This window comes from Pseudomonas sp. Marseille-Q7302 (genome assembly GCF_965111925.1).
On the sequence record NZ_CBCOPK010000001.1, the window covers coordinates 3,709,971 to 3,766,480 of the forward strand.

The 56,510-nt window shown below is 66.8% G+C and carries 51 protein-coding genes (2 of these 51 cut by a window edge); 11 read left to right on the forward strand and 40 right to left on the reverse strand.

Annotated features, from left to right (window positions below):
* The 8 genes from ACWPW1_RS17310 to ACWPW1_RS17345 form a co-directional block, all read right to left on the reverse strand.
* Positions 1–914 carry the 5' portion of an SdiA-regulated domain-containing protein gene (locus ACWPW1_RS17310; protein WP_454253532.1) on the reverse strand. 10 nt of this gene lie to the left of the window's left edge, so 914 of the gene's 924 nt are visible here — the first part of the coding sequence; its start codon is at positions 912–914; its stop codon lies beyond the left edge, outside the window.
* A gap of 66 nt (positions 915–980) precedes the next feature.
* Complete coding sequence (locus tag ACWPW1_RS17315) at positions 981–4,976, reverse strand: Pls/PosA family non-ribosomal peptide synthetase (RefSeq protein WP_454253533.1); 3,996 nt, start codon at positions 4,974–4,976, stop codon at positions 981–983.
* Between the two features lie 229 nt (positions 4,977–5,205).
* A complete protein-coding gene (katG, locus tag ACWPW1_RS17320) occupies positions 5,206–7,467 on the reverse strand; it encodes a catalase/peroxidase HPI (RefSeq protein ID WP_454253534.1) in 2,262 nt (753 codons plus the stop codon).
* A gap of 481 nt (positions 7,468–7,948) precedes the next feature.
* Positions 7,949–8,866 (reverse strand): formate dehydrogenase accessory protein FdhE, encoded by a 918-nt coding sequence (gene fdhE / locus ACWPW1_RS17325; protein WP_059315877.1) that lies wholly within the window; start codon positions 8,864–8,866, stop codon positions 7,949–7,951.
* 188 nt (positions 8,867–9,054) lie between these two features.
* Entirely contained in the window at positions 9,055–9,678 is a 624-nt protein-coding gene (locus ACWPW1_RS17330) for a formate dehydrogenase subunit gamma (protein WP_059315878.1), read from the reverse strand.
* A 45-nt stretch (positions 9,679–9,723) separates the two neighbouring features.
* Positions 9,724–10,683 carry a formate dehydrogenase subunit beta gene (gene fdxH, locus ACWPW1_RS17335; RefSeq protein ID WP_160923247.1) on the reverse strand — a complete coding sequence of 320 codons (960 nt, stop codon included), beginning with the start codon at positions 10,681–10,683 and terminating at the stop codon, positions 9,724–9,726.
* Positions 10,683–13,763, reverse strand: a complete 3,081-nt coding sequence (gene fdnG, locus ACWPW1_RS17340; RefSeq protein WP_156428969.1) for a formate dehydrogenase-N subunit alpha — start codon at positions 13,761–13,763, stop codon at positions 10,683–10,685. The genes fdxH and fdnG overlap by 1 nt, the downstream gene beginning before the upstream one ends.
* Before the next feature lie 345 nt (positions 13,764–14,108).
* Positions 14,109–14,360, reverse strand: coding sequence for a hypothetical protein (locus ACWPW1_RS17345; protein WP_454253535.1), 252 nt, complete (start codon positions 14,358–14,360; stop codon positions 14,109–14,111).
* A gap of 359 nt (positions 14,361–14,719) precedes the next feature.
* On the opposite strand from ACWPW1_RS17345, the gene ACWPW1_RS17350 reads away from it, so the two are divergent.
* Entirely contained in the window at positions 14,720–16,180 is a 1,461-nt protein-coding gene (locus ACWPW1_RS17350) for a SulP family inorganic anion transporter (protein WP_434774844.1), read from the forward strand.
* Between the two features lie 60 nt (positions 16,181–16,240).
* Positions 16,241–17,089 carry a universal stress protein gene (locus tag ACWPW1_RS17355; protein ID WP_313649406.1) on the forward strand — a complete coding sequence of 283 codons (849 nt, stop codon included), beginning with the start codon at positions 16,241–16,243 and terminating at the stop codon, positions 17,087–17,089.
* A gap of 18 nt (positions 17,090–17,107) precedes the next feature.
* Here the strand turns inward: ACWPW1_RS17355 and arfB are convergent, their stop codons facing one another.
* The 5 genes from arfB to ACWPW1_RS17380 all read right to left on the reverse strand — a co-directional run bounded on the left by arfB (position 17,108) and on the right by ACWPW1_RS17380 (position 20,183).
* Positions 17,108–17,524, reverse strand: coding sequence for an alternative ribosome rescue aminoacyl-tRNA hydrolase ArfB (gene arfB, locus ACWPW1_RS17360; protein WP_323149527.1), 417 nt, complete (start codon positions 17,522–17,524; stop codon positions 17,108–17,110).
* Complete coding sequence (locus ACWPW1_RS17365; RefSeq protein ID WP_454253536.1) at positions 17,521–18,156, reverse strand: DsbA family protein; 636 nt, start codon at positions 18,154–18,156, stop codon at positions 17,521–17,523. Before ACWPW1_RS17365 ends, arfB begins: the two co-directional genes overlap by 4 nt.
* 1 nt (position 18,157) lies before the next feature.
* Positions 18,158–19,111, reverse strand: a complete 954-nt coding sequence (trhO, locus tag ACWPW1_RS17370; RefSeq protein ID WP_323149525.1) for an oxygen-dependent tRNA uridine(34) hydroxylase TrhO — start codon at positions 19,109–19,111, stop codon at positions 18,158–18,160.
* Positions 19,112–19,234: 123 nt separating this feature from the next.
* A complete protein-coding gene (locus ACWPW1_RS17375; protein ID WP_271655720.1) occupies positions 19,235–19,546 on the reverse strand; it encodes a BolA family protein in 312 nt (103 codons plus the stop codon).
* A gap of 100 nt (positions 19,547–19,646) precedes the next feature.
* Positions 19,647–20,183: a DUF2059 domain-containing protein gene (locus ACWPW1_RS17380; protein WP_059315889.1), complete on the reverse strand. Its 537-nt coding sequence runs from the start codon at positions 20,181–20,183 to the stop codon at positions 19,647–19,649.
* A gap of 173 nt (positions 20,184–20,356) precedes the next feature.
* Here ACWPW1_RS17380 and ACWPW1_RS17385 point away from each other — a divergent pair, with 173 nt between their 5' ends.
* From ACWPW1_RS17385 to ACWPW1_RS17395, 3 genes are all read left to right on the forward strand, one after another.
* The gene (locus ACWPW1_RS17385) at positions 20,357–21,751 is read left to right on the forward strand and encodes a class II fumarate hydratase (RefSeq protein WP_059315890.1); all 1,395 of its coding nucleotides are present in this window, start codon (positions 20,357–20,359) and stop codon (positions 21,749–21,751) included.
* Positions 21,738–22,358, forward strand: a complete 621-nt coding sequence (locus ACWPW1_RS17390; protein ID WP_059315891.1) for an NAD(P)H-dependent oxidoreductase — start codon at positions 21,738–21,740, stop codon at positions 22,356–22,358. The genes ACWPW1_RS17385 and ACWPW1_RS17390 overlap by 14 nt, the downstream gene beginning before the upstream one ends.
* A gap of 304 nt (positions 22,359–22,662) precedes the next feature.
* Positions 22,663–23,253, forward strand: coding sequence for an RBBP9/YdeN family alpha/beta hydrolase (locus tag ACWPW1_RS17395; RefSeq protein WP_454253537.1), 591 nt, complete (start codon positions 22,663–22,665; stop codon positions 23,251–23,253).
* On the opposite strand, the gene ACWPW1_RS17400 is transcribed toward ACWPW1_RS17395, so the two are convergent.
* Genes ACWPW1_RS17400 through ACWPW1_RS17455 form a run of 12 tightly spaced genes read right to left on the reverse strand, consistent with a single transcriptional unit; the run spans position 23,237 to position 34,503 of the window.
* Positions 23,237–23,929: a hypothetical protein gene (locus ACWPW1_RS17400; RefSeq protein WP_434774849.1), complete on the reverse strand. Its 693-nt coding sequence runs from the start codon at positions 23,927–23,929 to the stop codon at positions 23,237–23,239. The two genes, ACWPW1_RS17395 and ACWPW1_RS17400, sit on opposite strands and share 17 nt — an antisense overlap.
* Entirely contained in the window at positions 23,926–24,348 is a 423-nt protein-coding gene (locus ACWPW1_RS17405; protein WP_454253538.1) for a hypothetical protein, read from the reverse strand. Before ACWPW1_RS17405 ends, ACWPW1_RS17400 begins: the two co-directional genes overlap by 4 nt.
* Positions 24,345–25,511, reverse strand: coding sequence for a hypothetical protein (locus tag ACWPW1_RS17410; protein WP_454253539.1), 1,167 nt, complete (start codon positions 25,509–25,511; stop codon positions 24,345–24,347). The genes ACWPW1_RS17405 and ACWPW1_RS17410 overlap by 4 nt, the downstream gene beginning before the upstream one ends.
* Before the next feature lie 4 nt (positions 25,512–25,515).
* Positions 25,516–26,103, reverse strand: coding sequence for a prepilin-type N-terminal cleavage/methylation domain-containing protein (locus ACWPW1_RS17415; RefSeq protein ID WP_059315896.1), 588 nt, complete (start codon positions 26,101–26,103; stop codon positions 25,516–25,518).
* A complete protein-coding gene (locus ACWPW1_RS17420) occupies positions 26,100–26,444 on the reverse strand; it encodes a type II secretion system protein (protein ID WP_271655726.1) in 345 nt (114 codons plus the stop codon). Before ACWPW1_RS17420 ends, ACWPW1_RS17415 begins: the two co-directional genes overlap by 4 nt.
* Positions 26,441–26,899: a GspH/FimT family pseudopilin gene (locus tag ACWPW1_RS17425; RefSeq protein ID WP_454253540.1), complete on the reverse strand. Its 459-nt coding sequence runs from the start codon at positions 26,897–26,899 to the stop codon at positions 26,441–26,443. The genes ACWPW1_RS17420 and ACWPW1_RS17425 overlap by 4 nt, the downstream gene beginning before the upstream one ends.
* 6 nt (positions 26,900–26,905) lie before the next feature.
* Complete coding sequence (gene gspG / locus ACWPW1_RS17430; protein ID WP_454253541.1) at positions 26,906–27,346, reverse strand: type II secretion system major pseudopilin GspG; 441 nt, start codon at positions 27,344–27,346, stop codon at positions 26,906–26,908.
* Between the two features lie 23 nt (positions 27,347–27,369).
* Positions 27,370–28,575: a type II secretion system inner membrane protein GspF gene (gene gspF, locus ACWPW1_RS17435; protein ID WP_454253542.1), complete on the reverse strand. Its 1,206-nt coding sequence runs from the start codon at positions 28,573–28,575 to the stop codon at positions 27,370–27,372.
* Between the two features lie 24 nt (positions 28,576–28,599).
* Positions 28,600–30,057: a GspE/PulE family protein gene (locus tag ACWPW1_RS17440; protein ID WP_454253543.1), complete on the reverse strand. Its 1,458-nt coding sequence runs from the start codon at positions 30,055–30,057 to the stop codon at positions 28,600–28,602.
* Entirely contained in the window at positions 30,057–32,069 is a 2,013-nt protein-coding gene (gspD, locus tag ACWPW1_RS17445) for a type II secretion system secretin GspD (protein WP_454253544.1), read from the reverse strand. The genes ACWPW1_RS17440 and gspD overlap by 1 nt, the downstream gene beginning before the upstream one ends.
* Positions 32,066–32,833, reverse strand: coding sequence for a hypothetical protein (locus tag ACWPW1_RS17450; protein ID WP_454253545.1), 768 nt, complete (start codon positions 32,831–32,833; stop codon positions 32,066–32,068). The genes gspD and ACWPW1_RS17450 overlap by 4 nt, the downstream gene beginning before the upstream one ends.
* Positions 32,830–34,503: a lipoprotein UxpA gene (locus tag ACWPW1_RS17455; protein ID WP_454253546.1), complete on the reverse strand. Its 1,674-nt coding sequence runs from the start codon at positions 34,501–34,503 to the stop codon at positions 32,830–32,832. The genes ACWPW1_RS17450 and ACWPW1_RS17455 overlap by 4 nt, the downstream gene beginning before the upstream one ends.
* 197 nt (positions 34,504–34,700) lie before the next feature.
* On the opposite strand from ACWPW1_RS17455, the gene ACWPW1_RS17460 reads away from it, so the two are divergent.
* The gene (locus ACWPW1_RS17460; protein WP_454253547.1) at positions 34,701–36,737 is read left to right on the forward strand and encodes a PhoX family protein; all 2,037 of its coding nucleotides are present in this window, start codon (positions 34,701–34,703) and stop codon (positions 36,735–36,737) included.
* A gap of 796 nt (positions 36,738–37,533) precedes the next feature.
* Here the strand turns inward: ACWPW1_RS17460 and gspK are convergent.
* From gspK to ACWPW1_RS17500, 8 genes are all read right to left on the reverse strand, one after another.
* Complete coding sequence (gspK, locus tag ACWPW1_RS17465) at positions 37,534–38,553, reverse strand: type II secretion system minor pseudopilin GspK (protein WP_454253548.1); 1,020 nt, start codon at positions 38,551–38,553, stop codon at positions 37,534–37,536.
* A 490-nt stretch (positions 38,554–39,043) separates the two neighbouring features.
* The gene (locus tag ACWPW1_RS17470) at positions 39,044–39,259 is read right to left on the reverse strand and encodes a TOBE domain-containing protein (RefSeq protein WP_010795839.1); all 216 of its coding nucleotides are present in this window, start codon (positions 39,257–39,259) and stop codon (positions 39,044–39,046) included.
* 23 nt (positions 39,260–39,282) lie between these two features.
* Complete coding sequence (gene ssuB, locus ACWPW1_RS17475; RefSeq protein ID WP_454253549.1) at positions 39,283–40,092, reverse strand: aliphatic sulfonates ABC transporter ATP-binding protein; 810 nt, start codon at positions 40,090–40,092, stop codon at positions 39,283–39,285.
* The gene (ssuC, locus tag ACWPW1_RS17480) at positions 40,089–40,877 is read right to left on the reverse strand and encodes an aliphatic sulfonate ABC transporter permease SsuC (protein WP_059315908.1); all 789 of its coding nucleotides are present in this window, start codon (positions 40,875–40,877) and stop codon (positions 40,089–40,091) included. Before ssuC ends, ssuB begins: the two co-directional genes overlap by 4 nt.
* 11 nt (positions 40,878–40,888) lie before the next feature.
* On the reverse strand, positions 40,889–42,037 hold the full coding sequence (gene ssuD, locus ACWPW1_RS17485; RefSeq protein WP_454253550.1) for an FMNH2-dependent alkanesulfonate monooxygenase: 1,149 nt from the start codon (positions 42,035–42,037) through the stop codon (positions 40,889–40,891).
* 23 nt (positions 42,038–42,060) lie between these two features.
* Positions 42,061–43,026, reverse strand: a complete 966-nt coding sequence (locus ACWPW1_RS17490) for a sulfonate ABC transporter substrate-binding protein (protein WP_454253551.1) — start codon at positions 43,024–43,026, stop codon at positions 42,061–42,063.
* 15 nt (positions 43,027–43,041) lie between these two features.
* Positions 43,042–43,629 carry an NADPH-dependent FMN reductase gene (gene ssuE / locus ACWPW1_RS17495; RefSeq protein WP_059315911.1) on the reverse strand — a complete coding sequence of 196 codons (588 nt, stop codon included), beginning with the start codon at positions 43,627–43,629 and terminating at the stop codon, positions 43,042–43,044.
* Positions 43,630–43,792: 163 nt separating this feature from the next.
* Positions 43,793–44,431, reverse strand: coding sequence for a peroxiredoxin (locus ACWPW1_RS17500; protein WP_059315912.1), 639 nt, complete (start codon positions 44,429–44,431; stop codon positions 43,793–43,795).
* A 297-nt stretch (positions 44,432–44,728) separates the two neighbouring features.
* Here ACWPW1_RS17500 and ACWPW1_RS17505 point away from each other — a divergent pair, with 297 nt between their 5' ends.
* Both ACWPW1_RS17505 and mnmC read left to right on the forward strand, forming a co-directional pair.
* A complete protein-coding gene (locus tag ACWPW1_RS17505; RefSeq protein ID WP_059315913.1) occupies positions 44,729–44,944 on the forward strand; it encodes a DUF6316 family protein in 216 nt (71 codons plus the stop codon).
* Between the two features lie 55 nt (positions 44,945–44,999).
* Positions 45,000–46,937 carry a bifunctional tRNA (5-methylaminomethyl-2-thiouridine)(34)-methyltransferase MnmD/FAD-dependent 5-carboxymethylaminomethyl-2-thiouridine(34) oxidoreductase MnmC gene (mnmC, locus tag ACWPW1_RS17510; RefSeq protein ID WP_454253552.1) on the forward strand — a complete coding sequence of 646 codons (1,938 nt, stop codon included), beginning with the start codon at positions 45,000–45,002 and terminating at the stop codon, positions 46,935–46,937.
* On the opposite strand, the gene ACWPW1_RS17515 is transcribed toward mnmC, so the two are convergent.
* Positions 46,934–47,767 (reverse strand): aldo/keto reductase, encoded by an 834-nt coding sequence (locus ACWPW1_RS17515; protein ID WP_059315914.1) that lies wholly within the window; start codon positions 47,765–47,767, stop codon positions 46,934–46,936. The two genes, mnmC and ACWPW1_RS17515, sit on opposite strands and share 4 nt — an antisense overlap.
* 168 nt (positions 47,768–47,935) lie before the next feature.
* Here ACWPW1_RS17515 and ACWPW1_RS17520 point away from each other — a divergent pair, with 168 nt between their 5' ends.
* Entirely contained in the window at positions 47,936–48,919 is a 984-nt protein-coding gene (locus tag ACWPW1_RS17520) for a DctP family TRAP transporter solute-binding subunit (protein WP_454253553.1), read from the forward strand.
* Here ACWPW1_RS17520 and ACWPW1_RS17525 read toward each other — a convergent pair.
* The gene (locus ACWPW1_RS17525) at positions 48,916–49,227 is read right to left on the reverse strand and encodes a hypothetical protein (protein ID WP_454253554.1); all 312 of its coding nucleotides are present in this window, start codon (positions 49,225–49,227) and stop codon (positions 48,916–48,918) included. The genes ACWPW1_RS17520 and ACWPW1_RS17525 overlap by 4 nt on opposite strands.
* On the opposite strand from ACWPW1_RS17525, the gene ACWPW1_RS17530 reads away from it, so the two are divergent.
* A complete protein-coding gene (locus ACWPW1_RS17530) occupies positions 49,226–50,335 on the forward strand; it encodes an alpha/beta hydrolase (RefSeq protein ID WP_454253555.1) in 1,110 nt (369 codons plus the stop codon). The genes ACWPW1_RS17525 and ACWPW1_RS17530 overlap by 2 nt on opposite strands.
* A gap of 52 nt (positions 50,336–50,387) precedes the next feature.
* Here ACWPW1_RS17530 and ACWPW1_RS17535 read toward each other — a convergent pair whose 3' ends face one another.
* From ACWPW1_RS17535 to ACWPW1_RS17555, 5 genes are all read right to left on the reverse strand, one after another.
* Positions 50,388–50,825 carry an HhH-GDP family DNA glycosylase gene (locus ACWPW1_RS17535; protein ID WP_059315916.1) on the reverse strand — a complete coding sequence of 146 codons (438 nt, stop codon included), beginning with the start codon at positions 50,823–50,825 and terminating at the stop codon, positions 50,388–50,390.
* A gap of 78 nt (positions 50,826–50,903) precedes the next feature.
* Complete coding sequence (locus tag ACWPW1_RS17540) at positions 50,904–51,332, reverse strand: globin domain-containing protein (protein ID WP_434774866.1); 429 nt, start codon at positions 51,330–51,332, stop codon at positions 50,904–50,906.
* Entirely contained in the window at positions 51,332–52,183 is an 852-nt protein-coding gene (locus tag ACWPW1_RS17545) for a DUF3034 family protein (protein WP_454253556.1), read from the reverse strand. The genes ACWPW1_RS17540 and ACWPW1_RS17545 overlap by 1 nt, the downstream gene beginning before the upstream one ends.
* A complete protein-coding gene (locus ACWPW1_RS17550; RefSeq protein ID WP_454253557.1) occupies positions 52,180–54,498 on the reverse strand; it encodes a putative bifunctional diguanylate cyclase/phosphodiesterase in 2,319 nt (772 codons plus the stop codon). The genes ACWPW1_RS17545 and ACWPW1_RS17550 overlap by 4 nt, the downstream gene beginning before the upstream one ends.
* Positions 54,482–55,147 carry a methylamine utilization protein gene (locus tag ACWPW1_RS17555; protein WP_454253558.1) on the reverse strand — a complete coding sequence of 222 codons (666 nt, stop codon included), beginning with the start codon at positions 55,145–55,147 and terminating at the stop codon, positions 54,482–54,484. Before ACWPW1_RS17555 ends, ACWPW1_RS17550 begins: the two co-directional genes overlap by 17 nt.
* A 228-nt stretch (positions 55,148–55,375) precedes the next feature.
* On the opposite strand from ACWPW1_RS17555, the gene lon reads away from it, so the two are divergent.
* A protein-coding gene (gene lon, locus ACWPW1_RS17560; protein ID WP_434774869.1) for an endopeptidase La crosses the window boundary here: on the forward strand, positions 55,376–56,510 show its 5' end (the start). 1,256 nt of this gene lie beyond the right edge of the window; 1,135 of the gene's 2,391 nt are visible here — the first part of the coding sequence; the start codon lies at positions 55,376–55,378; its stop codon lies beyond the right edge, outside the window.

Below are 56,510 nucleotides of genomic sequence, written 5' to 3' on the forward strand. Positions count from 1 at the left end.
TGGTAGCGATAGAACAGGTTAGGCTCGCTGACCACATAGAGGTTGCCGGCCCCATCCAGGGTGACCCCTTCCGGCTGGCGGATACGCCGTAACAGGCCGCCGAAGGGAGCCACCAAGGAGCGGGTGTCCAGGGTGCGCCCCTGGTCGTCGAGTTCGATCAGCATCCGCGATTCGTCGCTGAGCAACAGCAGGTGACCGGTACGGCGATCGACATGGACCGCGGACAGATCGCCGGTGCTCGGCGCCTGGTCCAGCCAGGCCTGGCGGTCGATGATGCGTAGGGCGAAGTCGCCGTCGAAGCTCTTGAGCAGGCCGCGGATTTCATAGAGCTTGCGCGGTGAGTGCTCCTTGACCACGAACAACCGATCGCGGGCGGCGTCGTAGTCCAGTCCTTCGAAACCCTGGTTGGCGCGGGGGAAGAGATCCAGGGTCAGACTGCGGTAGTCGCTACGGCGCAGGACGTCATCTCCCTCGGGAATATCTACCAGGGTCAGGGCATTGGCGCCCTCTTCCGCCAGCAGCAGGCGATCGTTGCCCAGATAGGTCACGCCCTCTACATCGTCGAAGCCTTCCAGGCGATGCCGCTGCAGCAGGTCGCCGTCGCGACTCAGGGCCAGGAGCTCCGGCGGATTGTTGACCACAGCCCAGAGTCGATCGCGCACCGGGTCGTAGCTGAGATCGGAGAGATTCTCGGTGACGCCGGCCACCGGCTTGGCTTCCACCGCGACGCGATAACGCCCCAGCTCCAGGGAAGTCCGGGGTTCGCTCTGCCACTGCTGGCCGAGCCAGAACAGCAGCTGGCTGTCCAGGTGGCTGCTGCGCAGGCCCTGGGTGAGCCCCAGCGCCAGCAGCAGGGCCAGGCCCAGCCGCCAACCGTTCCGCCCAACCCTGATCCGTCGTACCCACGCCGTCATCGCCTTGCCCCGTCATCGTTGTACGGGCGGAGTATCCAGGGCTGTCTTTATGGTTGTATGACAGTCCTAACGACGGGGCTGAACGGGGTTACCTTCCCAACGCGAGTGATCTGGCAGGGTTTCGCCCTTCATCACCAGCGACAGGGGCCCCAGTTCCACGTTGTCGCCGACCCGGGCGCCATAGAGCACCACGCTGCGCGGCCCCAGGTTGATGCCGGCACCCAGCTCCACCTCGCCGACCTTCATCACCCGGTCTTCGAACAGGTGGGTCTGGGGACCGGCCAGGGCGTTGAGTTCGCCGTGATCGCCCAGCCGCACGCAGTCGAACTCGGTGAGGTCGGTGGTATCCAGGTAGGTGCCCCGGCCCAGTCGGGCGCCGAGCAGGCGCAGTGCCAGGGGCAGCCAGGGCGTACCGCGCAGGGTGCCGAGCAGATTGGGCACGGCCAGGGTCTCGTAGAGGCTGGTGATAGCTTCGCTGCGCCAGACGAAAAAGGTCCACATGGGCGCCGAGCGCGGGCGATAACGACCGACCACCAGCCACTTGAGGCCCAGCACCACCAGGAAACTGGCCAGGGCGAAAGCGCTGCCGGCCAGCAGGGTCTCGCCAAGCAGTTGCAGCCAGGTTCCGGCCTGCCACAGCGGTACCAGGGCTTCGGCGATGGCGCAGCCGGCGGCGACGGTGAAGCCGGTAGGCAGCACGATGCGCAGGGCCTCGATCAGACCACGCGCCACCCGGCGCCAGGGTGCCGGGCGGAACGTCAGGCTTTCCGGGTAGCCGGTGAGGGTTTCCCGCGCCGGCAACCGCACCGCCGGCGAGCCTAGCCAGGTTTCGCCCTGGCGCAGGGGTACGCCTTCGTCGAGCCGACCAAGGACACCGATCAGGACGTCCTCGGGGATATGGCAGCCGTCGGCGACATAGGCGCCGTTGCCGACGAAACTGCGGCGGGCGATGGAGGTGCGCCTGAGGGTCATCCAGCCCTGGGCTACCTGTTCGTCGCCTAGCATCACGGCATCGGCGATAAAGGTCTCGGCGCCCAGTTCCAGCAACGAGGACACCGGGCCCTGGGCGGTGGATATCTCCGCATCACGGCCGACCCGGGCACCCAGCAGGCGATACCAGAGGGCCGAGTACACGGTGGCATAGAGGCCCTGCAGGCTTTGCAGCGCCGACTCCTGGATCAGGTTGGCCAGCCACTTGCGCCAGTAGAAGAGGCTGTCGACCGACCACTGGCCTTCGTCCAGGCGCGGCAGGATCAGCCGGCGCGCCAGGGCGCAGCCGAGCAGGGTCAGGGCGACGCTGACCACGCCCAGTGGCAGCGCCAGCACCCCATACTGCAGGGCGTCGAGCAGCAGCGAAGAGGTGTGCCACCAGGGCAACCCGCCCAGGTTTTCCAGCTCGTCGATCAGCAACGCCAGGGGAAACAGCGGCATGAAGAACAGCACCGAGACCACCAGGCCGCTGAGGGCATAGAGCCCTTTGAGCAAGGTACGTTGGGCGCGGGACACCGGGGTTGGCGGCAGGACGCGGGCACCGGCGGCACCCTGGTCGTGGGCCGGCGCGCCGCCCCAGTTGCGTCCGGCCGGGACGCGCTGACCGCTGCGCAGGGCGGACTGGGCCTGCAGGCGAGCGCCGTCACCAAGGGCGGTATCGCCTTCGAGGATGGCATAGGAGCCGACCTGCGCCTCCTGGCCGAGGGTCACGGGGCCAAGCAGCAACTCGCCGCGCAGCACCCGGGCGTTCTCGAAGTTGACGCCATTGCCCAGGCTGGCGCCCTGCCCCAGGGTCAGCAGCTCGGGGACGCGCAAGGTCAGGGTGCCGACGAAGGCCTCGGCACCGACCTGGGCGCCCAGCAGCCGGAGCCAGCCACGAGCCAATGGCGAGCCGCTGAGCAGGTAGGCCGGCGCCAGGGCGAGAAAGCGCTCGCCCAGCCACCAGCGGTAGTAGGTCAGGCCCCACAGCGGATAACGACCGGGCTGCAGGCGCCCGGTCAGGCGCTTGCCTACCAGGGCCACGGCGAATTCCAGGCCGATGGCCAGAACGAACAGACTCAGGGCGGTCAGCATGGCCAGGGGCAGCGTGGTGCCGGAATGGATCAGCAGCGGGAAGGCCAGGAAAGGTGCCAACCAGCGTCCCAGGCGCAGGGTCAGGAGTGGCGGCAGAGCCGCCGCCTGGGCCAGGCCGCAACGCCAGCGGCGCCAGCGGCTGGGTGGGGCCCAGGCCTCGGTGGCGGTGGCCTGGCCGGCCTCGGCGGCATCCGCCTCCAGGGCGTCGGCAATGGCGCCCAGGGTGCGACCGGAATAGACCGCCTTGACCGTGGCGCTGGCATAGCGCGAGTCCTGACGCAGGCGCGAAACCAGGCGGGCGGCGAACAGCGAGTGACCGCCCAGGTCATCGAAGAAATCCATCTCGGCGTGCAGCGCCTGGCCGGGAAACAGTTCGGCGGTGGCCGCGAGAACGGCGCCCAGGGCGCCGCTGGCCGGAGCGACCGGCGCCACCACGGCAATGGCCAGCGGCCGGGTGCGCAACTGCTTGCGGTCGATCTTGCCGGAATTCAGTCGCGGCATCTCGCCGAGCCACTCGAAACGGCTGGGCACCATGTACAGCGGCAGGCAGCCGGCGAGCTCGGTCCGCAACAGGTCGCTGCGCGGCACCGGGCCGCCATCGCCGACCAGGAAGGCCACCAGTTGCTCGACGCCGGCCTCTTCGCGCAGCACCACCGCCACGGTCCCGACGCCGGGCTGCCTCGCCAGGGTGGCTTCGATCTCGCCCAGCTCGACCCGATAGCCGCGGATCTTCACCTGGTCGTCGACCCGCCCCAGGCAATGCACCTGACCGTGTTCGTCGACCCGCGCCAGGTCGCCGGTGCGATAGAGCTTGAGGTCGTGGCTGCCGGTGCTCCAGGGATTGGGCAGGAATTTCTCGGCGGTCAGTTCGGGACGCCCCAGATAGCCATCGGCGACACCCGGACCGGTGATGCAGAGTTCGCCCACCTGGTCGCGCGGCAGCAAGGTCAGCGGCTGGCTGGCATCGGCCGGCACCACCAGCAGGCTGTAGTTGGGCAGCGGGCGGCCGATGGTCACGGGTTCGCCCGCGTGCAGCTGCGCCAGACTGGCCGAGACGGTGGCCTCACTCGGACCATAGGTATTGAATAGTTGCCGCTGCGGCCGACTCCAGCGCGCCACCAGGGGCTCGGGGCACATCTCGCCGCCGAGGTTGATCAGCCTCAGGCTGGGGACATCTTCCGGCAACAGCGCCAGCAGGGTCGGCACCACGTGCAACACGCTGATGCGATTGGCGGTCAGGGCGCGGGCCAGGGCCTCGGGGTCGGCGGTGATCTCCCGCGGCGCCAGCCAGAGGGTGGCGCCCACCAGGTAGCTGATCCAGATCTCCTCGAAGGACATGTCGAAGGCCACCGAGAAGCCCTGGTAGACCCGATCGCCGGCCTCGATGCCGAGCAGCGAATTCTCACTGCGCAAGAAGTGGCAGATGCTGTCCTGGCGGATGCCGATGCCTTTGGGTTTGCCGGTGGAGCCGGAGGTATAGATCAGATAGGCCAGGTTGTCCGGGGAGACCTGGCCACGCCGGCGCAGGGTCTCGCCCTGGGCCAGGGCGACGCTCAGCTCGTCGGGGGTCCAGCAGCCAAGCCCGGGACGCGCCAGCAGATCGGCGAAGGGCGCTCCAGTGATGACACCGACCGCCTGGGCGTCCTCCAGGCAGAGGGCCACGCGGTCGGCCGGGGTCTCGGCATCGCAAGGCAGCCAGGCGGCGCCAGTCTTGGCGATGGCCAGTTGCATCACCAGCAACTCGATGCCGCGGGGCAGCCAGAGGCCGACCACGCGGCCAGGCCCGGCGCCAGCCGCCAGCAGCCGCGAGGCGGCGCGATCGGCCCAGGCGTCCAGCTCGCCGTAGCTCAGGCTGCGCTCGCCTTCGAGCAGGGCGGGCCGCTCCGGCGCCCGCGCCGCGGTGGCCTCGAACAGATCGGCGAGGACTTCATCGCGGCACAGGTCGGGGCGGATGGGGCCTTCGATCAGACTGAGGGAGAGTTCGGCAAGCGCTTCCATGGGGACAGCCTCTGGGTGTTTAGCGCAGTCTGTATTCCCTCGGTTATGCGCTCCTTAAGGTGCGCTTAGGGTTTGCTTAAGGCGGGCCGGACGTGGCGCATCACACGCAAAAAAGGCTCTGGAATGCGCCTTCAAGGCGACTCTCCATTGATCGGCGATGAGTGGCGGGTCGGTTCCGCGGACAAAAAAACGCCTCCCGGAGGAGGCGTTTCTGGTTACCACGCGGCGATCAACGCAGATCGAAACGGTCCAGCTCCATCACCTTGGTCCATACCTTGACGAAGTCCTTGACGAACTTCTCCTGGGCGTCGGCACTGCCATAGACCTCGCTCAGGGCACGCAGCTGGGCATGGGAACCGAACACTAGGTCGACCCGGGTACCGGTCCACTTCAGCTCGCCGCTCTGGCGATCACGACCTTCGAAGGTGGCCTTGTCCGGACCGGTGGCCTTCCATTCGGTGGCCATGTCCAGCAGGTTGACGAAGAAGTCGTTGGTCAGGGTCTGCGGTCGCTGGGTGAAGACGCCATGCTTGGCACCGTTCACGTTGATGTCCAGCACGCGCAGGCCGCCCAGCAGTACCGTCAATTCGGGCGCGGTCAGGTTCAGCAGGTGCGCCTTGTCCACCAGCAGGAATTCCGGCTTGACCTTGAACTCCCCGCCCACATAGTTGCGGAAGCCATCGGCCCAGGGCTCCAGATGCCCGAAGGAGTGGACGTCGGTCTGCTCCTGGGAGGCATCCACGCGACCCGGGGTGAAGGGCACGCTGATCGAATGACCCGCCGCCTGGGCGGCCTTTTCCACCCCGACGCTACCGGCCAGCACGATCAGGTCGGCGATGGAGACCTGCTTGCCCTCCCCGTGGAAATCACGCTGGATGCCTTCCAGCACGCCCAGCACCTTGGCCAGTTGCGCCGGCTGGTTGACCTCCCAGTCCTTTTGCGGCGCCAGGCGCAGACGGCCACCGTTGGCCCCACCGCGCTTGTCGGAACCGCGGAAGGTGGAGGCAGCCGCCCAGGCGGTGCCGACCAGTTCGGACACGCTCAGGCCGGACGCGGCCAGCTTGTCCTTGAGCGCCTTGACCTCGGCCTCGCCCAGGGGCGCGCCTTCGGTCTTGGGCAGCGGGTCCTGCCACAGCAGTTCTTCGGTGGGGGTTTCCGGGCCCAGGTAGCGGGCCAGGGGCCCCATGTCTCTGTGGGTCAGCTTGAACCAGGCACGGGCGAAGGCGTCGGCCAACTGGTCCGGGTTTTCCAGGAAGCGGCGGGAGATCTTTTCGTAGGCCGGATCGAAGCGCAGCGCCAGGTCCGAGGTGAGCATGGTCGGCTGGTGACGCTTGTTGGGATCATGGGCATCGGGCACGGCATTGGCACCAGCGCCGTCCTTCGGTCGCCACTGGTGGGCACCGGCGGGACTCTTGAACAGCTCCCACTCGAACTTGAACATGTTCTCGAAGTATTCATTGCTCCAGCGGGTAGGCGTGGAGGTCCAGGTCACTTCGAGGCCGCTGGTGATGGTATCGGCGCCCTTGCCGGTGCCATAGCTGTTCTTCCAGCCAAGGCCCTGCTGCTCCAGATCGGCCGCTTCCGGCTCGGCACCGACGCTGGTGGCGGGACCTGCGCCGTGGGTCTTGCCGAAGGCGTGACCGCCAGCGATGAGGGCGACGGTTTCCTCGTCGTTCATGGCCATGCGGCCAAAGGTCTCGCGGATGTCATGGGCCGAAGCCACCGGATCGGGGTTGCCCTCCGGGCCTTCCGGGTTCACATAGATCAGACCCATCTGCACCGCGCCCAGGGGATTTTCCAGGGTGCGCTGCGGATTATCATTGCGACTGTGCTCCACCGGATGCTGCTCGGGCTGTGCGGTCAGCACACCGTCGCCGGGCTGCTCCATCTTCTTGTGGGCACCATAGCGCACGTCACCACCCAGCCAGACGGTTTCCGAACCCCAGAACACCGCATCGTCCGGTTCCCAGACGTCCTGGCGACCGCCGGAGAAGCCGAAGGTCTTGAAGCCCATGGATTCCAGGGCGACGTTGCCGGTGAGGACGATGAGGTCGGCCCAGGAGATCTTGCGCCCGTACTTCTGCTTGACCGGCCAGATCAGCCGGCGTGCCTTGTCCAGGCTGACGTTGTCCGGCCAGCTGTTCAGGGGCGCGAAGCGCTGCTGGCCCTGACCGGCGCCACCGCGGCCGTCACCGACCCGATAGGTACCGGCGCTGTGCCAGGCCATGCGCACGAACAGCGGACCATAGTGACCGAAGTCGGCCGGCCACCAGTCCTGGGAATCGGTCATCACGGCGCGCAGGTCAGCCTTCACCGCTTCCAGATCGAGGCTCTTGAATTCGGTGGCGTAGTCGAAGTCCTCGCCCATGGGATCGGACAGGGACGAGTGCTGGTGCAGGAAGTTGAGATTGAGCTGATTCGGCCACCAATCCTTGTTGGTGGTACCACCGCCGGCGGCATGATTGAACGGGCACTTGGATTCGGTCGACATCTTCTTGGCACCTCAGGGTCTTGTTCATCCGGTTGTCAGCCGCGACGAGATCGCGGCCTGTCACAGTGGTAGTTCCGGCCGGAGTGGCCTAGCGGTCTGACGGCCAGGCTGGCGTCGGCTGCTGCGGGAGCCCTACCACGGGCAAAACGGACGTTGCGGTCATTGTTATCCCCTCATCAGATGGGCACGCCGACGAAGCGGCGCAATCTCCATACTAGACGCCTTCCCTGCGCCGCGTGATAGAAGGTTTTGTGCTCGTCGATAGACTGGCTCTGCAAGATGACCTGCGGGTGACAGCGGCGTGATAGCCCGTTCCCAGCGATGGGAGCGGCGTGCAATGGCCCTGCAAAGACTCGCGGCCTGGCGTCAGGACTGCCGGGCCGCCGCGGTTGCCGGAGGAGCGTGCCTGGTAGCCGCCGCTACCGGTAGAAGAAGGTTCGCCAGGACGACCGCCCTGCCCCGGGCGGCCGTGGCGTTCGGCCTAGCCGGGGGCGAACAGCAGGTTGGGCGCGTGGCGTTCGTAGCCCTCTTCCGCCAGGCGTACGTCCAGCGCCAGGCTGGCAAGGTCCGCGGACAGGGGTTCGCTGCGAGCGTCGTAGTCGCGGTAGAGGTGCTTGAGGTAGGTCTTGCAGTGGGCGCAGGTCTCGGCGCGTAGCGGCGCCTTCTGGGCGTTGGCGTCGTCGGTGCTCAGGGAGTAGTAGCCCAGGCCCTTGCCAGTCTCGCAGTGGCTGCACTTGACCCGTACGAAGTGCCACTCGCAGGCGCACAGCGAGCAGGTGAGATACCTCAGGCCATTGGCCTTGCCCAGGTGATGGATGATGCCGGCCATGGGCGGCGCGCCGCAGCAGGGGCAGAGGGTCTGGCTGCCCTGTTCGCGCAGGGCACTGAAGTCACTGCGCTGCAGCCAGTGGGTCCAGGCTACCTGCAGGGCGGCGCCGAGGAAGGGCACCACGCCGGCGGGCACCAGCTCATAGCTGCCGGCCAGCAGGGCGATGGCCCAGGCCTTGCGCTGGCCGGCATCGGCCTGGCGCAAGGCGTCGAGGGCGGCCCGTACCGGCGCCTGCTCGACCGTGCAGGCCTCCAGCAGCGCATCCAGCGCGGGCAACCAGTCACCTTCGCGGACCAGGGTGTCGTAACCCAGCGGCGGCAGACCGTGGGCCAGGCTCTGGGCGCTGCGGGCCTCGTCCAATGGCAGGGGCGCGAGCTGGTCGAAGACCCCTTGCTGGGCCTCGCACAGGTCGGCCATCAGCAGCAGGTAGTCACTCAGCGCATTGCCGGTGGCCAGCAGTCGCAGGCGGTCGGCGCGATAGCCGAACAGCTCGCCACCAGGCAGGAGGATGAAATCGGGGTTGACGGCCGCGGCTTCGATTTCGCCGGGCTCGAGGATCTGGCCCGCCATGGCAGGGCTCCTTAGGAAAACGGTGGAAGATAGAGGATTCAGGATAGCGGGCGGGTCGGGATGTTGGGCTCTGCTGCCCTCACCCCAACCCTCTCCCGGAGGGAGAGGGGGTCAGATCGGTGCGCAGGAGAAATCCCGCGCTCCTAATCCGTAGGTTGGGTTGAGCGCAGCGAAGCCCGACAACAGGCTCACTTCTTCTCGCGGGTGACCTTCTCGTACCACAGCGAATGGTGCTTCTTGGCCCAGGCGCGACTGACCCAACCGGTCATCATCGCGGTCACCGAGCCCTTGATCCAGATCCCCGCATAGATGTGCACGATGATCGACAGCACCAGCACGAAGGCGGCGACGGCGTGGGCCAGGGCGCCCAGGCGGATCACCGGGATGGGGAACAGGTGGGCGAAGTACTGCCGCCAGATGACCACGCCGCTGACCAGCAGGATCAGCATGCAGGCCAGTAGCACCCAGAACAGGATCTTCTGCCCGGGGTTGTACTTGTCGATCGGCGGCAGCTTCTCCTCGCGGTTGTTCAGCACGTCGTTGATCTGCTTGAGCCACTGGGCGTCTTCGCGGCCGATCTTGTTGTGCCGCCAGAAGCGGATCACCAGAAAGGCGAAGAACAGGAACATCGCCACACCCATGAAGGGATGCAGGATGCGCGTCCAGGTGCCGCCGCCGAACAGGCTCGACAACGGAAACAGCGCGGGGTGGAACAGCGCCAGTCCCGACAGCCCGGCCATGAAGAACAGGATCGCCACGATCCAGTGGTTGGTCCGCTCGTTGGCGTTGTAACGCTGGATTTCAGGTTTCATCTCGATCTCCCAGGACGCCCCCGGCTAACCGGGGGCGTACACCTGCTAGGGCTGCTTGTCGTGCGGATCGAAGATCTGCACGGACGGACTCAGCTGCTTGACCTCGCCCTTGGGCGCATCGCCCTCGTGACGGGGCGGCGCCTCGACCACTTCGTCGTCGTCATCGGTCCGGTTGGGACCGACGCGCACGTAGTGGAAGAAACCGGCCAGCACCGCCGCGCCCATGGCGAACAGCGCCAGGGGTTTGGTGAAGCCCTTCCACAGCCCCACGGTGGGGCTGATGGTCGGATCCTTGGGCAGGTGGTTGTACAGCTGCGGCTGGTCGGCATGGTGCAGCACGTACATGACGTGGGTGCCCCCTACCCCAACCGGGTCGTACAGACCGGCGTTCTCGTAGCCGCGGCTCTTGAGATCGACGATGCGCTCGGCGGCATGCTCCTTCATCTCGTCCTTGGTGCCGAACACGATGGCGCCGGTCGGGCAGGTCTTGACGCAGGCGGGCTCTAGGCCGACCCCGACCCGGTCCGAGCAGAGGGAGCACTTGTAGGCCTTATTGTCCTTCTTCGAGATCCGCGGGATGTCGAAGGGGCAACCGGCGATGCAGTAGCCGCACCCGATGCAGTGGTCCTGGTTGAAGTCGACGATGCCGTTGGCGTACTTCACGATGGCCCCCGGACTCGGACAGGCCTTCAGGCAGCCCGGCTCGGCGCAGTGCATGCAGCCGTCCTTGCGGATCAGCCACTCCAGCTTGCCGGCCTCGTCCTCGTGCTCGGTGAAACGCATCAGCGTCCAGGAGTCCGCGGTGAGGTCCGCCGGGTTATCGTAGGTGCCGTGGGTATGGCCCACCTCGTCGCGCAGCTCGTTCCATTCCGAACAGGCGACCTGGCAGGCCTTGCAGCCGATGCACTTGGACACATCGATCAGCTTGGCCACTTCCGCCTGATTGCGCACGGACGGATAAGCCGTAGTCGTCGCGGAGCGGGCGTAGATATCTTGGCTTGCCATCACGCTTTCTCCACGTTGACCAGGAACGACTTGAACTCGGGCGTCTGGGTGTTCCCGTCACCCACGAAGGGAGTCAGGGTGTTGGCCAGGTAACCCATCCGTGCCACACCGGAGAAGCCCCAGTGGATGGGGATGCCGATATGGTGCACCGTTTCGCCATTGACCTGCAGCGGACGGATCCGCTTGGTCACCACCGCCTTGCAGACGATGTGGCCGCGCTTGGAGCTGACCCGTACGAGATCACCCGCGGCGATGCCCTTCTGCTTGGCCAGCACCTCGCCGATCTCGACGAACTGCTCGGGCTGGATGATGGCGTTGAGGCGGCAGTGCTTGCTCCAGTAGTGGAAGTGCTCGGTCAGGCGGTAGGTGGTGGCCGCATAGGGGAAGTCCTTGCGATCGCCGAAGTCCGCCCAGTCGTCCTTGAACACCCGCGCCGCCGGGCTGTTCAGCGCCTTGCGGTTGTTGGGGTGCAGCGGGTTGACGCCGATGGGCGTTTCGAACGGCTCGTAGTGCTCCGGGAAGGGCCCCTCGGCCATCTTGTCCAGCGAGAAGAAGCGCGCTACCCCTTCCGGGTTCATGATGAACGGACTCATCCCGTCGCCAGGCTTGCCGTCGATCTTGAAGTCCGGCACGTCGGTACCGCCCCACTTCTGCGCCTTGTCGTTCCACCAGACCAGCTTCTTGCTCGGGTCCCACGGCTTGCCGCTAAGATCCGAGGAGGCACGGTTGTAGAGGATGCGGCGGTTGTTCGGCCACGACCAGGCCCAGCCCAGGGTCTGCCCCATATGGAACGGATCGCTGTTGTCGCGCCGCGCCATCTGGTTGCCCTGCTCGGTCCAGGCGCCGCAATAGATCCAGCAGCCCGAGGCGGTACTGCCGTCGTCCATCAACTGGCCGAAACCGGCAAGTTGCTGGCCAGCCTTGGCCGAAACGGCGCCCTTGGCATCGAGCACGTCGGTCACAGCGTAGCCGTTGAACTCCTTGGCCAACTCCTCCGCCGAAGGCTCTCCTGGTTTGGCATAGGGCCAGGAAAGGCCCAGGATTGGATCAGGAAAGGCACCGCCGTCCTGGCGATAGGCCTCGCGCAATCTGAGGAACAGTTCGGACATGATGACGATGTCGCTTCGGCCCTCGGCAGGCGCTTCGGCACCCTTGAAGTGCCACTGCAGCCAGCGGCTGGAGTTCACCAGGGAGCCGTCTTCCTCGGCGAAGCAGGTGGTGGGCAGGCGGAACACCTCGGTCTGGATTTCCGCGGTATTCACATCGTTGTGATCGCCGTGGTTGCGCCAGAACTCGGAGGTCTCGGTGGCCAGCGGATCCATGATCACCAGCCACTTGAGCTTGGACAGCCCGCGCATCACCTTGGCCTTGTTGGGGAAGGCGGCGATGGGGTTGAAACCCTGGCAGAAATAGCCGTTGACCTGACCCTTGCCCATCATGTCGAAGTAGCGCAGCACATCGTAGCCAGCACCCGTGACATCGACCTTGGGCAACCAGTGGTAGCACCAGTCGTTATCCTTGGTGGCGTTGTCGCCGTACCACGCCTTCATCAGGCTGACGTGAAACTTGCCGTAGTTCTGCCAGTAGCTCATCTGTCCCGGACGCAGCGGCTTGCTGGCGCGTCGGTCGATGAAGGCGTGGTAGTCCTGCTCGCCGTCGGCGCCGATGGTCAGGTAGCCCGGCAGCTGGATCGACAAGAGACCCAGGTCGGTAAGGCCTTGGATGTTGGAGTGACCGCGCAGGGCGTTCATCCCGCCACCGGGCATACCGATGTTGCCAAGCAGCAGCTGCACCATGGCGCCGGCACGAATGATCTGGGCGCCAATGGAGTGCTGAGTCCAACCTAGGGCATAGAGGATGGTCATCGTGCGACCGGGCGCCGAAGTCTCAGCAATCTCGGCCCAGACCTTCTGGATCGCCTCAACGGGCGTACCACATACCTGACTGGCCACTTCCAGGGTGTAGCGGCTGTAGTGCTGCTTCATCAACTGGAAGACGCAACGCGGGTGCTCAAGCGTTGCATCGATCTTGACGAAGCCGTCGTCGCCGATCTCGTAGCCCCATTGAGTCTTGTCGGTATAGGTACGTTTTTCAGCGTCGTAGCCGGTATACAGGCCGTCTTCGAAGGAGAAGCCTTCCTTCACGATAAAGCCTACGTCGGTGTAGTTACGGACGTATTCGTGCTGGATTTTGTCGTGAGTGATCAGGTAATTGATCAACCCGCCCAGGAAGGCAATGTCGCTGCCGGTCCGGATGGGGGCGTAGTAGTCCGCAACCGAGGCAGAACGGGTATAGCGCGGATCGACCACGATCAGCCGGGCGTTGTTGTGCGCCTTGGCCTCGGTGACCCACTTGAAACCACACGGGTGCGCTTCAGCGGCATTGCCGCCCATGATCAAGACGAGGTTAGCGTTCTTGATGTCGCTCCAGTGATTTGTCATGGCGCCACGGCCAAACGTCGGGGCAAGACCTGCCACCGTCGGGCCGTGTCAAACGCGCGCTTGGTTATCGAAGGCCAACAGGCCCAGATTCCGCGCGATCTTGTGCGTCAAATAACCGGTTTCATTGGAGGACGCCGAGGCGGCCAGGAAGCCCGTGGTCAGCCAGCGATTGACCGTCTGGCCCTTGTCGTTGGTGGCGATGAAGTTGGCATCGCGGTCTTCCTTCATCAGGGTAGCGATGCGGTCAAGCGCCTCGTCCCAGCTGATGCGGGTCCACTCGTTGCTGCCAGGCTTGCGCACCTCGGGATACTTGAGGCGATTGGGGCTGTGGATGAAATCCAGCAGGCCGGCGCCTTTCGGGCAGAGGGTGCCACGGTTGACCGGATGGTCGGCGTCGCCCTCGATGTGAATGATGTTCTGGGCCACGTTCTTGGCCCGGTCACCCATGCTGTACATGATCAGGCCGCAGCCGACCGAGCAGTAGGGACAGGTGTTGCGGGTTTCCACGGTGTGCGCCAGTTTGAAATGGCGCACCTGGTCGGCAAAGGCGGCTGTGGGAGCCATGCCTAACGCCGCCAGGCTGGATCCCGCAAGGCCGACTCCAGCGACCTTGAAGAATTGCCGACGGTTCATATCCACGTTTTCTTGTCCTCGTTCAGGCTGGGCCCGGTGCATAGCCAGGCCCTGAGGCAAGAGTAACTCAATCGTTTGGCTTATTGAGCGCTTCGCCCTTGTCGCCGATCAATGGAAGTCATCCTTTTGTCCCCTAACCCGACGCTGCCTGACGAATGGCCTTGGCCTCCCGTTCAGCCGGCGCGCTGTCTGCCTGCAGGGGATTGTCGCCCCGTTCCAGTAGCCGTTCGCCAACCAGTCGCGAGCCGCTGACCTTGAGGTGGTTGCCGTCCTGATACAGCGGCGTTCCGTCCAGCGCGGAATGGCGGCGCTGGCATCGCAGGTGATCGCTTCGGGATCCAGGGTCACCGGTTACGGATAGCGCGGCTTGAGGTCGTCGAGGATCAGGGGGAAAGGCTCCTGGCGCCGCACCACGTCTTCCCGCTCGATGGAGCAGTCGTTGGCGGTATGAAAAAGCCTGTTCTTGACCAGGCAGGTGTCGCGTTCGGCGCCGATCTCGGGGATGCCGGCAAGATCACTGGCGTGGCACCACTCTGGATGGGCGGGGCGCGCCAGGAATGCCGAGACAGCCCCGGCAAGCAGGCGGCACGGCCACCGCTGCAAGGTTGGCTGCGCATCCCGTCGCGCAACGCGTCTTCAAGCCCTGGATCGAACAGAGGTTACCGGAACAATATACTTATAATTCAATAGCTTGAACGATCTGACTGATGGCTATTTGCTACCAACGAAACGGTCACCAATCTCGCTGATTCGGCAGTATCGGCAAGTCATGCTAAGCTCGCTAACTTTCCTCGCGATACCTACGGACCCTTTGCCATGTCCAATCGCCTGCCGACGCCGCCATAGTCGAGCGCGCTACCATCCTGCCTGGTAGCCGCGCCTGCGGCGCGTGACCTTTCCGTTCCGCCCTGTGGTTTCTCCGCGACCGTACCCCTCGTGCCGTCGCCTGTTCTGGATACGCCATGAAAAGTGTTTCTCCCCGCGCCGACATCCTGGCCGGTCTCACCACGTCCTTCGCGCTGGTGCCCGAGTGCATCGCGTTCGCCCTGGTCGCCCATCTCAATCCACTGATGGGGCTCTATGGCGCCTTCTTCATCTGTACCCTCACGGCCCTCTTCGGCGGACGGCCCGGCATGATCTCCGGCGCCGCCGGCTCCATGGCGGTGGTGATCGTCGCCCTGGTGGTCCAGCACGGCGTGCAGTACCTGCTGGCCACGGTGGTGCTGGGCGGCCTGCTGATGATCGCCTTCGGCCTGCTGCGCCTGGGCAAGCTGATCCGCATGGTGCCGCACCCGGTCATGCTGGGCTTCGTCAACGGCCTGGCCATCGTCATCGCCCTGGCCCAGCTGGAACACTTCAAGCAGGGCGACACCTGGCTCAGCGGCGCCCCGCTGTATCTGATGATCGGCCTGACCCTGGCGACCATGGCCATCATCTGGCTCCTGCCGCGCCTGACCCGTGCCGTGCCGCCAGCGCTGGCGGCCATCCTTGGCGTGGGGCTGGCGGTGTATTTCCTCGACCTGCCGACCCGCACCCTGGGCGACATGGCCCACATCGCCGGCGGGTTGCCGCAGCTGGCCCTGCCCGACATCCCCTGGACGCTCGAAACGCTGCAGATCATCCTGCCCTATGCGGTGCTGATGGCCCTGGTCGGTCTCCTGGAAACCCTGCTGACGCTGAATCTCACCGACGAGATCACCGAGAGCCGCGGCTTGCCCAATCGTGAGTGCGTAGCCCTCGGCGCGGCCAATATGGCATCCGGCCTGTTCGGCGGCATGGGCGGCTGCGCCATGATCGGCCAGACCATGATCAACCTGAGTTCGGGCGGCCGCGGCAGGCTATCGGGTCTGGTCGCGGGGATCCTGATGCTGCTCTTCGTGCTGTTCCTGTCGCCGCTGATCGAGCGCATTCCGCTGGCGGCGCTGGTCGGCACCATGTTCGTGGTCGCCCAGCAGACCTTTGCCTGGGCCTCGTTGCGCGTACTGCACCGGGTGCCGCGCAGCGACACCCTGATGATCATCGCCGTCACCGTGATCACGGTGTTCGCCGACCTCGCCACCGCGGTGCTCTGCGGCATCGTCCTGGCCGCGCTCAACTTCGCCTGGCAGCACGCCCGACGCCTCTATGCCGACAGCCATCTGGAAGCCGATGGCAGCAAGAAGTACCAGGTGCACGGGACCCTGTTCTTCGCCTCCACCGCCACCTTTCTCAACCAGTTCGATCCTGCCGGCGATCCGCCCAAGGTGGTGGTGGACTGCAGCCACCTGAGCTTCGTCGATTACTCCGCCGTGGCGGCACTGCGCACCCTGCACGAGCGCTATGCCAAGGCCGGCAAGCGGGTGCGCGTATTGCACCTGTCCGCTCGCTGCAAGCAGCTGCTGCGTCGTGGCGGCGTGACGGACGACCTCGCCCTCGGCGATTGAACCCCTGACGGCGCCTTCGGGTCTCTCCCAGCAATGTCCTGCTTTCGGAGACCCGCGGCCATGTCCAAGATCCTCGCCTGCCTCGACGGCTCCGCCGTGAGCGCCGCCGTCTGCGACTTCGCCGCCTGGGCCGGGATCGCCCTGGACGTCCCGATCACCCTGCTCCACGTCCTGGATCAGCGTCGCTTTCCCCGCCCCGGCAACGGCGTTCCGGCGCCCCTGCTGGGCAACCGCGAGCAGCTGCTCACCGACCTTGCGGCCCTCGACGTCCGGCGCGGCGATCTGGCGGAAGATCAAGGCCGGTTATTGCTCGACGCCGCCCAGCTGCGGGTGGAAGAGCAGCGGGCGCGTTGCGCTGGCGCCGTATTGCAGCATGGCGATCTGATGACTTCGCTGGAGAGTCTGCAGGAAGACTTCGACCTCATCGTGCTGGGTCGCCAGGGCGAGGACAGTCCACCCAAGCGACTGATCGGCCGCCATCTGGAAAGCGCCATCCGCCTCCTGCATCGCCCCCTGCTGGTGGCCGGCCACCTGTTCGTCAAACCCAGCGGCGTGCTGCTGGCCTATGACGACAGCAGCAGCGCCCGCAAGGCGGTGACCTGGGTGGCCAACTGCAGCCTGTTCGATGGCCTCGTCTGCCACCTGGTAACCGTCGGCCGCGACCGCGAAGAGCGCCGCGCCGCCCTCACCCGCGCCGCCGACGAACTCCAGGCCCAGGGCCGTCAGGTCATCACCGCCATCACCGATGGCGACGTGGAACTGGGCCTGGAGCGCTATCGCAAGCAGCACGGCCTGGAGCTGGTGGTGATGGGCGCCTTCGGCCACTCCCGCCTGCGCCACTTCTTCATGGGCAGCAACACCCGCAACATGCTGGAGACCGCTGGCAGCGCGCTGATCGTGGTGCGTTAAAGCCGGATCGACCACACCCTAGAAATCCACCCGCCCGCGATTGGCCTTGACGCCGCTGCGGCGGGACTTGCCCTCCAGGCGGCGCTGCTTGGAACCGTAGGTGGGCTTCGTCGGGCGACGTGGCTTTTCCGGAACGTTGGCCGCAGCGATCAGCGCGGCCAGGCGTTCCAGGGCGTCGGCCCGGTTCTGTTCCTGGGTGCGGTACTGCTGTGCCTTGATCACCACCACGCCCTCGCGACTGATGCGCTGGTCGCGCAGACCCAGCAGGCGCTCCTTGAGCGCTTCCGGCAGCGAAGAGGCCTGGATGTCGAATCTCAGGTGGACGGCGCTGGAGACCTTGTTGACGTTCTGGCCGCCCGCGCCCTGGGCACGTACCGCCACGAGCTGGACTTCCTGCTCCGGCAGCGTCAGGCGCTCATCGATGACCAGGCTCACGCTGGGTGCGCGCCGCGGATCAGCCAGGCGTCCAGCAACGGCTCCAGCTCGTCCAGCGGCTGGTAGCCGTTGGTGATCAGAGCCAGTTGGCCCGCACGCTCGGCCAGCAGGGTCGGGAAGCCGGCGATACCCAGATTCAGGGCCCAGTCGAAATCCGCCTGAGTGGCCTGGTGCGCGGGTTCGCCATCGAACAACGGAGCGAACTCGATGCGCGGCAGGCCACAGGCCTCGGCCAGCTCCACTAGCAGCGCCGGCTGGGTGACGTCGCGAGCCTCGACATAGAAGGCCTGCTGGATGCGCTTGGCCAGCGGCCAGACCGCGTCTTCATCAAGCTGGCGGGCGGCGACCAGAGCGCGGCACGCCGGCTCGGTGTCGTACACCAGGCCTTCCGGCGGGCCCTGGTCCAGAGCGAAGGGCTGGCCGGTGGTCTCCTGTACCGCCTGCCAGTAGGCCAGGGTGCGCACCCGGCTGGCGGTGTCCTGGGCCGCCCGCTCGCGACGCAGACCGCCGACCACCAGGCGCAGGGAGATGCCCTGGGCGGCCGCCCGCTCGGCCAGGCGCTCCACCACCGGGGCGAAGCCCCAGCACCAGGAACACATGGGATCCATCACATAGAGCAGGCGACCGGGCATCCTAGACCTCCTCTAAGCTGGGCGTGGCGTTCAACCGCGGATCGCGGCCGATGGGATGGGGTTCGTTACGCAGGCGGGCCAGTTCGATCTGCTTTTGCCGCTCGCGGGCACCGGCACGGGTCTTTTCCGAAAGCGAATCCCAGCAGTGCGGGCAACTGATGCCGGGGCTGTAGTGCGGCGACTGCATGTCCTCGGGCGAAACCGGATGGCGACAGGCGTGGCACTGGTCGTAGACCCCTTCGGCCAGCTCGTGGGTCACGGTCACGCGGTTGTCGAAGACGAAGCACTCGCCCTCCCAACGCGACTCGGCCGCCGGGACTTCTTCGAGGTACTTGAGGATACCGCCCTTGAGGTGGAAGACCTCGGGAAAGCCCTCCTGCAGCATGAAGCTGGAGGCCTTCTCGCAGCGGATGCCACCAGTGCAAAACATGGCGACCTTCTTGTGCCGGGCCGGATCGAAGTGCTCGCGGATATAGGCCGGGAAATCGCGGAAACTCTTGGTCTTGGGGTCGATGGCGCCCCTGAAGCTGCCGATGTCCACCTCGTAGTCGTTGCGGGTGTCGATCACCAGTACCTCGGGATCGTCGACCAGGGCGTTCCAGTCCTGGGGTTCGACATAGGTGCCCACGCGCTGGTTGGGATCGACGCCGGGCACGCCCAGGGTGACGATCTCCTTTTTCAGCTTGACCTTGGTGCGATAGAAGGGCTGCTCGGCGCAGTAGGATTCCTTGTGGTCGATGTCGACCAGACGCGCATCGGCGCGCAGCCAGGCGAGCACGGCGTCGATGCCTTCACGGCTGCCGGAGACGGTGCCGTTGATGCCTTCCTCGGCCAGCAACAGGGTGCCCTTGACGTCGTTCACCAGCAGGGTCTGCAGCAGGGGTTCACGCAATTGGACGTAGTCGTCCAGGGTGACGAACTTGTACAAGGCCGCCACGACAATCTTGTCGGTCATCTTCGGGTTCCCAGAGGTCGCCCTCGCAAAGGGCGGACCGGTTAGACGAAAACGCCGGCAAGGATGCCGGCGCCGGTCAAATTTTAACCAATTAGCAGGGCACCGAACAATGGCGCCCTGAAATCAACCCGCCAGGTCGTGCTTGCTGCCGCCACGGCAGGTGGGCGAATCCGGCGCCTGACCCCGGGCCGCCCACTCCTCCGGGGTATAGGTGTGCAGCGCCAGCGCATGGAACTGGCCCATGAGCTCGCCCAGGGTGCCGTAGACCTTCTGGTGGCGCTTCACCGAGTTGAGGCCGGCGAAGTGTTCGCTGACCACCACCGCCTTGTAGTGGGTCTCCTGGCCGCGACTGTGCATGTGGCTTTCGTCCTGCACCTCCAGGTACTCGGGTTGCAACAGGCCCAGGCTGGACTGGATACGTTCGCGCATGCTCATGGGGATACCTCGACTGTGAGAACCGTCATTCTAGCGAGCCTGGGCACCGCCCGGAAACGACAAAGCCCGGAACGGGTCCGGGCTTTGCGGCATGGCTGAATCAGCGCTTGGCGGGCGGGGTAGCGTTGCCGGCCCCGGCCGGCGGCTTGACGCCCAGCTCCTTGTCCATCTCGGCGAGGATGCCATTGACCTTGGGCACCGCCTGCTCCAGCTTGGCCTGGGTCATCTGCGCGGATTGGGCCGACAGGCGCGGCAGCGTGGCGATCATCTTCTTGCCCAGATCCGACTGGTAGAACTTGATCAGGCCTTCCAGCTCGTCTTCGGTGAAGTTGTCGGTGTACAGCTTGACCATCTCGGGCTTGATCTTTTCCCAGCCGATGGTGCTGTCCAGCGCCTGATTGGCGCGAGCGGTATAGCTTTCCAGCACGGCCTTCTTAGCCGGCGCCTTGGCCTGCTCGAAATGCTGGGCGAAGAGCTGCTGTACCTGGGCATAGACCGGGGTGGTCAGCTTGTCGGCGTTGGCCAGCTTGAGAAAGCGCTCTGCGTCGGCTGCGTGGCTTTTGGCGTCGGCCAGGGCCAGACCACTCGCGCTGGACAGCAGGACGAGGGCACCGAGCGTACGGAGAGTCTTTTTCATGGGCGTCCTTGGGGATGCGAAAAATGGACGGGAAGTCTGGCAGAGATGGGCTGAATGCCAGCTGAACTGCCCACGACACCTCGCACAATTGAGAATACTTCCCATTTGGGAACCCTGGCGCTAAGCTGCTGCCCAACTTAGCTGGACCCACACATTCCTAAGCGGAGACCGCCATGAGCCGTACCGAAACCGATAGCATCGGCCCCATCGAAGTGGCCGACGACGTCTACTGGGGCGCCCAGACCCAAAGGTCGCTGGAGAACTTCGCCATCGGCAACCAGCAGATGCCGCTGGCGGTGGTGCATGCCCTGGCGACGGTGAAGAAGGCCGCCGCCCGGGTCAATCTGCGCCTTGGCGAATTGCCGGAAGATGTCGCCACCCTCATCGAAAAGGCCAGCAGCGAGATCCTCGATGGCTTCCATGACGACCAGTTTCCCCTGGTGGTCTGGCAGACCGGCAGCGGCACCCAGAGCAACATGAACGTCAACGAGGTCATCGCCGGCCGCAGCAACGAGCTGGCCGGCAATGGCATGGGCGGCAAGCAGCCGGTCCATCCCAACGACCACGTCAACCGCGGCCAGAGCTCCAACGACTGCTTCCCCACCGCCATGCACATCGCCACTGCCCTGGCGGTCCAGAACGACCTGCTGCCGGCCATCGCCGAGCTGTCCGGCGGATTGGCGCTGCAGTCGGCACGCTACCAGAACCTGGTCAAGACCGGTCGCACTCACATGATGGATGCCACCCCGGTGACCTTCGGCCAGGAACTGTCGGCCTTCGTCGCCCAGCTGGACCTGGCCGAGCGCGCCATCCGCAACGCCCTGCCGGCGGTCATGGAACTGGCCCAGGGGGGTACCGCGGTCGGCACCGGCCTGAATGCGCCCAAGGGCTTCGACGAAGCCATCGCCAAGGAAATCGCCGAACTCACCGGCCTCCCCTTCGTCACCGCACCGAACAAGTTCGCCGCCCTCGCCGGCCATGAACCGCTGGTAGCCCTGCACGGCGGCCTCAAGACCCTGGCCGTGGCGCTGATGAAGATCGCCAACGACCTGCGCCTGCTGGGCTCCGGTCCGCGCGCGGGCTTCGCCGAGGTCAGGCTGCCGGCCAACGAACCGGGCAGTTCCATCATGCCGGGCAAGGTCAACCCGACCCAGTGCGAGGCGCTGTCGATGCTGGCCTGCCAGGTGATCGGCAACGACGTCACCGTCGGTTTCGCCGCCAGCCAGGGTCATCTGCAGCTCAATGTCTACAAGCCGGTGATCGCCCATAACGTCCTGGAATCCATCCGCCTGCTGGCCGATGGCAGCCGCAACTTCAACACCCATTGCGTCACCGGCATGGAGCCGGATGAGCACAAGATGGCCGAGCACCTGGAGCAGGGGTTGATGCTGGTGACGGCGCTCAATCCGCACATTGGCTACGACAAGGCTGCCGAGATCGCCAAGAAGGCCTATGCCGAGAACAAGACCCTGCGCGCTGCCGCGCTGGAGCTTGGCTACCTGACCGACGAGCAGTTCGATCAGTGGGTACGCCCGGAGACCATGCTGGAAGCCGGTGGCCGTGGCTGAGGCCCGCGGCGCCACGCCGCTGGAGGGGGATGGCCGGCGCCTGCTGGTCATCCAGGGCAATCCCAAGAGCACCAGCTTCTGCCAGTCGCTGGCCGACGCCTATGTCCAGGGCGCCCAGGCCAGCGGCCAGGTGGTGCGTCAGCTCAAGCTGGCCGATGCCCAGTTCGACCCGGTGCTGCGCGAAGGCTATGACCTCTCTCAGACCCTGGAGCCGGATCTGCTGGAAGCTCAGCGGCAGATCCACTGGGCCGAGCACCTGGTGTTCATCTACCCGGTGTGGTGGAACGGCCTGCCAGCGGTATTGGCGGGCTTTCTCGAACGGGTGCTGCAGCCGGGCTTCGCCTTCGCCCAGCGCGACCAGACCTGGGGCGGCGAACCCCTGCTGACCGGGCGCAGCGCCGAACTGCTGGTCACTTCCGATACCCCGCCTTCCCCCTGGCAGCGCCTGCGCAACCAGGCGCCCCATCGCCAGGTCATCCAGGAAGGCCTCGAAGCCTGCGGCATCCAGGTGCTGCAGGTGCACGAGTATTCGCCGGTGCGGGCGGCCGACGAGGAGCAGCGGCTGCGCTGGCTGCAGGAAGTGGAACGCCTGGGGCGGAACGAGTAGTCCAGCCAAGGGCCTTGGCAGGTTGGGTTGAGCGCCAGCGAAGCCCGACGGAGCGGAGGCCTTGATACCGGCAGTGTTGGGCTTCGACGGTAGAGCCGTCTCAGCCCAACCTACGGTGTTTCGCGGCCATGGCGGTCCACCGATACTGCCCCTCCTACGCGGTGCTACCGGTAGGAGCGGCCCATGGCCGCGATCACACCCTGCCCCTGAATCCATCGGCATAACCAAAGCGCCTTTTATTCTTTCTCCTCCAGAACATCCGCCGTCACTATCGGCTCTCCCCTTTTGTCCGCGGAGATCCGCCATGACCCGCTATCTCATCCTGCCCGGCTGGCAGGGCTCCGGTCCCGACCATTGGCAGACCCACTGGCAGCGCCTGCTGCCTGACGCCCGCCGCGTCGAGCAGGAGAACTGGCAGCGCCCCGACCCGCAGCGGTGGGTAGCGGCGCTCGACCGGGCCATAGGGCAAGCCAGCACCCCGGTGGTGGTGATCGCCCATAGCCTGGGCTGCGTGACCGTCGCGCGCTGGGCCGCCAGCGCCCCGGTGGCCCGACGGCAGCGGGTACTCGCCGCCTTGCTGGTCGCTCCGGCCGATGTGGAGCGACCCGGTTGCCCGGTGGAACTGGTGGGGTTCGCGCCGCTACCGCGCCAACCACTGCCCTTCCCGACACGGATGGTGACCTCGGACAACGACCACGCCATCAGCCTCGCCCGGGCCGAAGCCCTGGCACGCGACTGGGGCAGCGACCTGGACATCCTGCCGGGCGCGGGCCATATCAATACCCGCTCCGGGCATCGGCAGTGGGAAGAAGGTTTGCTGCACCTGGCCAAGTTGGGGCCGCCCAGGGCCTCCGGGTCGCCTGAACGGCGCTCGGAGGTCAGAAACGTCCCATGACCTGGGTCTGGCCGGCCTTGAGCCAGCCGATGCTCTGCAGCACCGGGGCGATCTCGCTGCCGGGCTGCGCCGTACCCTGCACCTGCCCCCGCCAGTTGGCCAGGCTCAGGCGGATCTCCAGCTGATGCTGGGCCCCGCGTTCGAAGACGCCCTGCAGCCAGGGCGCCGTCTGGCAATCCACCTGCAACCGGGCCTCACCCAGGGCCAGGCGGCGGGGCACCAGGACCTGCAAGGCATCGCCTTGCCAGCTGCCACTGGCGGCCTGGCACCGGCGCCAGCTGCCTGCCAGCCGTACCTCGCCCGTCAGCCGGCCGGCCAGCAGGGCGCTGCCCGGGGCCTGCAGCCAGCGCAGATCGCCGCCGGCGAGATCGGCCTGCCACTGCCAGGGCCAGCCACTCAGGTTCATTCCCCAGGGCGCGCCCTCGGGCTCGCCTACCGTGACCTGCAGCTTGCCCGGCCAGCGCAGGTGCCACTGCCAGGGCCCGGCACCACCACCCGACCAGGCGAGGCGCTGCATGCCGCCGCCGAGCAGGGAGCCCTGCAAGCCGACCGGCGTGACCTGGGGCGGCAGCAGGCGCGGCAGCCAGTCCGCGGCCGGCCAGTAGAGCAGGCAGCCCAGGACGAAGATCAGGCAGGCGAACAGGGTGAACGCCAGGCGCACGAGCCAGCGAGTCATGGCGCACGCTCCACCAGTACCGCCAGGACTTCCAGTTCGAAGGCCACGCCCGTCGGCTGGCTGCGAATTCTCAGGGTCCGGGGTAGCCAACCCCGCGCCCGCGCCCAGACCTGCAACCGTTCCACGGCGCCCACGTCGAGCGCCTCGCCACGCACCTGCCAGACCGGCTCGGCCAGGGTCAGGGCGCTGAAGGTCACGCCGTCGACCGCCCCGCGCCAGTCGGCCTCCTGCAGCGGCTGGGCGACGGGCAGCGCCCGGGCCTCTTCGGCGAGGCGAACCCAATCGGTGGTGGCTAGGCGGCTACCCGGGGTGGCGCGCAACAGCAGGATGGCGGCCAGCACCAGGATGACCAGCCCGCCAAGGGCCAGCCGCTGGCGCTCGGCGGGCAGGCGCTGCCAGTGCTGAAGGATGGTGCTCATGGTCGCTTCTCCACGGGGCTAGCCAGGCGCAGGGTCAGGCGCCCGGCCTGACGCTGCCACTGCAGGGTATCGAATTCCTGGCCGAGCCGGGTGCGCAGGGCCTTGTCCAGGCTGGCGGGGCCGTCCAGCACCACGCGGATGCCCTGCTCGTCCAGCGCCCATTCCACCAGCCGCCAGCCGGGCTGGGCGCCGAGCGCAGCGCCCAGCGGACCGCTGAGGCGCTGCCAGAGGCGCCACTGCCCTTCCAGCTGCCGCTGGGCCCGGCTGGCCAGCTGGAGTTCGCGCTCGGCGCGACCGGCATCGAGGCGGTCACTGGCCAGGCCCAGGCGCTGGGCGACAACGTCCCGGTCGAGCCGCGCCAGGCGCCCGTGCTGGACCTGTTGCACGCCCAGATGCAGCAGCGCCAGCCCGGCCGCCGCGGCCATGCCCAGCAGCAGGGGTCGGGGCAGCCCCAGGGACGGCCGGCGACGGCACTGGCCCTGTCGCGGCCAGAGGTCCTGGGGCGCCGAGCCGGCGACCGCATCGGGCCAGAGCCGCTCAGCGGACGCCGCGGGTCCCGCGTCGATCAGGGCCGCCAGGGCCGGCGGCAGATTGCCTTCGAGCGCGGCTGGCCAGGTCAGCCAGACCTCGCGGTCATCGGTGCGGGTCTTGAATCTCAGGCTGTCGTCCAGGCGCAGGCCGATCCCACCCCCGGCCGATGGATCGGGCAGGAACTGGAAGTCGACCCAGCAGGCGGCCACTGACCAGCCAACGGCGGCGCAGTGTTCGCGCCAGGCGTCCAGCAGCGCCCGGTCCAGGGCCAGCAGGCGCAGCCGTCCGGGCGCGCGACCCAGGCATACCAGGTGCTGGCCGCTGGCATCCTCCAGCAACTGATCTTCCAGCAGCAGCCCCCACTCGTGCGGGCGCAGTCCCTTGGGCGCGGCCACATCGAACAGGCTGCACTCTTCGCCGTGCAGCAGCAGGGTGACCGGCTGGGCCGCCGCCGGCAGCACGGCCATGGCCTGGAGCTGGTCATCCTGCAGATGCGCGGCCATTACCGGATTGTCCGGGCCGGGCGGGCCGGGATGACGCGTGCGCAGCAGCAGGCGGTTGCCGGTACGAGCCGGGCTGAAGTCGCGGCGGATCAGGGGCAGGAGGCGCCCGAACAGTGGAGAGGCGTGCATGGCGTCAACCGGTCTGAGGCAGGGCGAAGGTGCAGACATAGCCGGCGCCCTGGAGGGTGAAGGTCAGCCGCACCCCGTTGGCGGGTTCGGCCAACGGCGGATAGGCGAGCCAGCGCCCGCCGCCATGGAATTCCAAATTCAGGCGCTCGACGCCTGGCTGATCGAGGACCTGCTGCCAGGCGGGAGCATCCACCGCGTCCAGCTCGGCGCTACGGCTCAGCCGCAAGCGGTCGGTGCTGGCGTTCCACTCCAGACGCTGGCGGCGCAAGCGCCCGGCCCCCTGGTCCGCGCCCACCGGCAAGGCATCCAGGGCGACCCAGTCCAGTCGGTTCTCGGCGGGGTGCCAGTCCAGCACGGCGTTGTGCAGCGGCCGGCGCTGTTCCTGCAGCGGTCGCCAGACCAGTCCGGCCAGGCGCCGATCCAGCAGGCCGCAGATGTCCAGCACCCGCGCGTTGGTCGACTCCCGGGCGGCCAGCCGGCCACGCGCATCGAGCCAGAGATTGACCAGGCTACCGAGCAGCACGGCGAGCAGCGCCGTGAGCGCCATGGCCAGGAGCACCTCGATCAGGGTCATGCCCTGCTGGCGGCTCATGGGCGGGCTCCGGCATAGAGCGGCCAGTCGCCCAGCGCGCGACTAAAGGCGGCATCGGCATAGAGCGAGAGTCGCTGCGCACCCAGGGCTCCGCCGGCGGCTTCAAGACGCCAGTAGCAGCGGTCGCCGCCCTGGCTCAATTCGCCCTGCCCCGCGGCCAAGCCTTCCACCTGCCAGCGGGCATTGAGCTCGCGGGCGCAGAGCTGGGCCAGTTCGCGGGATTGGGCGACGCCGGCGATGTCCAGCCGCTGACCGATCACCTGGCTGACACCCACGGCCATGAAGGCGACGATGGCCAGGGCCACCAGCACCTCCAGCAGGGTGAATCCGGTCTGCCTCATGGCCGTTCCACCGAGGCGCGGCCGTGCGCGTCCACCACCAGCAGCCACTGCCGTTCCTCTTCGGCGAAGGCGAGGCGCTGAGCATGGGTATCGCCGTTCGGCCACCAGATCAGGCGCGGCTGAGCGCTGGCCGGTTCGGCCAGGTGCAATCCCGCCGGCCAGTGCCCGTCAGGCAGATCGGCGCTGGCCAGGGGCTGCCAGCGTGGGCCACGGGCGTCACCCACCAGCTGCAGATAGCGAAAGCCGGCGGCGTCGGCCTGCCAGCCGAGGATGCGTCCGCTGCGGCGGGCGCTGTCCCGCGCCAGCTGGAAATCGCTCGCCAGGCTTTCCAGCCGCCACTGTCCGGCCGGACTGCCACCGCCGAGGCGCGCCACGCCCACCGCGGTCAGCAGGCCGACGATCAGCAGCACGACCATCAGCTCCAGCAGGGTAAAGCCGTCCTGGCGCGCCGACATAGGGGTTCAGAGCGTCCAGTTGCCGATGTCGGCATCGCTGCCCTCGCCGCCTTCACGGCCGTCGGCGCCGAGGGTATAGAGGTCCACCCGGCCGTGTTCGCCCGGAATGCGGTAGCGGTAGGCGGCGCCCCAGGGGTCCTCCGGCAGGCGGCGGATATAGCCGTCGGCGCGGTAGTTGCGCGGCTCGGGGGCCTGGGTCGGCTTGCTCACCAGGGCGGCGAGGCCCTGCTCGGAAGTGGGATAGCGCAGGTTGTCCAGGCGGTACATGTCCAGCGCCTGCTCCAGGCTGGCGAGATCGGCGCGGGCCTTCTGCTGCATGGCCTTGTCCTGGTTGTCCAGCACATTGGGCGCGACGATGGCCACCAGCAGGCCGATGATGAAGATCACCACCATGATCTCGATGAGGGTGAAACCGGCCTGGCGGGCGGCTACGGCATGGGAAGGCATCGCGAAAGTCTCCTTGGGGCGCATCAGAGGTTGAGCGCCTGGTTGAGCTGCATGATGGGCAGCAGGATGGCGAGCACGATGGCCAGTACCACCCCGCCGAGCACGAGGATCAGTACCGGCTCGAACAGCGCCAGGGCCAGGTCCACCTGTTGGTTGAAATCCCGCTCCTGGGCATCGGCGACCCGCTCGAGCATGGCGTCGAGGGTGCCGCTGGCCTCGCCGCTGGCAACCATGTTCACCAGCAAGGGGGGAAAGACGCCGCTACGGTCCAGGGCCCGGCCGAGGCCGGTACCGGAGGTGACCTGTTCGATGGCCGCTTCCAGGGCATCGCGCAGGACCTGATTGCCCAAGGTGGCGCGGCTGACCTGCAGACCTTCGAGCACCGGGATGCCGCTGCCGACCAGGATCGCCAGGCTGCGGGTCAGGCGGGCGCTGTCGAGAGTGCGCAGCAACTCGCCCAGGCGTGGCAGACGCAGCAGCTGGCGATGCCAGCGTCGCCGCCACTCAACCTGGCGCAACAGGCGCTGCAGACCTAAGCCGGCCAGCAATAGCAGGCCCAGCAACCAGGGCCCGAAGATCAGCAGGCCGTCACTGACGGCCACCAGGGCGCGGGTGATCCAGGGCAGTTGCAGGCCGCTGTGGATGAATTGCTCGGTGAGCTTGGGCACCACGAAGGTCATCAGCCCCGCCACCACGGCGACCGACACCAGGGCCAACGCCAGCGGATAGATGAGCGCGGTGCGCGCCTTGTGGCGCTGGCGCTGCACCCGTTCGAGATAGTCGGCCAGGCGTTCCAGCACCGGACCCAGGCGTCCGGCCCGTTCGCCAGCGGCCACCAGGGTCAGGTACAGCGGGTCGAAGGTGCCCGGATGGCGCCCCAGGCTGTCGGCCAGGGTATAGCCCTCGCGCACCTGGCCCAGCAGATCCAGCAGCAGCGCCTTGAGCGCCGCCTGGCGACTCTGGCGCTCCAGCATCTGCAGGGCGTCGGCCAGGGGAATGGCGGCGCCCACCAGGGTCGCCAGCTGGCGGGTGAAGTCGGTGCGGCTGTTGGCATCCAGTCGTCCGGCGCGGCTGCGCGCGCCCCGCGCCGGACCCGCCGCCTGCAAGGTGCGGGGAAAGAGGCCGCGCTCGCGCAGCAGCTGGCGGGCATGGCGCTCGCTCTCGGCCTGGATGACATCGCGCTGGCGACGCCCCTCGCCGTCCAGCGCCAGGTAGCGGTAGGCCGGCATCAGCGCAACGCTCCGCCGCTGGTACTACTGGTGCACCGCACGCAGTACCTCCGCGAGGCTAGTCTCGCCCGCCGCCAGGCGCTCCAGGGCGCTCTCGGCCAGGCTGGCGCGGCGGCCCTCCAGCAGCCGGGCCATCTCGCCCTCCCCGGCGCCGCGATAGATGAGCTCGGCCAGTTCGGCGTCCAGGGCGACGAATTCGTAGAGACCCAGGCGACCGCGATAGCCGCTGCCATTGCAGCTTGGGCACCCCTGGGGCTCGCGCAGCCGTTCGAGCCCGGCCAGCCCTGGCAGCAGCGTCTGTTCGGCCGCCCGCACCGGACGCCAGGCCGCGCAGCTGCACAGCCGTCGTACCAGCCGTTGGGCCAGCACGCCCTTGAGGCTCGACGCCAGCAGGAAGGGCTCCACGCCCATGTCGCGCAGCCGGGTGATGGCCCCCAGGGCGCTGTTGGTATGCAGGGTGGAGAGTACCAGGTGGCCGGTGAGACTGGCCTGCACGGCGATGCCGGCGGTCTCCACGTCGCGGATCTCGCCGATCATGATGACGTCCGGATCCTGGCGCAGGATGGCCCTCAGGCCACTGGCGAAGGTCAGGCCGGCGCGCGGGTTGACCGGCGTCTGGCCGATGCCGGGCAAGGCGTACTCCACCGGATCTTCCACGGTGAGGATGCTGCGGCTGCCCTCGTTGAGCAGCCCGAGGCTGGCATAGAGGGTGGTGGTCTTGCCCGACCCGGTGGGGCCGGTAACTAGGAGGATGCCATTGGGCTGGGCCAGGGCACCGCGCAAGCCGGCATCGATGGCCGGTGGCAGGCCGAGGCGCGAGAGCTCCAGCAGGCTGGCCTGCTTGTCGAGGATCCGCATGACCACCCGCTCGCCATGGACGCCGGGCAGGGTCGAGACGCGGATGTCGACATCCCGCCCGCTGGCTCTCAGGGTGATGCGGCCGTCCTGGGGCTGGCGCTTCTCGGCGATGTCCAGCCGCGCCATGACCTTGATCCGCGACACCAGCATGGCCGACAGCGCCCGCGGCGGGCGCAGCAGCTCGCGCAGCACCCCATCCACCCGTACCCGCACCACCAGCGCCTGCTCGAAGGTTTCCACGTGCAGGTCGGAAGCGTCCAGGCGCAGCGCCTCGGCGAACAGGGCGTTGATCAGGCGGATCACCGGCGCCTCGCCAGCGCTGTCGAGCAGGTCCTCGACCCGGGGCAATTCCTCCATCAGCCCAGCCAGGTCGACGGTCTCGCCGAGGCCTTCCACCAGTGCCTCGGTGCTGGCCTGCCCGGCTTCATAGAGCGGGCCCAGGCGCTGCTCGAAGACCTCGCGCGGGAGCCATTCGCAGCCTTGCGGGGGACCGTGGCGACGCTGCACCTCCTGCAGCAACGCCAGGTCCGCATCCAGGCGGCACAGCAGCCGATAGCCGTCGGGTACGGCGGCCAGGGCGATGCCGGCCTGGCGGGCCAGGCGATAGGGCAGCGTCGGCGTCATCAGAGGCCGTCCAGGCGCGCCCGCGCCGAGGGATAGAGACTCTGCAGGGTGGGCGCGCCGCGCGTACCCGGCGGCGTGGCCGGCAAGGCCGCGGCTGGGGCGGCGGCACGCATGCCGCGGTACTTGTCCTCGCTGATCTGCTGCACCAGCGCCGGATCCCGGAGGATGCGCGGACGGATGAACACCACCAGATTCTGCTTGGTGCTGGAGCGGGTACGCGACTTGAAGAGATTGCCCAGCACCGGCACGTCGCCCAGCAGCGGTACGCGCTGGTCGCTGTCGTTGCCCTCGTTGCTGATCAGGCCGCCGAGGACGATGAGGCCATTATCCTCCACCATTACCGTGGTCTTGATCTCGCGCTTGTTGGTGACCACGTCGCTGGCACGCACGTTGTTGGCCAGCGACGAGACCTCCTGGACGATCTCCATGCGCACGGTGTCGCCCTCGTTGATCTGCGGCTTGAGCCGCAGCTTCACCCCTACTTCGCGACGCTCGATGGTCTGGTAGGGATTGGCGTTGTTACTGGTGACCGAGCCGGTGACGAAGGGCACCTCCTGGCCAACCATGATGGAGGCCTCGGCGTTGTCCAGGGTCAGCAAGGTCGGTGTCGACAGCAGGTTGAAGCCGCTCTCGCTGCGCATGGCCTGCAACAGGGTGACGAAGTTCAGCCCGCTGCCACCGATGCGACCGACGCCGGCGGAGATGCCCTGCATGCCCGAGAGCAGACTGCCCAGGGCACTGGTGTCCTGGTTGGCCGCGGCGGCGGCGATACCGTTGATGGGCGTGCCGTTGGTGAAGTTGACGCCGCCTGCCGGCAGGTTGCCGTTGCGATCGAGGAACAGCCACTGGACGCCGAGCTGGTTGGCCTTGGTGTCGGTGATCTCGGCGATGATCGCCTCCACTACCACCTGGGCACGGCGGATGTCCAACTGGCTGATTATGCGCTTGTAGGCGGCCAGCTCTCGCGGCGGGCCGATCAGCACGATGGAGTTGGTACCCATGTCTGCTTCCAGGCGAATGCCAGGCGCGCCGGGCGCCAACGCCCCACCACCGCCCTTGGCAGGAGGAGCCTCCCCCTCCCCATCACTTTCAGCAGGGGTGGTATTAACCATGGGCGCTGCTGCCACGGGAATCTCCACCCGCGCGTCCTGGGTGACCTCGCCGCTGAGCCCACGCAGCACCTTGACCACCTCGCCAGCCTTGGCATGGTGCAGATAGACCACCTCGGTATCGCTGGCCGCGTCGCGGGAGACGTCCAGCTCGGCCACCAGTCGGCGCACCTGGCGACGCACGCTTTCGTCGCCACGCACCATGAGGGCATTGCTGCGGGCGTCGGCCAGCACCTGGACCCCGCCACCAGCCTGGCCGCGGCTGGCCAGCAGGCGCTCCACCAGCGGCGCGGTGTCGCGCGCCTGGGCATGGCGCAGGGTGATCATTTCCACCGGTTCGTCGCGACCGCGATCCAGCCGCGCCAGCAGCTGGCCGATGCGGCTGAGGTTGCTGCGCCAGTCGGTCACTACCAGCAGGTTGCTGGCGGGATAGGGCGTGGCCACCCCGACCCGGGCGTCCATCAGCGGGCGGACGATGCCCAGCAGCTGTTCGAGATTGCCACCGCGCACGGCGAATACCCGGGTGGCCACGGTATCCCCGGCGCCGGGCTTGGCCGGGGCGCCGTCGTCCACCTCCACCGGCAGCGGCTCGGTCCGGGCCGCCTGGTCCGGCAGGATCTTCACGCTGCCATCGTCCAGCTCCACCGCGGCATAGCCATTGGCGCGCAACTGGGCCAGGGCCAGGGCATAGACGTCGTCGGCGGCCAGGGGCTGGGCGCTGCGCACCGTCAGGGTGCCACGCACCCGCGGGTCGATGACGAAGTTGGTGCCGGTGATGCGTCCCACGCTCTCGATGAACAGATCGATCTCGGTGTTCTCGAAATTGACCTCGAAGCGTTGTTCGGCCTGGGCACCGAGCAGCCAGAAGGCGAGGAGCAGGCCGCAATAGCTGCGTTTCTTCACAGGGACAGTCTCACGGGTAGGGCCAGGGCGTGACCCTGACGTTCCAGTTCCAAGGTCAGGGCGCCGGTAGCGCGCCAGTGCGGCAGGCGTTGCAGCAGCGCTTGGGTATCGGCCACGGGGACGGCATCCACCCGGCGCAGCACGTCCCCGGGCTCAAGTCCGAGGCCGCTGAAGAAGGCCGGCTCGGCCCCGGGTTGCAGGCGGTAGCCGGTCAACTCGCCATGCTCGCGGACCGGGGTGGCGCGAATGCGGCGCAGCAGGCTGGCGAGATCGCCCTCCTCCGCCACCGGCGTGGGCGGCGCCTTGACGGCTGTCGGCTTGGCCGTACCGCTGGCCGCGAGGCCCACCAGCTCACGCGGCGCCGGCCAGGGCAACCGCTCTTCGCGGCCAGCGCGGCTGAAGACCAGACCCTGGGCGTCGATGGCGGTCAGTACCAGGCCGGGCACCAGGCTGTCGCCCAGGACCAGGGACCGCTGGCGATCGCCATGGCGCAGGACCACCACGGAGCCGTCGATGGGCACCGCCTTGATCGCCCCGACCCACTGGATCGGCAGGGTGCTGGGCGCCGCCTGGCTGGCGGTGCGCCAGTGGCTGGCCAGCAGATCCGTGGCGGATAACGGCTCGCTTTGGACGCTGGGCGCGGGCGTCGGCAACCAGAGCAGGCGTAGGTCGCTCGCTACTCGCGCGGCCAGCCAGGCGGCAATGCCCAGCCAGAGCAGGGTCAGCAGGCGCAGGACCAGGGGATGGATCAGCAGCCTCATCATCCAGCCGCGAGCTCCTGCCGCCGACGCAGGGCGGCCAGCGGATGCCAGCCCGGATGGCCTTCGATGAACTCCAGTCGGGGCACCGGCAACGGCGCCAGGCCCCAGTCGGCGGGCCGGGCGCGCAGATAGGCTTCCAGGCGTTGCCAGAGCGCCTCGCCAGTGCCGAGGTCAGGTCCCAGGGCAAAGGTGCGACAGGTGAAGGCGGCGCCCAGGGGCACCTGCAGGGGCGGGATACGCTGGCCACGGGGGGCGCCATAGCGACAGCTCCACGGAGCACCTACCAACCGCGGCAGGTCCTGGCTGTTGTCCAGTAGCAGAGGCTCGCCGAAGCGGTTGTCGGCAGCCTCTTCCAGGAGCGTGCGCAGGCCATCGGCCGTGGTAGGCAACTCCAGCACCGTGGCGTCATGGCCACCACAGAGGGCGATCAGGTGTTCACGGGTGATCCAGTCGCCCCGCCGCAGCGGCAGGTCGTATCTCAAGCCAGGCAGCAGCACCGGCTGAGCCTCGCTGCCCCCCAGGGCCGCAGCGATCAGGGCGTCCCAGCTGCCGCCGAGCAGGTCACGGCGCCAGAGATCCACCGGCGCGCGCGCCAGGCGCTGGTCGAGCCAGCCCGCGTGGGGCGCCCGGGCCACCGCCAGCTGCCGTTGGTAGTTTTCCAGCAGGGTGCGGTCGAGCACGCGCTCGGCCTGCACCGGATGAAAGACGGCGTCCAGGCGCCAGCCATCGCGACCGCCCCGGCAGCGGATCTCGAAGATACCGACGCCTCGGGTGCCCGGCAGGCAAACCGGCAGCGGACGACCACTGCCGCGCATCACCGGAATCAGCTCCGGCCAGAGATCCTGGCCGCGGGCGCACAGCAGCAGGTCGGCCTCCTCCAGGCGCTCGGCCAGCCACAGCCCCGGGCCAGTGCCGACATCGGCCAGCACTACCAGCAGATCGGCCTGACCGCGTGCCTCGGCCAGCACCGGGCGCAGCCGGGCATACCAGTCGGCCAGGGGCGCCTGCTGGTCGCTGGCATAGGGATCGGTCACCCCGACCACGGCGATGCGCACGCCGTCGCGCTCGGTCAGGGTGAAAGGAGCGACGCCCAGGGCGCTGCGCTGTTCCTCGGTGAGGGTGGCGCCCAGTACCGGACGACCGTAGCGGCGATAGAGGGCGGCGCTGCGCTTGGGCCAGAGCAGACGCTCGTCACTGCTGACCCGGGCCTCGCTGCCCAGCAACTGGCTGCCATCGACTCCAGCCTCACCGCGGGTCAGTTGCGTCAGGCCGCTGCCGTTCCAGCACTGGCCGTTCTCCAGGGTCAGGCTGCGGGTCGCGCCCTGGCGAGCACGCAGGTGAGCCAACTGGGCGGCCAGGGCGGCATAGCCACCGTAGCGCTGGCCGTCGCCACGACTGGCATCGAGCAGGGGCGCGAGCCCAGGCGCAAGACGCGCCGCATCGGCACCGGTGCGCCAGGGCGCGGCACCGATGCGGCCAGCCGGTCCCAGGCGGACCCGGGGCACCACCGGCCAGCCGGGCTCGCGGGCATCCAGGGTATCGGCGACATAGAGCAGTTGCAGATCGGCATCCACCGGGCGGCTGGAAAAGCCCTGGGCACAGCCGCCCAGCAGCGGCGCCGTGGCACCCGCCGCGAGCCAACCCAAGACCTGGCGTCGTGCCCAGTTGCCCATCCGATGTCTGCCTTGCGCGCTAGAGAGGGCGGCATCCTAGGCGGCGAAAAGCTACAAATTCATGACAAAACAGAAGGTTACAAACTGTTACAGCTCGGCTGGGGGTAAATATCCTCTTGTAACCTTTCAGTCACCAGACCATCACAGAGGCTTCCTAAAGTCGCCGGCTCCCGTGATCAACCAAGGAAGCTTTGCGCATGAGCACTTTCACGAGCGACGACCGTAACCGCAACGAAAGCGGCAACGAACCGCTGGACGCCGTCGTCGACCGTTACCTGTCGCGCCGCAGTGTCATGAAAGGCGGCCTGGGCGCCGCCATCGCGATGATCGCTGGCGGTGGCCTGACCGCCTGCTTCGACGGCGGTGGCGGCTCCCATGACGATCCGGCGCCCAGCCAGCCCAGCCCGACGCCGCAGCTCATGCTTGGTTTCGAATCCATTCGCGGTGCCCATCTCGACGCCATCGTCCTGGCCGCCGGTTACAGCGCTCGCATCCTGGCGCCCTGGGGTACCCCACTGAACAACCTGGCCAATGCCTGGCGCAGCGATGGCAGCAATACCTCCACCGACCAGGCCAATGCGGCCGGCATGCACCACGACGGCATGCACTTCTTCCCGCTGAACAACTCCAGCAGCGACGGCCTGCTGGCCATCAACTACGAATACATCGACCAGAAGGTGCTGCACCCCAACGGCCCGACCACCACCAACGGCAAGCGCCCCGCCGAGGAAGTGCGCAAGGAGATCAACGCCCATGGCGCGGCGGTGATCCATATCCGCAAGGTCAACGGCAACTGGCAGGTCGTCACCAACGATGCGCTCAACCGTCGCTTCACCAGCGCCACGCCCATGGAGATCGCCGGTCCGCTGCGCGGCAACGCCAATCTGGTCACGCCCTTCTCGCCCGATGGCACCCGTACCCGCGGCACCAACAACAACTGCGGCAACGGCTTCACCCCTTGGGGCACCTACCTCACCTGCGAGGAAAACTGGCCGGGCATCTTCGTCAACAAGGGCACCCTGCCGGTGGATCAGAAGCGCATCGGCATCACCAGCAAGAGCAACTACGGCTGGGAGACGGCAGCGGGTGACGCCAGCGAGGTGGACAACGAATTCCGCCGCTTCGACCTGACCCCCACCGGCACCAGCGCCAGCCAGGACTTCCGCAACGAAGCCAGCGGCTATGGCTACATCGTCGAGATCGATCCCTACGACAGCGCCACCCCGGCCACCAAGCGCACCGCCATGGGCCGCTTCCGCCACGAGGGCTCGGCCTATGGCATTCCGGTCGCTGGCCAACCGCTGGCGTTCTACATGGGCGACGACTCGCGCAACGAATACATCTACAAATTCGTCTCCGCCGCTGCCTGGGATCCGGCCGACGCCAACCCTGCCAACCGCCTGGCCACCGGTGCCAAGTACCTGGACAACGGTACCCTCTACGTGGCCCGTTTCGACGACGGCGGCAACGGCAAGTGGCTACCGCTGACGGTCAATGCGCCGACCAAGGACGGCCGTACCCTAGGCGCCCTCTATGGCGACCTGGCTGGCATCATCCTCAACACCCGTGGCGCCGCCGATGCGGTGGGCGCGACCCCGATGGACCGCCCGGAGTGGACCACGGTCAACCCCTTCACCGGTGAGGTCTACGTCACCCTCACCAACAACTCGGCGCGCACCGCCGCCAACGCCGCCAATCCGCGGGTACCCAACGTCAACGGCCACATCGTGCGCTGGAAGGACAACAGCAACCAGACCGACTTCACCTGGGACATCTTCGTCTTCGGTGCGGACGCCGGCGCTGCACCCGACATCAACCGCTCCGGCCTGACCGAACTCAACCAGTTCGCCAGCCCCGACGGCCTGGCCTTCGACAGCCGCGGCATCCTCTGGATCGAGACCGACAACAGCGACAACGCCGTGGCCGAATACACCAACGACCAGTTGCTGGCGGTCATCCCGGCCCAGGTGGTGGATGGCAGCGGCAAGCAGGTTGCCATCTCGGCCACCAACCAGACCGCCCTGCGCCGCTTCCTGGTCGGCCCCAACGGCTGCGAGATCACCGGCATCACCTGGACGCCGGACCTCACGACCATGTTCATCAACGTCCAGCATCCGGACAACTGGCCCTACAGCGAAGTCGCCACCGAGGCCACCCCGGCCGGCACCAAGGTGCGCCCCCGCGCCTCCACCGTGGTGATCCAGAAGCTCGACGGCGGCCCCATCGGCGTCTGATCGAGTCGGCGATAGCCAGGCTCCCCGGTCGGTAACGATCGCGGGAGCTTTTTGCTTTCCCGCGGATGCGAAATCCGTCGCGTAGATTGGCGAACAGCACCCGCCTCTTCTAGGTGCGCGCGGGAAAGGCTGTACCGTTTTCCACCCTACACCAGACGCTCGTCCGTAGCGTGGAAAACCGCGCAGCGTTTTCCACCAAACCCTGGGAATCGCGGCCATGGGGGTCCGCCGCTGCGGCCGCGCCTACAAGCACAGCCATAACGACTCATCGCGATCTAGCCACAGAAGCTAGAGATGATCGCCTGCTCCAACAGCCCCCTCTCCCCTGGGAGAGGGTTGGGTGAGGGCATGCCCCGCGCAACGGAGTCACCCGCGGAAAAGGCTGCGCCTTTTTTCCGCCCTACGCCGGACTCTCGTCCGTAGCGGGGAAAAGCACGCAGCGTCTTCCACTTCTGCCCGAATCGGTCATCCGCCAATCACGGCGATGCCAGTCCGCCAACAAGGCGCTCCTGCGGGCGAGGTTATAACCGCTGATCGTGATCCGGCTGGAGTTGATGGATGCAATCGCCTGCTCCGACAGTCCCTCTCCCCTTGGGAGAGGGTTGGGGTGAGGGCATGCCCCGTGCAACGGAGTCACCTGTGGAAAAGCCTGCGCTGGTTTCTCGGTCGTAGCGTGCAACACCGTGCGGCCTTTGCCACCGGTGCTCGAATCGGTCGCCAGGTGATCGCGGCCACGGGCCGCTCCTACAGGAGGTTTCAGCGCCAGACCGCCGCCCTGATAGCCGCCACCCTCAACCTACTGCAACGCCTCCGACCCACCCGGCCCAGGCACCCAAAGGGTGGTGTCCCGGGTCGCCAGCCAGCGCACCCGTTGTGCCGGTACCGCCGCGTGCCAGCGACTCACGCCCTGGGCCGCCAGCTGCCGTACCTGGCGAAAGACCTGACCATCGCGTCGCACCTCCACCCCGAGCAGAAAATCCCCACTGTTGAGCATCAGGCGCTGGGTCAACAAGGTGAAGGTCTCCTCCCCTACTCCGGGCAGGGCCTCACGCAAGGCTTCGACGTTGGCGTACCCCTGCGCAGGCCGCGCGGTGATCAGCAGCTGCAGCGTCTCCCGCGGCACCTCGCCGAGAAACAGCGCCTCCAGCAGCGGTAGTTGACCCATCCCCAGGGCATTGGCATTGAGTCGCCAGCCACCGGTGTCGGGCAGCGCACAGAGTTCGCGCAGCTGCAGATGCCGTCCGGGCCGCGCCGGCACGATCAGATCCAGCTCGCCTATCTCGGCCAGCGGCAGATTGGGCACCAGTACCGGCGGTACCAGGCGCAGGGCCTCCGGCGTTTCCAGACCAAATTCGTGGGCCTCGCCATCGGCATCGACCCAATCAGCGAGTCGCTCGGCAAAGGCCTGGGCCGTCAGCCCCGGCTCGCCCAATCCCCCAGGACGTTGCTCCAGCAACCATTTCAGCTGCCGCAACGCCAGATCGCGTTCCGGACCGGCCAGGGCGTTGATGTTGAAGCAGCCATGCAGATCGCGTAGCTGGGCGCGGACCGTAGCGCCCTCCACCTCATAGGCCAGCACCTCGCCTCTCAAGCTCTGCCAGAACTCCGGTCGCTGCCGCGCCCCGGCCTGCACCAGCCCCTGCGTGACCACCTGCTCGGCGCCCGCCGCCAGCGCCCGCGCCAGGGTCTCGTGCTCCAGTAACCGCGCTCGCTGCAATTCGGCTCGCCCTTCGGCCAGCAGCACCGGCAACAAGGCCGCCACCAGCGCCAGCGCCCAGAGCGCCATCAGCAGCGCCACGCCCCTTTGTCGCCGCACCCCTGTTCCTCCAGGCAAAAGCGGCATTGGAACCGACGCAGGTTGCAGATTCGTGGCAATACGTGGATCAGCCTCCCCGTTGGGCTTCGCTGCGCTCAACCCAACCCACAACTGCTGCCGTCATGTGGAGACGCGTATGGTTACCCAAAGCAACAGGACGCCAATCAGAAGCGCAAACATCAGGAGTATCGCCAGGCATCCCACACCCTCTGGTAAATCCGATAGCCAAGCGTTCTTCTCTGGAAAGCGACCGCGGGTCAGTTTACGGAGCAGCCATGAGCCGAGGTTGGCGCATAGATAACTCCAGAGAAAGCTCAGTATCCATTCCATAGGTCACACCTGAAGCCGATCCTTCGGTTCCTTTTTCGGCCAGAAGATATCCAGCCCTCACACCTATCCTCGCTCATACCCTTGGCTCTTGGCGAAGGCAAAAGATGTACAACGAAAAAAACCCGCCACCATGGCGGGTTTCGTCACGGCCAGACCGCCCCTACAACTTGGCGATGGACACCTCGGTGGATTTGACAAAGGCGATCACCTCGCTGCCCACCACCAGCTCCAGCTCCTTGACCGAGCGGGTGGTGATGACCGAGGTGACGATGCCGGCGGCGGTCTGGACGTCGATCTCGGAGAGCACCGAGCCTTCGATGATTTCCTTGATGGTGCCCTTGAACTGGTTGCGAACGTTGATGGCCTTGATGGTCATGGCAGAACTCCTTGGATGAGCGATCAGTAGGCCCAGCGCAGTTGCGTGGGCAGGGGTTGCACGATTTCCGGTAGATCGGGATTGAGCGGCTGCTGCAGCACCCGGGCCAGCACCTCGGCTTCCAGGCGCGCCAGTTGGGCGTCACCGGCGGCTCGGGGGCGCGCCAGGGTGACGTCGAGATCCAGGCCGACATGGCCGTCTTCGATGAGCACTACGCGGTCGGCCAGGGCCACCGCCTCGCCCACGTCGTGGGTGACCAGCAGCACGGTGAAGCCATGGCGCTGCCAGAGGCCTTCGATGAGTTGCTGCATCTCGATGCGGGTCAGGGCATCCAGGGCGCCCAGCGGCTCGTCCAGCAGGAGCAGGCGCGGCTGGTGGATCAGGGCGCGGGCCAGGGCCACGCGCTGCTTCTGGCCTCCGGACAGCGCCGAGGGCCACTCGTGGGCGCGATCGCCCAGGCCGACCGCCTCCAGGGCTTCCAGGGCGCGGGGTTTCCAGTCGCCCTTGAGGCCCAGGCCGACGTTGTCGATGATGCGTTTCCAGGGCAGCAGGCGCGCGTCCTGGAACATCAGCCGGGTGTCCTCGCGGTGCTGGGCCAAGGGTTCGTCCTGCCCCAGCAGGGTGCCGCCGCTGGCGCGGTCGAGACCGGCCACCAGGCGCAGCAGGGTGCTCTTGCCGCAGCCACTGCGCCCCACCACGGCGACGAACTGGCCGGCCGGGATGTCCAGGTCGATCCCATGGAGCACGGTGCGCCCGCCAAAGGTCTTGACCACCTGTTGCAGCTTCAGGGCGATGCCCCGCGCCAATGGCGGGACGGCTTGCAGACTGGTCATGCGTGGGCTCCCTTCTGATAGGCCGGGTGCCAGCGCAACCAGGCGCGCTCCAGGCCGCGGGCGGCGAGATCAGCCAGCTTGCCGAGGATGGCGTAGAGCAGGATGGCCAGCACCACGATGTCGGTTTGCAGGAATTCCCGGGCGTTCATCGCCAGGTAGCCGATGCCGGAGCTGGCGGAAATGGTCTCGGCGACGATCAGCGTCAGCCACATCAGGCCGAGGGCGAAGCGCACCCCTACCAGGATGGCCGGCAGGGCACCTGGCAATACCACGTGCCAGAACAGCCGCGCGCCGGACAGGCCGTAGCTGCGGGCCATCTCCACCAGCGCCGGATCGACGTTGCGGATGCCGTGGTAGGTATTGAGGTAGATGGGAAAGAACACCCCCAGGGCCACCAGGAACAGCTTGGCCGACTCGTCGATGCCGAACCAGAGGATCACCAGCGGGATCAGCGCCAGGTGCGGCACGTTGCGCACCATCTGCAGGGTGCTGTCGAGGAGGCGCTCGCCCCACTTCGACAGCCCGGTGAGGAAACCCAGCGCCAGGCCGATGCCTCCGCCGATGGCGAAGCCAATGCCGGCGCGCCAACCGCTGATGGCCAGGTGTTGCCAGAGCTCACCGCTCTTGACCAGGCTCCAGCCGGCTTCCAGCACCGCGGCCGGTGACGGCAGGATGCGGCTCGACAGCAGGCCGCTGCTGACCGACAGCTGCCAGGCGACGAGCAGGGCCACGGGTACCAGCCAGGGTGCCAGCCGCTGCAAGAGGCGTTCGGTGGTGCTGCTCATGCCGGCCTCCCTCAGCTCTGCGCCGCTTTCTGCGGCAGGATGTCGTTGGCCACCATCTCGCCGAAGGGGCTCACGTAGTTGGCGCCTTCCACTCGGGTCGGGCGCTTGACCGGCAGGTGCGGGAACAGCAGTTCGGCCACCCGGTAGGATTCCTCCAGGTGCGGGTAGCCGGAGAAGATGAAGGTGTCGATGCCCAGGGCGGCGTATTCCTTGACCCGCGCGGCCACGGTGGAACCGTCACCGACCAGCGCCGTCCCGGCACCACCACGCACCAGGCCGACACCGGCCCAGAGGTTGGGCGCGATCTCCAGCTTGTCGCGACGCCCCCCATGCAGCGCCGCCATGCGCTGCTGGCCGACCGAGTCGAAGCGGGCGAAGGCGGTCTGGGCCTTCTCGATGGTGGCGTCATCGAGATTGGCGATCAGCCGATCGGCCGCCCGCCAGGCTTCCTCATTGGTCTCGCGGACGATCACGTGCAGGCGGATGCCGAAGCGCACCGTGCGCCCCTGGGCGGCGGCCTTGGCCTTGACCGCCTCGATCTTCTCCCGCACCGCGTCCAGCGGTTCGCCCCAGGTCAGGTACAGCTCCACCTGCTCGGCGGCCAGATCCTGGGCAGCGTCGGAGGAGCCGCCGAAATACAGCGGTGGGCGCGGTTGCTGCAGCGGCGGATAGAGCAGCTTGGCGCCCTTCACCTGGATGTGCTTGCCCTCGTAGTCCACCGTCTCGCCTTCCAGCACGCGGCGCCAGATGCGGGTAAATTCCACCGAGGCTTCATAACGCTCGCTGTGGGACAGGTGTAGACCGTCACCGGCCAGCTCGTCCGGGTCGCCACCGGTGACCAAATTGAACAGCGCCCGACCGCCGGAGAGACGATCCAGGGTGGCTGCCTGCCGCGCCGCTACCGTGGGCGAGATGATCCCGGGCCGCAGAGCCACCAGGAACTTGAGTTTCTGGGTGACCGGAATCAGCGAGGCGGCCACCAGCCAGGAATCCTCGCAACTGCGTCCGGTGGGGATCAGCACCCCGCCGAAGCCCAGGCGGTCGGCAGCCTGGGCGACCTGGGTCAGGTAGCCGTGGTCGACGGCGCGGGCGCCTTCGGCGGTACCCAGGTAATGGCCATCGCCGTGGGTCGGCAGGAACCAGAAGATGTCGAGACTCATGGGGCGTTCTCCAGGAAGCGGGATCAGGGTTGGGCAGTGGCGGTCTGCAGGCTGGCGGGTGGCGTCCACACCACGTCGCGGATCGTCAGCGGCTTGGGAATCAACTTGAGGGCGGTGAAGGCATCGGCGATCTTCTGCTGCTGCGCGGTCACCTCGGGGCTGATGAACTGGGCGCCATAGCCCTGCCGCTTGACCACTCGTTCAGCGGTGTCCAGCGGCAGGTTCAGCAGCGGCGCCACCTGGGCGGCGACCTCATCCGGGTGGGCCTTGGCCCATTCGCCCACCGAACGCACCTCGTCGACGATGGCGCCGACCTGCTCGGGATGGGCCTTGGCGAAGCTGCGGGTGGCCAGATAGAACTGGTGGTTGTCGGCCAGCCCGGTGGCATCCGTCAGGGTGCGTGCCTGCAACTGGGTCTCGGCGGCGGCCTGGTAGGGATCCCAGATCACCCAGGCGTCTACCGCTCCGCGTTCGAAGGCGGCGCGGGCATCGGCCGGCGGCAGGTACACCGGCTGGATGTCGCGGTAGGGAATGCCGGCCTTGGCCAGTGCCTGTACCAGCAGGTAGTGGACGTTGGAGCCCTTGTTCAGGGCGATCTTCTTGCCCTTGAGATCGGCCAGCGTGCGGATCGGCGAATCCTTGGGCACCAGGATGGCCTCACTGGTGGGCGCCGGTGGCTCATGGGCCACATAGACCAGATCGGCGCCGGCTGCCTGGGCGAACACCGGTGGCGTCTCGCCGGTCACGCCGAAGTCGATGCTGCCGACGTTGAGGCCTTCCAGCAGCTGGGGGCCGCCGGGGAATTCGGTCCATTGCACCTTGACGCCGTCCTTAGCCAGGCGCTGTTCCAGGGTGCCGCGGGCCTTGAGAGTGATGAGGGTGCCGTATTTCTGGTAACCGATACGGACTATCTCTTGCGCCTGCGCCAGGCCGGTGGCCAGGGTCAGCAGGGAAACGGCGAGCAGCGAACGCTTGAAGGAGAACTGCATAGTTGAGGCTCCGGGTCAGATGCCCCAGCGTGCCTGGCCGATGCGATCGGCCAGGAGCTCGGGGGTCAGGGGCTGGGGACGCCGCGCCAGGGCCGCGTGGAATTGTTCGAGGGATTCGTAGAGACGCTGCTCCAGCGCCGGGATCAGGGCGACACCGGTCTCGGTGTAGCTGACCTGGCTGTCGTCGGCGAAGACGCCGTTGAGGATTTCCTGGGCCTTGAGCGCCGAGAGCACCGGCTTCAGCGCATAGTCGATGGCCAGGAGATGACCGCTGGAGCCGGCGGTGGCCAGGGGTAGCACCACCTTGTGGCTCAGGGCGCGCTCGGGCAGCAGGTCCAGCAGGGTCTTGAGGGCGCCGGCCAGGGAGGCCTTGTAGACCGGAGTGGCGATCACCAGGCCATCGGCGGCCTGCAGCTGGGCGATCAGCTCCACCACCGGTGGGCTGTCGAAGCGGGCACCGATGAGGTCGGCGGCGGGAAAGTCCTGGATACGCCAGCGCGACAACTCCACGCCGCGTGCTTGTAGCCAGTTCGCCGCCAGATCCAGCACGCCGGTGGAGCGCGACCGCGCTCCCGGACTGCCCGCCAAAGTCACCACCTGCATCGCCGCCTCCAGGATAAAAAGGAGCGGTGTCGCGCCGCTCGAAAAGGATTGAGCGGACCTTAGCAAGGGCTTCTTATTCCCTAAAAATACCCTTTAGGCACTTGGTTATAACCAGAAAAACAAAACCCCGGCCTGAGCCGGGGTTTTCCTGTCACCCGAGATGTCAGCGATTGGGCTGGGGGGTTAGGCGCAGATAGGGTTTGACCGCGGTATAGCCCTTGGGGAAGCGCCGCTTGAGTTCTTCCTCGTCCTTGAGCGACGGCACGATGACCACGTCATCGCCATCCTTCCAGTTGCCCGGGGTCGCTACCTTGTGGTTATCGGTGAGCTGCAGGGAGTCGATCACCCGCAGGATCTCGTCGAAGTTGCGCCCGGTGCTGGCTGGATAGGTGATCGACAGCCGCACCTTCTTCTGCGGATCGATGATGAACAGCGAACGCACCGTCAGGGTGTCGTTGGCATTGGGATGGATCATGTCGTAGAGGGTCGAGACGCTGCGATCGGCGTCGGCCAGGATCGGAAAGCCCACAGCGGTGGCCTGGGTTTCCTCGATGTCCTTGATCCAGCCTTGGTGCGATTCCAGGCCATCCACCGAGAGGGCGATCACCTTGACGTCGCGCTTGGCGAATTCGTCCTTGAGCTTGGCGGTGAGGCCCAGCTCGGTGGTGCACACCGGGGTGAAGTCGGCGGGATGGGAGAAGAGCACGCCCCAGCTGTCGCCCAGCCACTCATGGAAGCGGATGCGGCCCAGGCTGGAATCCTGTTCGAAATCGGGGGCGATATCGCCCAGACGGATGGTCATTGGCAGTTCTCCTGATGCAGGTAGGGATAGCGGCACTATGCCGCCCGCCAGAGCGAGCGGGAAAGATCGGATCACGCTGTGGTTATAACGCGAAAGCCACCTGGTTCAGGGCTATCTCCACCCGGCGAGGTCCTGTGCCGCGTGACCACTCTCACAATTTCGGCGGGCTTTTTCCACCCAAGCGCAGCGGCCGCTAGGGTGCTACACCTAAGGAAGACCAACGGACAGGAAATCGGCCGAGCGGGGCAACCCGCAGCGCTCGGCATGGTCTGTTGGCAAGACGAGGAGGAGATTCTCATGTTCGGCAAACGCAATGACGACCCCGGTGCCAGCACCCATTTCCGTAGCGAGCGCGTCAGCGTGGTCAACGGTCAGTTCTTCTTCACCACCCGCGAGGGCACCCTGGAAGGCCCCTTCTTCAGCCGCGAAGAAGCCCTCAACCAGATCGACCGCTATGTCGAGCGGCTGCAAACCGCGCAGGGCCTGATGCGCCAATCCGTCAGCAACGTCTGACCGGCTGTCTCTGATCCATTAGACTGCGCGCCCTGAATTCCAGGCCGCGCCGCTCATGACCGATTTCCAGCACGCCCAGCTCGACTGGGATGCCTCCGGGCAACCCCTCTCCCGCGCCTATGGCGATGTCTATTTCTCCCGCGCCAGCGGCCTGGAAGAGACCCGCTACGTCTTCCTGCAGCAGAATCGGCTGCCCGAGCGCTTCACGGCGCTGTCGGCGGGCGACGTCTTCACCATCGGCGAGACGGGCTTCGGCACCGGCCTCAACTTTCTGTGCGCCTGGCAGCTGTTCGAGGCCCTGGCACCCCAGGGTGCGCGCCTACATTTCGTCAGTGTCGAGCGCTTTCCGCTGACCGCCGCCGATCTCGCCCAGGCGCTGACCCTCTGGCCGGAACTGGCCGCCTACAGCACGGCGCTGCAGCAGCAGTACCAGGCCATCCACCCGGGCTTTCAGCGACTGATTCTGGGCAACGGCCGTATCACCCTCACCCTGCTGATCGGTGATGTGCTGGAGCGCCTGCCCGAGCTGGATGCCCGTTGTGACGCCTGGTTCCTGGATGGCTTCGCTCCAGCGAAGAATCCCGAAATGTGGACGCCTGCGCTGTTCGCCGAGCTGGCGCGCCTGTCCCATCCCGGCACCACCCTGGCCACCTTCACCTGTGCCGGCTTCGTCCGTCGAGGCCTCAACGAAGCTGGCTTCGCCATGGCCAAGGTGCCGGGTTTCGGCCACAAGCGGGAGATGCTGGCCGGCGCGCTGGAGCGTCCTGCCATCGGCGCGAGCGTTCCCTGGTATGGGCGTCCGCCGCGGTGCCACGGTCCGCGAACGGCGATCGTGATAGGCGCGGGACTCGCCGGGTGTGCCACCGCGGCCAGCCTTGCCCGCCGCGGCTGGCAGGTCAGGGTCATCGAGCGCCACGGGGCGCCCGCGCAGGAGGCCTCCGGCAATCCCCAGGGCGTGCTCTATCTCAAGCTGTCGGCCCATGACACCCCGCTCAGCCGGCTGATCCTGGACGGGTTCGGCCTGACCCTGCGCGAGCTGCAGGCCCTGCCGCCAGGAGCGGCCTGGTCGCCCTGTGGGGTGTTGCAACTGGCGCTGACCGCCAAGGATGCCCAGCGCCAGGCCCAGTTGGCGGCGCACTTTCCCGGCGATCTGCTGCAACCGCTGGACCGCGACGCCGCCAGCGCCCGTGCGGGGATCAGCCTGACAGCAGGCGGCCTGTTCTTTCCAGAAGGCGGCTGGGTCCATCCACCGGCGCTGTGCGCGCACTGGCTGGCGCATCCCAACATCGAGCTGATTACCGGGACCGTCGTGACCGCGTTGCAGCAAACCGCGACCGGTTGGCAGGTAGTCACTGATCGTGCGGGCCTGCAGGCGACGGTCGTGGTGGTGGCCAGTGCCGCCCAGGCCAAGACGCTGCTACCCGAACTGCCGCTCAAGGCGATTCGCGGACAGCTGTCCAATCTGCCGGAAACCCCAGCCAGTCAAGCGCTGGCGACCGTGGTGTGTGGCGAAGGCTATCTTGCCCCGGCGCGTGAAGGCCGCCACTGTCTGGGCGCCAGCTTCGTCTTCGATCGCGACGACACCGAGCCCAGTCAGGCGGAGCACCTCAGCAACCTGCAACTGCTCGCCGAGCTGTCGCCGGAACTGGCAGCCAGTCATGAAGCGCACGCGCTGGAAGGCCGCGTCGCTTTCCGCTGCACGTCGCCAGACTACCTACCCCTGGTGGGCCCGGTCGTGGACGAAGCGCTTTTCACCCAGCGATACCAGGCACTGGCCTACGATGCCCGCCAGGTACCCGAGCAGGCGGCTCCCTGGCGCGCGGGCCTCTATCTCAATCTGGCCCACGGCTCGCGCGGTCTGGTCACCACGCCACTGGCCGCCGAACTGCTGGCGGCCTGGCTGGACGACGAACCCCTGCCCGTGGCACGGCGGGTGGCCGAAGCCTGCCACCCCAATCGCTTTCCCCTGCGTCGGCTGATCCGCGGCGGCTAGATGATCGCCAGCGGCGTCTTGCTCTGAGGTGGCGGGAAGGCACCATCGAGCAGCGCTAGATCGTCATCAGTCAGACGCAGATCCAGGGCGCGGGCGTTTTCCTCAAGGTGACCGGCATCGCCCGCCTTGGGAATGGCGATCACCCCCGGTTGGCGCAACACCCAGGCCAGGGCGATCTGCGCAGGCGTGGCCTGGTGTCGCTCCGCCAGGGTGGCCAACGTAGGATGGCGCAGGAGGTCACCGCCCTGCCCCAGCGGACAATAGGCCATCACCGGCATCTGCTGACGTTGGCACCAGGGCAGCAGGTCATGCTCGATGCCGCGCTGTTCCAGGTTGTAGAGCACCTGGTTGGCGCTGCAACGGTCGTCGCCCAGCTCCAGCATGTCGCTGGTATCGAGATTGGAAACACCCCAGTGGCGGATCTTGCCTTCGTCGCGCAGCTTCTCCAGCGCCATCACCGTCTCGATCAGCGGCACCTGACCACGCCAGTGCAGCAGATAGAGATCGATGACATCGGTGCCCAGCCGCTTGAGGCTACGCTCGCAGGCCAACGGTACCCCTGCCTCGGTGGCGTTCTTGGGATAGAACTTGCTGACCAGGAAGACCTCGTCACGCCGCCCGGCAATGGCCTCGCCGACCAGTTCTTCGGCGCGGCCTTCGCCATACATTTCAGCGGTGTCGATCAGGGTGAGCCCCAGGTCCAGGCCCTGACGCAGGGCGCTGACCTCCTGACGATGCAGGTCGGCGTTCTCGCCCATGCGCCAGGTACCCTGTCCCAGCGCCGGAACGGTAGTGCCATCGGGCAAACGAACGGTTTGAGCGGTATTCATGGACGCATCCTTCTTATGGGTGTGCCTTGTTGGAACGTCAGCGCGCCGCCGATTCTCCCGGTCATCCGCCAAACGGCAGCCAGAGGCTTCCCACAGGCCCTGCGACCCGACGTCGCACTGGTAAAGTACGCCCCGACAAGGAATCCAAAACAGCCTCCAGGAGCTCTCATGAAGTCGTCTATCCTGGGCCTCTGCGCCCTGCTTTCCGTTGCCCTGCCCCTGACGGCCGCTCAGGCCGACGTCATCACCCTGAGGTTTTCCCACGTGGTAGCGCCGGACACGCCCAAGGGCAAGGGCGCCCTGCTGCTCCAGCAGCTGGTGGCGCAGCGCCTCGCCGGTCAGGTACAGCTGGAGGTGATGCCCAGCGGCACCGCCTTCACCGATGCCAACGAACTGCAGGCCCTGCAGGACGGCAAGGTGGACATCCTGGCACCGGCGATCAGCAAGCTCACCGACCTCAGCCCCAAGCTCAAGTTGTTCGACCTGCCCTTCCTCTTCGAGAGCCGTGCCGCCCTCGACCACTTCCAGTCCCGGCCCAGCGGTCGGCAACTGCTGCTGAGCCTGGAACCAAGCGGCATCATTGGCCTGGCCTATTGGCCCAACGGCCTCAAGCAGTTGTCGGCGCGCAAGCCACTGCGTGAACCCGGTGATGCCAAGGGCCTAGTGTTCCGCACCCAGAATTCCGATGTGCTGCAGAGCCAGTTCGAGGCGCTCGGCGCCACGGCGGTCAAGCTGCCTTTCAACCAGACCCCAAAGGCAATGGCCAGCGGCACCGTCAACGCCACCGAGAACACCTGGTCCAACTACTGGAGCCAGCGCCTCGATCAGCAGCAGCGCTATTTCACCGAAAGCAACCATGGTGCTCTGGACTACATGCTGATCGTCAAGGCCGACCGCTGGCGTACCCTGCCCTTCGCCGTGCGCAGCGCCCTGGAAGAAATCATCGACCAGGTGACCTTCGAAGTGAAGAAGCAATCCGAGGCGGAAAACCAGCGTGATCGCGCGCGCCTGGTCGCCGCCGGCAGCAGCGAGATCTTGACCCTCACCCCCGAGCAGCGGGCGCGCTGGCGCGAGGCCATGCGCCCGGTCTGGCAGCACTACGAAGGTGAGATCGGCGCCTCGCTGATCAAGGCAGCGGAAAGCTCGAACTAGAATCGCTGCTGCGGTGGCTCCGCCCAACGGCGCAGCGACACGGTACCCGGTTCACGGCATTGCAGGTCGCGAAAGGGCCCCGCTACCTTGATCCAACCCGGACCCGGCGGGGTCTGGGTGCAGAATTCCTGATTGTCCGTGGTGCTGCGCCAGCGCCAGTAGGCAGCAGGCCCGGCCAGGATGTCCGTCGCCAGCAGTCCCAGCAGCGCGATGGCCAGTGTCTTGCCAGCATTCCGCCGGAACCTCTCGCGCGCTAACCCTGTCGGTTTAGAGGTAAGCCTCTCGAATTCGCACAGGATTTCCGCCATGCCGCTTTCCGTCTTGCGTAGCAAACCTACCCTCCTCGCCCTGGCCCTGGTGGGCGCTGGCATCGCCCTGGCCGGCTGCGCCCGTGATCCGGATAAACGTTCGCTGGGTGCCGAGGCGGTCAGCAATGCCAAGAGCATGGCACGTACCGATGCCGACATGCAGAAGGTACTGAACAAGTACGCCAGCTTCGATCCCAAGGCGATCGAAAAGCTGACCGCTCAGCAGGCCCGGCAACAGCCTACCATCGCCGATGCCGTCAAAGGCGTCCTGCAGGACGAAGGCCGACCCACCCAGGCCGAGGCACTGGTGCCTGGCGTGACCAGCGTCGACCGTGCCGTGGACGGCGCTGCTGGCGTGCTGCCCGCTCGCATCTACACCCCTGAAGGTCAGGGCCCCTTCCCGGTCATCCTCTATTTCCACGGTGGCGGCTGGGTCTTCGCTGACCGTAACGTCTACGATGCTGGCGCCCGCGGCCTGGCCAAGCAGGCCAATGCCATCGTGGTCTCGGTGGACTATCGCCAGGCCCCGGAATACAAGTTTCCTGCCGCTCACGATGATGCCCTGGCGGCCTATCGCTGGGTGACCACCCACGCCGGCTCGCTCAATGGCGATCCCCAGCGCCTGGCGCTGGCGGGCGAAAGCGCTGGCGGCAACCTGGCGGTGGCGACCGCTGTCGCCGCACGCAAAGCCGGTCTCACCGCGCCCAAGCACGTGCTGTCGGTCTATCCGGTGGCCCAGACCAACACCCATACCCAATCCTACGAGCAGTACGACGACGCCAAGCCGCTCAATCGCCCCATGATGCTGTGGTTCATCGATAAGGTGACCCGGTCGTCCGATGACCTCAAGGACCCGCGCCTGGACCTGACCAAGGCCGATCTCAACGGGCTGCCGCCGGTCACCATCGTCAACGCCGAGATCGACCCCCTGCGTGATGACGGTGGCTTCCTGGAAACCGCCCTGCGCCAGGCCGGAGTCCAGGTGGAGCGCAAGGTCTATCCAGGCGTCACCCACGAGTTCTTTGGTACCGCTGCGGTCGTGCAGAAGGCCAAGGACGCCCAGGCCTATGCCGGCAGCCGACTCAAGGCCGACCTGGATAAAAAATAGCGCTGACCTGCTCGTCTCGACCACCGCCGGCCCCTGTGCCGGCGGTGTACCTTCAGCCGGGAAACAGCAAGGGGCCCGCCTCGCGCATGAAGATCTCGCAGGTCTTGGGGCCTACGCCCTTCAGTGTCTGTAGGCGTCGCTCGAAATCTTTACGGTCAGCACTGGCATCACGCAGCCGAGCGAAGCTGCCGCCATGTTCCTCTTGCAACCAATGGCAGGCGTCCAGCAAGCGCGTCGCGGTGCTCTCGTCATAACGCCGGTAGTGACCTTCTCCCAGATAGTTGACCAGTTGCTGCCAGCTCAGGTTGAGCAGCTTGCGCGGTGTATCGCGGCCGTATTTGCGATAGAGCACTGACCACGCCTGGGCGGCGATGCTCTGGGAAATGCGCTTGCCGAACAGATAGCTCGCCAGAAACCAGCCGAAGAACGCCTGTTCATCGTCAGCGGTGAGGGTCAGGCCGAGGTCGGCCGCCGAAGTCGTCTTGCTCAAGAAGCATCCCTCCCGAGGGTGTATAGCCTAGGGAGGACTCCGATCAGGCCTGGTTCGAAACCGGCGACGACTGGCAGGCTACTGGCGAATCACCTGGCCGCGCTGCGGCGCGAGTCGCGCCAGCAGGGCATTCTGTGCCCGCTCCGCAATACCCTCGTGCCGCATGGCCAGCTGCAGGTCTTCCACCAGCGCATTGAAGTCGGCTGGTTGCAGATTCAGCCCTTTATGACTTTCCGCCATGCTTGCCCCGGTATAGCGACAGGGCCCGCCAGCGTCAGCGCAGAATTTCTGGATCAGCTGGCCACGCAGCCGGGCGATGTCGACCCGGACGAAGTAGTGCCGGATTCGGTCATCACGCGCCACATTGAGCAGCATCCCCTCGACGATCCGAGTGATGCCCGGTTGGCCGCCCAGCTCCTGATAGAGCCGATCACCTGAGGGTTGCTGGGGCGTGCACCCCAGCAGCGTCAGCAGCAGGGCCAGCAGTGCCAAGGGGCTCGCCTTCATCAGTAGCTCCCCTGCAGCGACAGATAGAGACCCTGCTGACGGTCGAGGGTGGCGATCTCGCCCAACCAGGCGTAGGCCAGCACCACCGATAGATGCTTGTTGGGGAAGTAACCGACGAAGGTATCCACCCAGTCGCTCTCCCCGGTGAAAGACAGATTGTGCGGCTTCTGGCGATATTCCGCCCCAGCCGCCCAGCGCGGATTGAAGAACACCGCGGCCGAGCCTTCCTTGAGCCACTGACGATGATCGTTGCGATCGCCACCGAAGCCCAGCAGGCCCATCTCGTTGGCGCGGCTGTATCTGAGTCCGGCATTGACCAGCAGGTTGTAGCCGAAGGCACCGCCCAGAAACAGCCGGCTGGCGCCCAGGTAGCCTTCGACGTCGCTGTCGCGGCGGGCACCCACCGCGGCAGGAATGGCGAAATCGCGCTGGTGCTTGTACTGGATGCCCAGCGCCACCTGTGGCAACCGGTCATAGATCAGGTCACCGGCGAGACGCACCTTGGCGCCGACGACGTCCTGGCTGAGGCTGTCCTCGGCAAGGTTCAGGCGCCGGCGCAGGGTCGGCATCTCCAGTCGCTGCCGCGCGTAGGACAGTTCCACTCGATTGTCGTAGGCCACCGCTGCGCCCGCCACATCCAGGCGGTAGTCACCGGTCCAGACCCGCGTGGCGAAGGCCGTCGCGCCGGGCTGACCGCTTTCCCCATAGCCATCAATCACCGCCCAGGGGGTAATGCCACCGCCTGCCGCGCCTTCCAGACTGCTGGCCCCGCCGGTGGCCAGCAACTTGCCGCCATCGGCCTGTGCCCCCGCGGCCAGCAGCAACAAGCCAACGCCCCAGGCACGGGTCACGAGAGCAGCTCCGCCGCCGGTACGCTTTGCCGCTCCATCCAGGCTTCGAACTCCGCGGCCGGCACCGGGCGGCTGATGTAGTAGCCCTGAATCACATCGCACCCCCAGTTGCGCAACAGGGCCAGCGCCTGCGCCTCTTCGACGCCCTCGGCAACCACCTCCAGGCCCAGGTTGTGGCCCATTTCGATGGTCGAGCGGACGATGACGGCATCGTCGTTGTCCGGCGCCAGTTCCTTCACGAAGGACTGGTCGATCTTCAATTCGTCCACCGGCAGCCGCTTGAGGTGAGCCAGGGATGCCTGGCCGGTCCCGTAGTCGTCCACCGACAGCCTTATGCCCAGGATGGACAGCCGGGTGAGCAAGGCGATGGCAGCCTCGGGATCGGCCATGATGGCGCTCTCGGTGATCTCGAAGGTCAGTTGCCGCGCCGAGACGCCGGCGTCATCCAGCCAGCCGATCACCCGCTCGGGCAGGCGATTATCGGCGAGGTCGACGGCGGAAACGTTCAACGACACCTTCACCTCGCGTCCCTGGGTCTGCCAGAGCGCCAGCTGCCGGATCGCCGCCTGGATCACCCAGCGGGTGAGGCCGGCCATGCTGCCGCTCCGCTCGGCCAGGGGAATGAACTCGCCCGGCGAGACCATGCCCAGCTCGGCATGGCGCCAGCGCAGCAGGACCTCGGCTTGATAGGGGCCGCTGCCATGCAGGGCGATCTTGGGTTGGAACACCAGCATCAATTCGCCCCGCTCGCCCGCCAGCGGCAGATCGTGTACCAGCTGCAGCCGTCGCTGCTGGGCCGCATCCCGACCTTCATCATAGACCCGCAGGCGATCCGGCATCTGGCCGGCATCGAGCATGGCGCTGCGCGCCCGCTCGATCAGCTGGGTCGGGTCGTCACTGTGGCGCGGATACTCGGCGAGGCCGATGCGGCAACTGAGGCGGAACAGCTGCCCTTCCCACTCGATAGGCTCCGCCAGCGACAGCCGCAGTTGCTCAGCGAGTCCCACTGCGCCCTCCAGCCCCATGCGGCAGACCTGAACGAGAAACTCGTCGCCCACCGGGCGCGACACGCAGCCACGACCAGCCAGCAGGACCTGCGCCCGTTCGGCTACCATCCTGAGAATCCGGTCGCCACCGGCCACCCCGGCGGACTCGTTGATCGCCTGGAAGCCGTCCAGCCCCAGGTACAGCAGCGACACCTGGGACTGGCTAGCGATGAAGACCCGCAGCCGTTCCTCGGCTAGGATGCGATTCGGCAGCCCGGTCAGGGCATCGTGCAGGGCGTTGTGCTTGAGTCGCTGCTCACGCTCGGCGATCCCCTGGCGCATGTCCTCGAGCACCTGCGCCAGCTGGCCGAATTCGTCCTGCCGCTGTACATCCACCTTGACCCCATAGTCGCCCTGGCCGATCCGCCAGGACACCACGGACAGCTGACGCAGCGGCTGGACCAGATTGCGAGCCAGCCACAGCGCGCCCAGCAGGGCCGCCAGCAGCGCCCCGCAGGCGATCAGCGCAAGCTGCCTGAGCAGGGGTTCGAACTCGGCCAGGGACACGTCGAGGGAACGTAGCAGATAGACGTAGACCGGGCTGTCGCCGGTACCCAGGGTCAGGCGCTTGATCTGATAGAGCCGACCGCCCAGCGTCATCTGCCAGGTATCGCCCGCCTTGGTTGAACTCGTCAGCTCCTTCACCAGCAACCGCCCCTGCTCGTCCGGCAGCGTGCTGGCCATGATCGTAGCTTCGCCAAGAAAGACCACGTCCAGGTTGATCAGCGAGCGAAACTCCCGGGCCATGGCCTGATCCATGACGAAACTCATCACCACCTGGGCGATGGGCAGCGGCGCCCGCACCGGAACGGTGACCCGCAATTGGGGCAAGCCGGTACCTGCCAGCACGCAGCTGCCGTCATTGGCCGCCGGCGCCGACGCGGGCAGACGCTCGCCCTCGCTATGGGCCGCGACGGTGCTGGCGATCAGTCGACCGTCCATATCCAGCAGATAGGTATCGCCCGCGCCGACCCGCGCGCCATGGTTGGCCAGCACCGACCTCAGGGTCGGCACATCGCCATTGGCCACCGCATCGCGAAAGCCGAAGTCGGCGGCGAGCACGCGCACGGCATCGTTCAGCCGGCGGCAACGACCGTCCAGCACCTGGCGGAACACCCGGGCGCCAGTGTCGAGCTGATCGTAAGACTGACGGATCGCACTGGCCTCGGTGGCGGCCTTGACCGTCAGATAGACCAGGGTGATCACCACCAGCATCAGCAGGAAGAGGCTGCCGGCGATGCGGGTCTGGAAACTATGGATGAGCTTCATCGTGCGCCGCCTTGTGGAAGGCGTCCTCGAATGCAGTGTTTGCCGGTTCCGCGGACTGAGGCTTCGGCTGGACCGCCAGCTGGAGCGCCAGGGTCACGGGCTGGCCCTTCACGTCCAGATCGGGCTGGGCCACTTCCTGCTTGTCACTGAGGTCGGGATGCCAGAGCGCCAGCCGATAATGACCCTCCGGCGCCTCCAGCCGCGCCTGACCCTGACTGTCGGTCACGGCGGAACGTCCCGCAGCGGTCACATAGATGTAGCCCACCATCCAGTCGTGGATGTTGCAGCCGACCACCACCACGCCGGGCTGGTCGAATACCACCGGCGCGCTGGGAATGCCGTGATACAGCGGCAGCTCGAAATGTTTGGGCGAGGAAAAGGAATAGACCTGGTGACGGATATCGTCGGAATTGGGAAAGCTCACCGCCGTCCCGGCAGACACGGCCAAGACATGGGGCACGAAGCGACGATTCTGCTGGTCGATGGCCGCTGGCTGTCGCTCGGGTACCAAGCCCTGCCCTGACAGCATCACCACCGCATCGACCAGGGGCGCGTCCTGGCTATCAGTTACCTGAACCTTGATCTCCGCCGCCTGCGCGGTCCCCAGCCCCAAGGCCAACAATCCCGCCACTACCCGTTGCTTGTTCACCCACTGCTCTCCACCGCGTGACCTTCGGATCTCTCGCCGGCTTCGCGGCGTGACTTCAGCTTTAGCGGCAGTCACGAACGAATCTTTATCGTGGCAGAGCCTTCTCGTTTGCCCGGTCGTCGCACTTCGAGTGGTACCTGGCGGTCAAGAAGGACAGGTCCATGCCTGCGTTGAAAAAGCGGCGCCCTCGCCCCATGTTGGCTTCACATCCAAGCCCAAGGTACGCCAATGAGCGATCAGGACAATCAAGCGGACATCCTCAGCGAAGAAGCCGGCCAGACCGGTCTGGTGCTGCCTGGCCAGAATCTTCCCGACAAGCTCTACGTCATCCCTATCCACAACCGGCCCTTCTTCCCGGCACAGGTCCTGCCGGTCATCGTCAACGAAGAGCCCTGGGCCGAAACCCTGGAGCTGGTGGCTAAGACCGATCACCACTGCCTGGCGCTGTTCTACATGGATCAGCCGCCCGAGGATCCCGAAGGCTTCGATCCCGACCAGCTCCCTCAGCATGGAACCCTAGTACGTATCCACCATGCCACTCGTCAGGACGGCAAGCTGCAGTTCGTCGCCCAGGGGCTGTCGCGGGTACGCATCCGCGGCTGGCTCCGTCGCCAGCGCCCGCCCTATCTGGTGGAAGTCGAACACCTGCGCCCCAACCCCGATCCCAGCGACGAGGTAAAGGCCTACGGCATGGCGCTGATCAACGCCATCAAGGAGCTCTTGCCGCTCAATCCGCTCTACAGCGAAGAGCTGAAGAACTATCTCAACCGCTTCAGTCCCAACGATCCCTCGCCGCTGACCGACTTCGCCGCCGCCCTCACCACTGCCCCGGGCGATGAACTGCAGCAGGTGCTCGATACCGTGCCCATGCTGCAACGCATGGAAAAGGTCCTGCCGCTGCTGCGCAAGGAAGTCGAGGTCGCTCGCCTGCAGAAGGAGCTCTCCGCCGAGGTCAATCGCAAGATCAACGAGCGCCAGCGCGAATTCTTCCTCAAGGAACAGCTCAAGCTGATCCAGCAGGAGCTGGGCATCACCAAGGACGATCGCAGCAGCGATATCGAAAGCTTCCGTCAACGGTTGGAAGGCAAGCTTCTGCCCGAAGCAGCGCAGAAGCGTATCGACGACGAGCTGAACAAGCTGTCCATCCTCGAAACCGGCTCGCCGGAATACGGTGTCACCCGCAACTACCTGGACTGGGCCACCGACCTCCCCTGGGGCGTCCATGGTCAGGACAAGCTCGATCTCAAGCACGCACGCAAGGTGCTGGATCGCCACCATGCCGGGCTCGACGACATCAAGAACCGCATCCTCGAATTTCTCGCCGTGGGTGCCTTCAAGGGTGAAGTAGCCGGTTCCATCGTGC

Coding starts and splice junctions, on each gene's coding strand:
- ACWPW1_RS17315 (WP_454253533.1), bottom strand. CDS start 4,976: ATGGAAGCGCTTGCCGAACTCTCCCTCAGTCTGATCGAAGGCCCCATC.
- katG (WP_454253534.1), bottom strand. CDS start 7,467: ATGTCGACCGAATCCAAGTGCCCGTTCAATCATGCCGCCGGCGGTGGT.
- fdhE (WP_059315877.1), bottom strand. CDS start 8,866: ATGGCGGGCCAGATCCTCGAGCCCGGCGAAATCGAAGCCGCGGCCGTC.
- ACWPW1_RS17330 (WP_059315878.1), bottom strand. CDS start 9,678: ATGAAACCTGAAATCCAGCGTTACAACGCCAACGAGCGGACCAACCAC.
- fdxH (WP_160923247.1), bottom strand. CDS start 10,683: ATGGCAAGCCAAGATATCTACGCCCGCTCCGCGACGACTACGGCTTAT.
- ACWPW1_RS17350 (WP_434774844.1), top strand. CDS start 14,720: ATGAAAAGTGTTTCTCCCCGCGCCGACATCCTGGCCGGTCTCACCACG.
- ACWPW1_RS17355 (WP_313649406.1), top strand. CDS start 16,241: ATGTCCAAGATCCTCGCCTGCCTCGACGGCTCCGCCGTGAGCGCCGCC.
- ACWPW1_RS17365 (WP_454253536.1), bottom strand. CDS start 18,156: ATGCCCGGTCGCCTGCTCTATGTGATGGATCCCATGTGTTCCTGGTGC.
- trhO (WP_323149525.1), bottom strand. CDS start 19,111: ATGACCGACAAGATTGTCGTGGCGGCCTTGTACAAGTTCGTCACCCTG.
- ACWPW1_RS17375 (WP_271655720.1), bottom strand. CDS start 19,546: ATGAGCATGCGCGAACGTATCCAGTCCAGCCTGGGCCTGTTGCAACCC.
- ACWPW1_RS17380 (WP_059315889.1), bottom strand. CDS start 20,183: ATGAAAAAGACTCTCCGTACGCTCGGTGCCCTCGTCCTGCTGTCCAGC.
- ACWPW1_RS17385 (WP_059315890.1), top strand. CDS start 20,357: ATGAGCCGTACCGAAACCGATAGCATCGGCCCCATCGAAGTGGCCGAC.
- ACWPW1_RS17395 (WP_454253537.1), top strand. CDS start 22,663: ATGACCCGCTATCTCATCCTGCCCGGCTGGCAGGGCTCCGGTCCCGAC.
- ACWPW1_RS17400 (WP_434774849.1), bottom strand. CDS start 23,929: ATGACTCGCTGGCTCGTGCGCCTGGCGTTCACCCTGTTCGCCTGCCTG.
- ACWPW1_RS17405 (WP_454253538.1), bottom strand. CDS start 24,348: ATGAGCACCATCCTTCAGCACTGGCAGCGCCTGCCCGCCGAGCGCCAG.
- ACWPW1_RS17410 (WP_454253539.1), bottom strand. CDS start 25,511: ATGCACGCCTCTCCACTGTTCGGGCGCCTCCTGCCCCTGATCCGCCGC.
- ACWPW1_RS17415 (WP_059315896.1), bottom strand. CDS start 26,103: ATGAGCCGCCAGCAGGGCATGACCCTGATCGAGGTGCTCCTGGCCATG.
- ACWPW1_RS17420 (WP_271655726.1), bottom strand. CDS start 26,444: ATGAGGCAGACCGGATTCACCCTGCTGGAGGTGCTGGTGGCCCTGGCC.
- ACWPW1_RS17425 (WP_454253540.1), bottom strand. CDS start 26,899: ATGTCGGCGCGCCAGGACGGCTTTACCCTGCTGGAGCTGATGGTCGTG.
- gspG (WP_454253541.1), bottom strand. CDS start 27,346: ATGCCTTCCCATGCCGTAGCCGCCCGCCAGGCCGGTTTCACCCTCATC.
- gspF (WP_454253542.1), bottom strand. CDS start 28,575: ATGCCGGCCTACCGCTACCTGGCGCTGGACGGCGAGGGGCGTCGCCAG.
- ACWPW1_RS17440 (WP_454253543.1), bottom strand. CDS start 30,057: ATGACGCCGACGCTGCCCTATCGCCTGGCCCGCCAGGCCGGCATCGCC.
- ACWPW1_RS17450 (WP_454253545.1), bottom strand. CDS start 32,833: ATGATGAGGCTGCTGATCCATCCCCTGGTCCTGCGCCTGCTGACCCTG.
- ACWPW1_RS17455 (WP_454253546.1), bottom strand. CDS start 34,503: ATGGGCAACTGGGCACGACGCCAGGTCTTGGGTTGGCTCGCGGCGGGT.
- ACWPW1_RS17460 (WP_454253547.1), top strand. CDS start 34,701: ATGAGCACTTTCACGAGCGACGACCGTAACCGCAACGAAAGCGGCAAC.
- ACWPW1_RS17470 (WP_010795839.1), bottom strand. CDS start 39,259: ATGACCATCAAGGCCATCAACGTTCGCAACCAGTTCAAGGGCACCATC.
- ssuB (WP_454253549.1), bottom strand. CDS start 40,092: ATGACCAGTCTGCAAGCCGTCCCGCCATTGGCGCGGGGCATCGCCCTG.
- ssuC (WP_059315908.1), bottom strand. CDS start 40,877: ATGAGCAGCACCACCGAACGCCTCTTGCAGCGGCTGGCACCCTGGCTG.
- ssuD (WP_454253550.1), bottom strand. CDS start 42,037: ATGAGTCTCGACATCTTCTGGTTCCTGCCGACCCACGGCGATGGCCAT.
- ACWPW1_RS17490 (WP_454253551.1), bottom strand. CDS start 43,026: ATGCAGTTCTCCTTCAAGCGTTCGCTGCTCGCCGTTTCCCTGCTGACC.
- ssuE (WP_059315911.1), bottom strand. CDS start 43,629: ATGCAGGTGGTGACTTTGGCGGGCAGTCCGGGAGCGCGGTCGCGCTCC.
- ACWPW1_RS17500 (WP_059315912.1), bottom strand. CDS start 44,431: ATGACCATCCGTCTGGGCGATATCGCCCCCGATTTCGAACAGGATTCC.
- ACWPW1_RS17505 (WP_059315913.1), top strand. CDS start 44,729: ATGTTCGGCAAACGCAATGACGACCCCGGTGCCAGCACCCATTTCCGT.
- mnmC (WP_454253552.1), top strand. CDS start 45,000: ATGACCGATTTCCAGCACGCCCAGCTCGACTGGGATGCCTCCGGGCAA.
- ACWPW1_RS17515 (WP_059315914.1), bottom strand. CDS start 47,767: ATGAATACCGCTCAAACCGTTCGTTTGCCCGATGGCACTACCGTTCCG.
- ACWPW1_RS17520 (WP_454253553.1), top strand. CDS start 47,936: ATGAAGTCGTCTATCCTGGGCCTCTGCGCCCTGCTTTCCGTTGCCCTG.
- ACWPW1_RS17530 (WP_454253555.1), top strand. CDS start 49,226: ATGCCGCTTTCCGTCTTGCGTAGCAAACCTACCCTCCTCGCCCTGGCC.
- ACWPW1_RS17525 (WP_454253554.1), bottom strand. CDS start 49,227: ATGGCGGAAATCCTGTGCGAATTCGAGAGGCTTACCTCTAAACCGACA.
- ACWPW1_RS17540 (WP_434774866.1), bottom strand. CDS start 51,332: ATGAAGGCGAGCCCCTTGGCACTGCTGGCCCTGCTGCTGACGCTGCTG.
- ACWPW1_RS17550 (WP_454253557.1), bottom strand. CDS start 54,498: ATGAAGCTCATCCATAGTTTCCAGACCCGCATCGCCGGCAGCCTCTTC.